This is a genomic window from Micromonospora sp. NPDC005171 (genome assembly GCF_040608575.1).
Classification (GTDB): domain Bacteria; phylum Actinomycetota; class Actinomycetes; order Mycobacteriales; family Micromonosporaceae; genus Micromonospora.
Window position 1 is genome coordinate 1 of record NZ_JBEXIM010000009.1, and the last position, 56,232, is coordinate 56,232.

Annotated in this window: 53 protein-coding genes and 4 pseudogenes (1 of these 57 only partly in view); 10 read left to right on the plus strand and 47 right to left on the minus strand. The window is 72.6% G+C overall.

Features of this window, described 5'->3' with window-relative positions; translation table 11 throughout:
- Window positions 1-147: 147 nt before the first annotated feature.
- The 4 genes and pseudogenes from ABZU74_RS14385 to ABZU74_RS14400 all read right to left on the minus strand — a co-directional run.
- Window positions 148-738, minus strand: a complete 591-nt coding sequence (locus ABZU74_RS14385; protein ID WP_355422942.1) for a Trp biosynthesis-associated membrane protein — start codon at window positions 736-738, stop codon at window positions 148-150.
- 175 nt (window positions 739-913) lie between these two features.
- On the minus strand, window positions 914-2,467 hold the full coding sequence (locus ABZU74_RS14390) for an anthranilate synthase component I (RefSeq protein WP_355422945.1): 1,554 nt from the start codon (window positions 2,465-2,467) through the stop codon (window positions 914-916).
- A gap of 55 nt (window positions 2,468-2,522) precedes the next feature.
- On the minus strand, window positions 2,523-2,954 hold the full coding sequence (hisI, locus tag ABZU74_RS14395; protein ID WP_355423344.1) for a phosphoribosyl-AMP cyclohydrolase: 432 nt from the start codon (window positions 2,952-2,954) through the stop codon (window positions 2,523-2,525).
- A gap of 282 nt (window positions 2,955-3,236) precedes the next feature.
- A pseudogene (locus ABZU74_RS14400) lies at window positions 3,237-3,923 on the minus strand (phosphoribosyl-AMP cyclohydrolase); the annotation flags it as partial.
- 194 nt (window positions 3,924-4,117) lie between these two features.
- On the opposite strand from ABZU74_RS14400, the gene ABZU74_RS14405 reads away from it, so the two are divergent.
- The 3 genes from ABZU74_RS14405 (at window position 4,118) to ABZU74_RS14415 (ending at window position 6,312) form a co-directional block, all read left to right on the plus strand.
- Window positions 4,118-4,873, plus strand: coding sequence for an ABC transporter ATP-binding protein (locus ABZU74_RS14405; RefSeq protein WP_355422948.1), 756 nt, complete (start codon window positions 4,118-4,120; stop codon window positions 4,871-4,873).
- Complete coding sequence (locus ABZU74_RS14410) at window positions 4,870-5,625, plus strand: ABC transporter permease (protein ID WP_355422951.1); 756 nt, start codon at window positions 4,870-4,872, stop codon at window positions 5,623-5,625. Before ABZU74_RS14405 ends, ABZU74_RS14410 begins: the two co-directional genes overlap by 4 nt.
- A gap of 90 nt (window positions 5,626-5,715) precedes the next feature.
- A complete protein-coding gene (locus tag ABZU74_RS14415; protein ID WP_355422954.1) occupies window positions 5,716-6,312 on the plus strand; it encodes a TetR family transcriptional regulator in 597 nt (198 codons plus the stop codon).
- Window positions 6,313-6,421: 109 nt separating this feature from the next.
- Here ABZU74_RS14415 and ABZU74_RS14420 read toward each other — a convergent pair whose 3' ends face one another.
- From ABZU74_RS14420 to ABZU74_RS14430, 3 genes are all read right to left on the minus strand, one after another.
- Window positions 6,422-7,171 (minus strand): DUF2470 domain-containing protein, encoded by a 750-nt coding sequence (locus ABZU74_RS14420; RefSeq protein ID WP_355422957.1) that lies wholly within the window; start codon window positions 7,169-7,171, stop codon window positions 6,422-6,424.
- 84 nt (window positions 7,172-7,255) lie between these two features.
- On the minus strand, window positions 7,256-9,046 hold the full coding sequence (locus ABZU74_RS14425; RefSeq protein WP_355422960.1) for an ABC transporter ATP-binding protein: 1,791 nt from the start codon (window positions 9,044-9,046) through the stop codon (window positions 7,256-7,258).
- 55 nt (window positions 9,047-9,101) lie between these two features.
- Entirely contained in the window at window positions 9,102-10,985 is a 1,884-nt protein-coding gene (locus ABZU74_RS14430) for an ABC transporter ATP-binding protein (protein WP_355422963.1), read from the minus strand.
- A 173-nt stretch (window positions 10,986-11,158) separates the two neighbouring features.
- Between ABZU74_RS14430 and ABZU74_RS14435 the strand changes: the two genes are divergently transcribed.
- The 3 genes from ABZU74_RS14435 (at window position 11,159) to ABZU74_RS14445 (ending at window position 14,827) form a co-directional block, all read left to right on the plus strand.
- Window positions 11,159-11,788, plus strand: coding sequence for a TIGR03085 family metal-binding protein (locus ABZU74_RS14435; protein ID WP_355422966.1), 630 nt, complete (start codon window positions 11,159-11,161; stop codon window positions 11,786-11,788).
- Between the two features lie 199 nt (window positions 11,789-11,987).
- Entirely contained in the window at window positions 11,988-12,863 is an 876-nt protein-coding gene (locus ABZU74_RS14440) for a terpene synthase (RefSeq protein ID WP_355422969.1), read from the plus strand.
- Window positions 12,864-13,000: 137 nt separating this feature from the next.
- Window positions 13,001-14,827 carry a long-chain fatty acid--CoA ligase gene (locus tag ABZU74_RS14445; RefSeq protein ID WP_355422971.1) on the plus strand — a complete coding sequence of 609 codons (1,827 nt, stop codon included), beginning with the start codon at window positions 13,001-13,003 and terminating at the stop codon, window positions 14,825-14,827.
- A gap of 45 nt (window positions 14,828-14,872) precedes the next feature.
- On the opposite strand, the gene ABZU74_RS14450 is transcribed toward ABZU74_RS14445, so the two are convergent.
- Both ABZU74_RS14450 and ABZU74_RS14455 read right to left on the minus strand, forming a co-directional pair.
- Window positions 14,873-16,177 carry a low temperature requirement protein A gene (locus ABZU74_RS14450; RefSeq protein WP_355422974.1) on the minus strand — a complete coding sequence of 435 codons (1,305 nt, stop codon included), beginning with the start codon at window positions 16,175-16,177 and terminating at the stop codon, window positions 14,873-14,875.
- Between the two features lie 157 nt (window positions 16,178-16,334).
- Entirely contained in the window at window positions 16,335-17,789 is a 1,455-nt protein-coding gene (locus ABZU74_RS14455) for a PLP-dependent aminotransferase family protein (protein WP_355422977.1), read from the minus strand.
- Window positions 17,790-17,848: 59 nt separating this feature from the next.
- On the opposite strand from ABZU74_RS14455, the gene ABZU74_RS14460 reads away from it, so the two are divergent.
- Together ABZU74_RS14460 and ABZU74_RS14465 are read left to right on the plus strand one after the other, a co-directional pair.
- The gene (locus tag ABZU74_RS14460) at window positions 17,849-18,520 is read left to right on the plus strand and encodes a hypothetical protein (protein WP_355422980.1); all 672 of its coding nucleotides are present in this window, start codon (window positions 17,849-17,851) and stop codon (window positions 18,518-18,520) included.
- A 101-nt stretch (window positions 18,521-18,621) separates the two neighbouring features.
- On the plus strand, window positions 18,622-19,083 hold the full coding sequence (locus ABZU74_RS14465) for a hypothetical protein (protein ID WP_355422983.1): 462 nt from the start codon (window positions 18,622-18,624) through the stop codon (window positions 19,081-19,083).
- Between the two features lie 5 nt (window positions 19,084-19,088).
- Here the strand turns inward: ABZU74_RS14465 and hisF are convergent, their stop codons facing one another.
- From hisF to hisD, 12 genes are all read right to left on the minus strand, one after another.
- Window positions 19,089-19,856 carry an imidazole glycerol phosphate synthase subunit HisF gene (gene hisF / locus ABZU74_RS14470; protein ID WP_355422986.1) on the minus strand — a complete coding sequence of 256 codons (768 nt, stop codon included), beginning with the start codon at window positions 19,854-19,856 and terminating at the stop codon, window positions 19,089-19,091.
- Window positions 19,857-19,929: 73 nt separating this feature from the next.
- Window positions 19,930-20,925 (minus strand): NADP-dependent oxidoreductase, encoded by a 996-nt coding sequence (locus ABZU74_RS14475; RefSeq protein WP_355422989.1) that lies wholly within the window; start codon window positions 20,923-20,925, stop codon window positions 19,930-19,932.
- 46 nt (window positions 20,926-20,971) lie between these two features.
- A complete protein-coding gene (locus ABZU74_RS14480) occupies window positions 20,972-21,403 on the minus strand; it encodes an organic hydroperoxide resistance protein (protein ID WP_355422992.1) in 432 nt (143 codons plus the stop codon).
- Between the two features lie 5 nt (window positions 21,404-21,408).
- On the minus strand, window positions 21,409-21,855 hold the full coding sequence (locus ABZU74_RS14485) for a MarR family transcriptional regulator (protein WP_355422995.1): 447 nt from the start codon (window positions 21,853-21,855) through the stop codon (window positions 21,409-21,411).
- 79 nt (window positions 21,856-21,934) lie between these two features.
- Window positions 21,935-22,324 (minus strand): RidA family protein, encoded by a 390-nt coding sequence (locus tag ABZU74_RS14490; protein ID WP_355422998.1) that lies wholly within the window; start codon window positions 22,322-22,324, stop codon window positions 21,935-21,937.
- Window positions 22,321-23,046, minus strand: a complete 726-nt coding sequence (gene priA / locus ABZU74_RS14495; protein ID WP_355423001.1) for a bifunctional 1-(5-phosphoribosyl)-5-((5-phosphoribosylamino)methylideneamino)imidazole-4-carboxamide isomerase/phosphoribosylanthranilate isomerase PriA — start codon at window positions 23,044-23,046, stop codon at window positions 22,321-22,323. Before priA ends, ABZU74_RS14490 begins: the two co-directional genes overlap by 4 nt.
- 14 nt (window positions 23,047-23,060) lie before the next feature.
- Window positions 23,061-23,384 carry a hypothetical protein gene (locus tag ABZU74_RS14500; RefSeq protein ID WP_355423004.1) on the minus strand — a complete coding sequence of 108 codons (324 nt, stop codon included), beginning with the start codon at window positions 23,382-23,384 and terminating at the stop codon, window positions 23,061-23,063.
- A gap of 36 nt (window positions 23,385-23,420) precedes the next feature.
- Entirely contained in the window at window positions 23,421-24,053 is a 633-nt protein-coding gene (hisH, locus tag ABZU74_RS14505) for an imidazole glycerol phosphate synthase subunit HisH (RefSeq protein WP_355423007.1), read from the minus strand.
- A 13-nt stretch (window positions 24,054-24,066) separates the two neighbouring features.
- Window positions 24,067-24,237, minus strand: coding sequence for a hypothetical protein (locus ABZU74_RS14510; protein ID WP_355423010.1), 171 nt, complete (start codon window positions 24,235-24,237; stop codon window positions 24,067-24,069).
- A gap of 58 nt (window positions 24,238-24,295) precedes the next feature.
- Window positions 24,296-24,907, minus strand: a complete 612-nt coding sequence (gene hisB, locus ABZU74_RS14515) for an imidazoleglycerol-phosphate dehydratase HisB (RefSeq protein ID WP_355423013.1) — start codon at window positions 24,905-24,907, stop codon at window positions 24,296-24,298.
- On the minus strand, window positions 24,904-25,977 hold the full coding sequence (locus tag ABZU74_RS14520) for a histidinol-phosphate transaminase (protein WP_355423016.1): 1,074 nt from the start codon (window positions 25,975-25,977) through the stop codon (window positions 24,904-24,906). Before ABZU74_RS14520 ends, hisB begins: the two co-directional genes overlap by 4 nt.
- Window positions 25,974-27,296: a histidinol dehydrogenase gene (gene hisD / locus ABZU74_RS14525; RefSeq protein ID WP_355423019.1), complete on the minus strand. Its 1,323-nt coding sequence runs from the start codon at window positions 27,294-27,296 to the stop codon at window positions 25,974-25,976. Before hisD ends, ABZU74_RS14520 begins: the two co-directional genes overlap by 4 nt.
- Before the next feature lie 106 nt (window positions 27,297-27,402).
- Between hisD and ABZU74_RS14530 the strand changes: the two genes are divergently transcribed.
- Entirely contained in the window at window positions 27,403-28,107 is a 705-nt protein-coding gene (locus ABZU74_RS14530; RefSeq protein ID WP_355423022.1) for an LON peptidase substrate-binding domain-containing protein, read from the plus strand.
- On the opposite strand, the gene ABZU74_RS14535 is transcribed toward ABZU74_RS14530, so the two are convergent.
- From ABZU74_RS14535 to mraZ, 26 genes and pseudogenes are all read right to left on the minus strand, one after another.
- Entirely contained in the window at window positions 28,022-28,882 is an 861-nt protein-coding gene (locus tag ABZU74_RS14535; RefSeq protein ID WP_355423025.1) for a DUF2567 domain-containing protein, read from the minus strand. The two genes, ABZU74_RS14530 and ABZU74_RS14535, sit on opposite strands and share 86 nt — an antisense overlap.
- A 56-nt stretch (window positions 28,883-28,938) precedes the next feature.
- Window positions 28,939-30,612, minus strand: coding sequence for an ATPase (locus ABZU74_RS14540; RefSeq protein WP_355423028.1), 1,674 nt, complete (start codon window positions 30,610-30,612; stop codon window positions 28,939-28,941).
- 74 nt (window positions 30,613-30,686) lie between these two features.
- Window positions 30,687-31,721, minus strand: a complete 1,035-nt coding sequence (locus ABZU74_RS14545; RefSeq protein ID WP_355423031.1) for a hypothetical protein — start codon at window positions 31,719-31,721, stop codon at window positions 30,687-30,689.
- A 42-nt stretch (window positions 31,722-31,763) separates the two neighbouring features.
- Complete coding sequence (locus tag ABZU74_RS14550; RefSeq protein WP_091407730.1) at window positions 31,764-32,708, minus strand: RluA family pseudouridine synthase; 945 nt, start codon at window positions 32,706-32,708, stop codon at window positions 31,764-31,766.
- Window positions 32,705-33,319, minus strand: a complete 615-nt coding sequence (gene lspA, locus ABZU74_RS14555; protein WP_355423034.1) for a signal peptidase II — start codon at window positions 33,317-33,319, stop codon at window positions 32,705-32,707. The genes ABZU74_RS14550 and lspA overlap by 4 nt, the downstream gene beginning before the upstream one ends.
- Before the next feature lie 64 nt (window positions 33,320-33,383).
- Window positions 33,384-33,803, minus strand: coding sequence for a TraR/DksA C4-type zinc finger protein (locus tag ABZU74_RS14560; RefSeq protein WP_091407724.1), 420 nt, complete (start codon window positions 33,801-33,803; stop codon window positions 33,384-33,386).
- 226 nt (window positions 33,804-34,029) lie between these two features.
- Complete coding sequence (locus ABZU74_RS14565) at window positions 34,030-35,529, minus strand: potassium/proton antiporter (protein ID WP_355423038.1); 1,500 nt, start codon at window positions 35,527-35,529, stop codon at window positions 34,030-34,032.
- 22 nt (window positions 35,530-35,551) lie between these two features.
- Window positions 35,552-35,857: a DUF167 domain-containing protein gene (locus tag ABZU74_RS14570; RefSeq protein ID WP_112582742.1), complete on the minus strand. Its 306-nt coding sequence runs from the start codon at window positions 35,855-35,857 to the stop codon at window positions 35,552-35,554.
- A 10-nt stretch (window positions 35,858-35,867) separates the two neighbouring features.
- Window positions 35,868-36,101: pseudogene (locus tag ABZU74_RS14575) on the minus strand (hypothetical protein); the annotation flags it as partial.
- Between the two features lie 120 nt (window positions 36,102-36,221).
- A pseudogene (locus ABZU74_RS14580) lies at window positions 36,222-36,647 on the minus strand (hypothetical protein); the annotation flags it as partial.
- A gap of 82 nt (window positions 36,648-36,729) precedes the next feature.
- The gene (locus tag ABZU74_RS14585) at window positions 36,730-37,539 is read right to left on the minus strand and encodes a DivIVA domain-containing protein (RefSeq protein ID WP_036411965.1); all 810 of its coding nucleotides are present in this window, start codon (window positions 37,537-37,539) and stop codon (window positions 36,730-36,732) included.
- 44 nt (window positions 37,540-37,583) lie between these two features.
- Window positions 37,584-37,889 carry a YggT family protein gene (locus ABZU74_RS14590; RefSeq protein WP_030334503.1) on the minus strand — a complete coding sequence of 102 codons (306 nt, stop codon included), beginning with the start codon at window positions 37,887-37,889 and terminating at the stop codon, window positions 37,584-37,586.
- Window positions 37,890-37,919: 30 nt separating this feature from the next.
- Window positions 37,920-38,612 (minus strand): cell division protein SepF, encoded by a 693-nt coding sequence (gene sepF / locus ABZU74_RS14595; RefSeq protein ID WP_355423041.1) that lies wholly within the window; start codon window positions 38,610-38,612, stop codon window positions 37,920-37,922.
- A gap of 191 nt (window positions 38,613-38,803) precedes the next feature.
- The gene (locus ABZU74_RS14600; RefSeq protein WP_355423044.1) at window positions 38,804-39,547 is read right to left on the minus strand and encodes a YggS family pyridoxal phosphate-dependent enzyme; all 744 of its coding nucleotides are present in this window, start codon (window positions 39,545-39,547) and stop codon (window positions 38,804-38,806) included.
- Window positions 39,548-39,556: 9 nt separating this feature from the next.
- On the minus strand, window positions 39,557-40,672 hold the full coding sequence (gene ftsZ / locus ABZU74_RS14605; RefSeq protein WP_110564078.1) for a cell division protein FtsZ: 1,116 nt from the start codon (window positions 40,670-40,672) through the stop codon (window positions 39,557-39,559).
- 245 nt (window positions 40,673-40,917) lie between these two features.
- Window positions 40,918-41,736: an FtsQ-type POTRA domain-containing protein gene (locus ABZU74_RS14610; RefSeq protein ID WP_355423047.1), complete on the minus strand. Its 819-nt coding sequence runs from the start codon at window positions 41,734-41,736 to the stop codon at window positions 40,918-40,920.
- Window positions 41,733-43,298 (minus strand): UDP-N-acetylmuramate--L-alanine ligase, encoded by a 1,566-nt coding sequence (murC, locus tag ABZU74_RS14615; protein ID WP_355423050.1) that lies wholly within the window; start codon window positions 43,296-43,298, stop codon window positions 41,733-41,735. The genes ABZU74_RS14610 and murC overlap by 4 nt, the downstream gene beginning before the upstream one ends.
- Window positions 43,295-44,401: an undecaprenyldiphospho-muramoylpentapeptide beta-N-acetylglucosaminyltransferase gene (gene murG / locus ABZU74_RS14620; protein WP_196918907.1), complete on the minus strand. Its 1,107-nt coding sequence runs from the start codon at window positions 44,399-44,401 to the stop codon at window positions 43,295-43,297. Before murG ends, murC begins: the two co-directional genes overlap by 4 nt.
- Window positions 44,401-45,840, minus strand: coding sequence for a putative peptidoglycan glycosyltransferase FtsW (locus tag ABZU74_RS14625; RefSeq protein WP_355423347.1), 1,440 nt, complete (start codon window positions 45,838-45,840; stop codon window positions 44,401-44,403). Before ABZU74_RS14625 ends, murG begins: the two co-directional genes overlap by 1 nt.
- A gap of 232 nt (window positions 45,841-46,072) precedes the next feature.
- Window positions 46,073-47,197, minus strand: coding sequence for a phospho-N-acetylmuramoyl-pentapeptide-transferase (mraY, locus tag ABZU74_RS14630; protein WP_279518178.1), 1,125 nt, complete (start codon window positions 47,195-47,197; stop codon window positions 46,073-46,075).
- Complete coding sequence (gene murF, locus ABZU74_RS14635; RefSeq protein WP_355423055.1) at window positions 47,194-48,591, minus strand: UDP-N-acetylmuramoyl-tripeptide--D-alanyl-D-alanine ligase; 1,398 nt, start codon at window positions 48,589-48,591, stop codon at window positions 47,194-47,196. The genes mraY and murF overlap by 4 nt, the downstream gene beginning before the upstream one ends.
- On the minus strand, window positions 48,588-50,150 hold the full coding sequence (locus ABZU74_RS14640; RefSeq protein WP_355423058.1) for a UDP-N-acetylmuramoyl-L-alanyl-D-glutamate--2,6-diaminopimelate ligase: 1,563 nt from the start codon (window positions 50,148-50,150) through the stop codon (window positions 48,588-48,590). Before ABZU74_RS14640 ends, murF begins: the two co-directional genes overlap by 4 nt.
- Window positions 50,151-50,202: 52 nt before the next feature.
- Window positions 50,203-52,407, minus strand: a complete 2,205-nt coding sequence (locus ABZU74_RS14645) for a penicillin-binding protein 2 (RefSeq protein ID WP_355423061.1) — start codon at window positions 52,405-52,407, stop codon at window positions 50,203-50,205.
- Between the two features lie 3 nt (window positions 52,408-52,410).
- A complete protein-coding gene (locus ABZU74_RS14650) occupies window positions 52,411-53,016 on the minus strand; it encodes a hypothetical protein (protein WP_355423064.1) in 606 nt (201 codons plus the stop codon).
- Window positions 53,017-53,079: 63 nt separating this feature from the next.
- Window positions 53,080-54,129, minus strand: a pseudogene (gene rsmH / locus ABZU74_RS14655) (16S rRNA (cytosine(1402)-N(4))-methyltransferase RsmH); the annotation flags it as partial.
- Window positions 54,130-54,323: 194 nt separating this feature from the next.
- Entirely contained in the window at window positions 54,324-54,755 is a 432-nt protein-coding gene (gene mraZ, locus ABZU74_RS14660) for a division/cell wall cluster transcriptional repressor MraZ (RefSeq protein ID WP_030488958.1), read from the minus strand.
- Window positions 54,756-55,110: 355 nt separating this feature from the next.
- Here mraZ and ABZU74_RS14665 point away from each other — a divergent pair, with 355 nt between their 5' ends.
- Window positions 55,111-56,232: the 5' portion of a MurT ligase domain-containing protein gene (locus tag ABZU74_RS14665; RefSeq protein ID WP_355423350.1), read on the plus strand. It continues 126 nt past the right edge of the window; the window shows 1,122 of its 1,248 coding nt (coding positions 1-1,122); its start codon is at window positions 55,111-55,113; the stop codon falls past the right edge of the window.

Genomic DNA, 56,232 nt, shown 5'->3' on the forward strand with positions numbered 1-56,232 from the left:
CAGGCGGCCGTCGCGTCAGGCGGCCGTCGCGTCAGGCGGCCGTCGCGTCAGGCGGCCGTCGCGTCAGGCGGCCGTCGCGTCAGGCGGCCGTCGCGTCAGGCGGCCGTCGCGGCTACAGCCGCCACAGCCGCCACCGCGGCCACCGCGTCAGTCGGCCGTGGGATCCTCGCCCCGGTCCAGCGCGTCCCACGCCTCGGTGGTCCGCCGCCCCGCCAGCGGCGTCGGCGGCCCACCCGGGTCGCTCTGCGCCGACGCGGCTCCTGGAGCGGTCCGTGCCGGACGTTCGTACCGCGCGCCCATCGCCGGCCAGGCACCGCCACGCAACGCCGTCCACCAGCCGCCCACGGCGGCCAGCAGGCCGCCGAGCAGGCAGAGCGCCGGCCACTGCCGGCTCACCGCGCCGCCCACGTCGGCTACCAGCCCATACCCGCCGCCGGCCGCCACGGCCAGACCGAGCACGCCGAGCAGCACGCCGAGCACCCGCCGCAGACGGCCCCGGGTGGCCAGCACCGCGCCACCCCCGGCCAAGGTCACCAGGGCCAACGCCGGCAGCCAGGGCAGCAGGCTCGCACCGCTGCGGGTGTCGCGCACCGGCGGCAACGGCGCCGGACGTACCGTCAGCTCGACCGACCAACTGCGCGTCGCGGCCCACAACGCCAGGCCCGCGCCGGCCAGGCAGAGCAGCACGGCGTACGTCAACGCGCGCCGGCCCACGACGGACCGCTCCCCGCCGCTCACGAGTTCATCCCTTCGTTCGCGACTGCGGGGCTCCGCTGCGCTGCACTCCTCGCGCTCACCAACCCGGCCCTTCGTTCGCGAACTGCGGGGCTCCGCTGCGCTGCACTCCTCGCGCTCACCGACCCGGCCCTTCGTTCGCGAACTGCGGGGCTCCGCTGCGCTGCACTCCTCGCGCTCACCGAGCCGGCCGGAGGGTTTCGGCGGCCGCGATCGCGGCCAGCACCGCCGCGGCCTTGTTCCGCGTCTCCTGGTCCTCGGCGGCCGGGTCCGAGTCGGCGACCACCCCCGCCCCGGCCTGCACGTAGGCGCGGCCGTCCCGGATGAGCGCGGTCCGGATGGCGATCGCCATGTCCAGGTCGCCGCCGAAGCCGAAGTAGCCGACGGTGCCGCCGTAGAGGCCACGACGGACCGGCTCCAACTCCTCGATGATCTCCATGGCGCGCACCTTGGGCGCCCCGGAGAGCGTGCCGGCCGGGAAGGTCGCAGCCAACGCGTCGAACGCGCTCTGGTCGTCACGCAGCGTGCCGGTGACGGTGGAGACGATGTGCATGACGTGGCTGTACCGCTCGATGGTGGCGAACTCGGGCACCTCCACACTGCCGGGCTGACAGACCCGACCCAGGTCGTTGCGGCCGAGGTCGACAAGCATCACGTGCTCGGCCCGTTCCTTCGGGTCGGCGAGCAGCTCGGCGGCGAGCGCGGCGTCGGCGGCGGGGGTGCCGCCCCGCGGCCGGGTACCGGCGATCGGGTGCAGCAAGGCCCGGCGCCGCCCGTCAGCGGACCCGGTGACCTTCAGGTGCGCCTCCGGGGAGGAACCGACGATGTCGAACCCGTCGAAGCGCAGCAGGTACATGTACGGGCTGGGGTTGCTGGTGCGCAGCACCCGGTAGACGTCCAGCGGGTCGGCGTGGGTGGTCCGCTCGAAACGCTGGGACAACACGATCTGGAAGCATTCACCGGCCCGGATCGCCTCCTTGGCAGCCTCCACCGCCTTCGGGTAGCCGCCGTCGGGCGTACGGCAGAGCACCTCCCCGGCCGGCGGACGCTCGACGGTGGAGATCATCGGCGGGATGGGCCGGGACAGCGCCGTGGTCATCGCGTCCAACCGGCCCACCGCGTGGTGGTAGGCGGCGGCGACCTGCGGGGCGCGGTCCGGGGCGTCGAATGGCGGCAGCACCGCGTTGGCGACCAGGATCGCCGAGCCGTCGTAGTGGTCCAGCACCACCAGGTCGGTGGCGAGCATCATGCCCAGCTCCGGGACGCCCAGATCGTCCTCGGTCAGCTCGGGCAACCGCTCGAAACGCCGGATCAGGTCGTAGCCGAGGTAGCCAACCATGCCCCCGGTCAGCGGCGGAAGACCGTCGGACGGGTCCCCGACCGGGCCGGCCAGCGCCGCCACCGTCTCCCGCAGCATCCGCACCGGGTCACCCTCGGTGCTCAGCCCGGCCGGCGGCTGACCGAGCCAGGTCGCCACGCCGTCGCGTTCGATCAGGGTGGCGCTGCTGCGTACGCCGATGAACGAGTAGCGCGACCAGGCCATGCCGGCCGAGCCGACGCCCTGCTCGGCGGACTCCAACAGGAACGTGCCCGGCCCACCGGCCAGCTTCCGGTAGACGCCGACGGGGGTCTCCGCGTCGGCCAGCAGCCGCCGGGTGACCGGCACCACCCGCCACTCGGCGGCCAGCTCGGTGAAGGTGCCCAGGTCGGGGCTGAGCGTGCCGTCGGTCATCAGCCGACCCGCCTTTCGGTAGCGACTGCCGGGCTTCGCCGCGCACTCCTCGCGCTCACGGCGCCTCCGTCCCGGTGACGGGAAGCTCGGTGAAGAAGCAGGTCCGGTGGCCGGTGTGGCAGGCCGCGCCGACCTGGTCCACGCTCACCAGCAGGGCGTCCCCGTCGCAGTCCAGGGCGACCGACCGCACGTACTGGTGGTGCCCCGAGGTGGCGCCCTTGACCCAGTATTCGCGTCGGCTGCGCGACCAGTAGGTGGCCCGGCCGGTGGTGAGGGTGCGGTGCAACGCCTCGTCGTCCATCCAGGCGACCATCAGCACCTCACCGGAGTCGTGTGCGCGCACCACGGCGGCGACCAGACCGTCGGCGGTGCGGCGCAGCTGGGCCGCGATGGCCGGGTCGAGCCGGGACGGGCGCGTCGGCGCGGGCGCGGCCAGCTCGTTCGGATCGCTGGGGACGCCGATCACCGGCGGGTCAGGTACGGGCACAGTCACCAATTCTCCCGCACGCGGCGCGGGCACCGCCGACCGCTCCCGGCAGGGCTGCGGCGGAGGCCCCGGGAGCCGGGGCGGCGCCGAGGGCCGGGGCTGCTGCGACGAAGGCCGGGGCTGCGACGAGAGCCAGGGCTGCGACGAGGGCCGAGGTTGCGGCGGGGGGCCGGCCGGCCGGGCCAGCTGGGCGACGTAGCGGTCCAGCCGGCCATCGACCAGGGCGGCGGCAAGGTCCGCGCCGGCCGTGTCGGCGATCTCCTCGGCGTACGGCCGGATCAACGGCAGGGTGCCGGCGACCAGCCGTACGGCGGCGGCCCAGAGCTGCCCGGTGGCGCCCGGACGCAGGCCGAGGCAGAGCAGCATGTCCGTCCGGTAGCCGGGTGGGGACACCGGCAGGTCCAGGGCCGCCGCGAAGGCCGCCCGGCGGGAGTGGACCCGCACGGACGGGTTGGCCGGGCGCAGCACCGAGGGGCAGAGCCGCGCCAGGTCGGCGACGGCGAGCCGGACCCCGAGGCGGTCGCTGGCGGCGCGGGCGGCGGCGGCCTTACCCAGCGTGGCGATCAGCTCTTCCAAGCGGGGTGGCTCGGCGGGCTGACAGAGCACCGGCAGGTCGATCCGGGGCCGCCAGTGCGGGTCGGCCCAGAGCAGCCGCGCCGGCGCGGTCACCGGCAGCCCGAACGCCCAGTCGGCTGGTTCGCCGAGGCGGTGCACCCAGGACCGGACGTCGCGGGCGGCCACCGAGACGTGCGTGACCTGGCCTGCGGACTCGGCCAGGTAGGCCCGGCGGGCCGCGTACGGGGCGCCACCCACCAACACGTCGAGGTCGACGTCGCTGTGCGCGGTGGCGGCGCGGCGGGCGTGGCTGCCGCGCAACAGGATGCCGACGACCGGCCGCTCGGCGGCCTGCCGCAACCGCGCGGCCCAATCCTCGAAAAAACCGCTATCCGGTAACGGAGCGTGACCCACCGCGCCATCGTGCCGCAGGTCCGATCAGCGCGCAATGCCCGTTGGCGGACTTCGTGTCCGGTCCGGAGCCTACTGCCCGTTCTCGCGCTCCGCGCAACGGTCGACAGTCGGACACCGGTGCGGGCATTGCGCGTCACCCAATATTTCATCTAGCGTTGAGTTCAACAGGTGATGAGTTTCCGTGGAGGTGCGTGATGGACGATGCGATAGCCGTCCAAGACCTGGTCGTCGACAGGGGTGGGCGGCGGGTTCTGGACGGCATCAGCTGCCGGGTCCCGCGCGGCGCGGTCACCGGGCTGCTCGGCCCCAGCGGCAGCGGCAAGACCACGTTCATGCGCGCGGTGGTCGGGGTGCAGCTGGTCAGTGGCGGGACGGTCACCGTGCTCGGCCAACCGGCCGGCACCCCGGCGCTGCGGCACCGGGTGGGCTACCTGACCCAGGCGCCGAGCGTCTACGCCGACCTGACCGTCCGAGAGAACGCCCGCTACTTCGCGGCCCTGTACGGGCGGGGGCGCGCCGAGGCCGACCGGGCGATCAGCGATGTCGGGCTGGCAGAGGCCGCCGGTCAGCTGGTCGGCACCCTCTCCGGCGGTCAACGCAGCCGAGCCTCGCTGGCGTGTGCCCTGGTCGGGGAGCCGGAGCTGGTCATCCTCGACGAGCCGACCGTCGGTCAGGACCCGGTGCTGCGGGCCGACCTGTGGGCCCGGTTCCATTCGATGGCCGCCGCCGGCACCACCCTGCTGGTCTCCAGCCACGTGATGGACGAGGCGGCGCGCTGCGACCAACTGCTGCTGATCCGCCAGGGGCGGTTGATCGCCGACGACAGCCCGGCCGCGATCCGCGCCGCCGCCGGGGTGGACGACCTCGACGAGGCGTTCCTGCGGCTCATCCGGGCCGGCGAGGCCGCCTCCACCAGCACCGACGCGACAGCCGCACGGGAGACAGCATGAACCCGCGAATTCTCGCCGCCACCACCGGCCGCATCCTGCGTCAGCTCCGGCACGACCGGCGGACCATCGCGCTGCTCGTGGTGGTGCCGACCGTCCTGCTCACCCTGGTCTATTTCATGTACGCCGACCAGCCGACCCCGCCCGGCCAACCGACGACCTTCGACCGGGTCGCGCTGGTGATGCTCGGCATCTTCCCCTTTGTGATCATGTTTCTGGTGACCAGCATCGCCATGCTGCGGGAACGCACCTCGGGCACGCTGGAACGACTGCTCACCACTCCGCTGGGCAAGCTCGATCTGCTCTTCGGGTACGGCATCGCGTTCGGGCTGGCCGCCGCCGTGCAGGCCGCAGTGGCCGCCGCCGTGGCGTACTGGATCTTCGATCTGGAAACCGCCGGCAGCATCGGGCTGGTGCTCGGGATCGCCGTGCTCGACGCCGTGCTCGGCGTCGCCCTCGGGCTGCTGTGCAGTGCCTTCGCGCGCACCGAGTTCCAGGCAGTACAGTTCCTGCCAGTCGTGGTGATCCCCCAACTGCTGCTCTGCGGGCTGTTCGTGGCCCGCGACCAGATGGCCGGCTGGCTCCAGGCGCTCAGTGACGCCTTTCCCCTGTCGTACGCCATCGAGGCGTTGCAGGAGGTCGGCGCCCACGCCGAACCGACCGGCCGGATGTGGCGGGACGTCGCTGTGGTGTTCGGCGCGGTGGTGCTGGCGCTGGTGCTCGCGGCGGCCACCCTGCGCCGACGCAGCGGCTGACCGCCCGGGCCGGGGGCGGCGGCCAGCGCGGCAGCCGACCCCGGTGCGGGCCGGTCCGCGACGGGCCAGGCGGACGAACGAAGGGCGGCGATGACGCGGCGAACCGGCCGGCGACCCGGCAACCCGGGCACCCGGGAGGCGATTCTCGACGCGGCGCGGACGGCGTTCGCCGAACGTGGCTTCGACGCAGCGTCGATCCGGGCCATCGCCGGCACGGCACAGGTCGACCCGGCGCTTGTGCACCACTACTTCGGCAGCAAGGACCAGCTCTTCCTGGCCGCTATGAACTTTCCGGTCGACCCTGGTCAGCTGGTGCCGAGGGTGCTCGCCGGTGACCGGGACGGCGCCGGTGAGCGGATGGTGCGCATCTTCCTCGGCATTTGGGACTCCCCGACCGGCAGCGCCGCGCAGGCACTGCTGCGCTCCGCGGTGAGCAACGAGTGGACAGCTCGACTGCTGCGTGAGTTCGTCACCACCCAGGTGCTGCGCCGGGTGCTGGAAAACCTCGACGTCGATCCAGCCGAGCTGCCGCTGCGCGGCTCCCTGGTGGCCACCCAGATGATCGGCCTGGCCATGATGCGGCACGTGGTGCGCCTTGAGCCGGTCGCCTCGGCGGACCCGGAAACCCTGGTAGCCGCTATCGGCCCCACAATCCAGCGTTACCTAACCGGCCCACTCCCCACCTGACCCAGAGTCACCCGTCCCACCCCCCTCCCGCGATCTTGCACTTACCGCACCGACATGAGGGACACATCCCCGCATGTCGACAACCGCAGCTGCAGGATCGGCGCGGGGCTCAGCGGGGTGGGTGGGCTTCGGCGGTGGGGCGTAGCGGTGGCAGCAGCCGGGGCAGCTCGGCCGGGTCCGTCAGGGGGCCCGGGAAGGCCAGCCGGACCCGGCGCCGGGCACCAGGTTGGCCGAGGGCCACCACCAGCCCGTAGCGGTCGATGCGCACCACCCGGGGCGGCCCGTCCGGGGCCAGCTCGGTCAACCCGAGCTGCCGGCGCAGGTACTCGGTCACCTCGACGCCGTGGCACTCGGCGAGGTCGGCGAGCAGGCGGGCCTCGACCGGGTGTACCGGGTCCGGCTCGGCCTCGGCGTACTCCACCGGGTCGATCCGGTGCACGACGCCGGCCCGCTCCCAGCGGACCTCGACCACCTCGAAGCGGAACAGCCGGAACCGGGTGCCCAGGTCGAGCAGGTCGCCGGTCGGCTCCACCGCGGCGAAGTCGACAGCGCCCTGGCGGGCCTCGTCGCCGCGCAGCTCGGCCGCCCAGCCGGACACCCAGGCGCGACCCAGGCCGGGCGCGCCGGCGGCGGGCGGCAGGTCGAGGACGTCGAGGACCACCGCGACGTCGCTGCCCCCGGCGGCCGGTTGCAGGGCGGCGGCCAGGTGGCTGGCCACCGGCACCAGCAGCAGCACCCGCCCGTCCGAGTCGGTGACGTGCCGGGCGTGGTGCGGGCCCGGCCGGTGGGCCAGGTGCACGAGGCCGGGCAGGCGGCCGGCGACGAGGGTACGGACGATCTCGGCGGAGTTGGGCCGCATGGGCGCGACCTCCTTCAGAGGTTAGGCTTACCTAACCCGGAGCCTAGAGCACCCACCCGTCGGCGTCCACCACACCGCCGCACCTCACCGGGTCTGCTCCAACCAGGAGGCGTAGAGCAGGCCGTACACCGAGTCGGCGTCGCTGACCAGCTCGTCGTGCGGGCCGCGCTGCACCACCCGACCCCGATCCACCACGATCACCTCGTCGGCGGCCTGCGCCGTGGAGAGCCGATGCGCGATCGCGAGGGTGGTCCGGCCCCGGGTCACCGCGTCCAGTGTGCGTTGCAACCGCACCTCCGTCGCCGGGTCCACCGCGCTGGTCGCCTCGTCGAGCACCAGCAGGTCCGGATCGGCCACGTACGCGCGGGCCAACGCGACGAGCTGACGCTCCCCGACGCTGAGCGCCTCGCCACGCTCCCCGACCGGGGTGTCCAGGCCCGCCGGCAAACCCTCCAGCCAGTCCGACAGGCCCAGCTCGGTGAAGGCGGTGCTCAGCTGCTCGTCGGTCAGCTCCGGCCGGGCGAACCGGACGTTGTCCCCCACCGTGGCGTCGAAGAGGAACCCGTCCTGCGGCACCATCACCACGCGGGAGCGCAGCGAGCCGAACCGGACGTCCGTCAGCGGCACCCCGGACAACAGCACAGCACCCTCCGACGGGTCCATCAGCCGGGTCAGCAACTTGGCGAAGGTGGTCTTGCCGCTACCGGTCTCACCGACCACCGCCACCCGGCTCTTCGCCGGAATCTCCAGGTCGATGTCGTGCAGCACCGGAGGGCCCCCCGGATAGGCGAACCGCACCCCGGCGAACCGGATGTCCAGCGGCCCACCCGGCAGTTCCCGCCCCTGCTCCCCCGGGTCGGCCACGTCCGGGGCGACGTCCAGCACATCGAGCACCCGACGCCAGCCCGCGATCGCGTTCTGCGCCTCATTGAGCACCTCGGTGGCGATCTGCACCGGCTGGATGAAGAGCGTCACCAGGAACAGGAACGCGGTCAGCTGGCCGATCGACAGCGTGCCGTCCACCCCCAACAGCACCCCGAGCACCACCACGCCGGCCAGCGCCAAACCCGCCGCCAACTCCCCGACCGAGCTGCCCACGATGCTGATCCGGATCGCCCGCTGCTGCGCCAGCCGCTGCTTGTCGATCGCCTCGTCCAGCCGCCGCTCGGTGCGCCCGGCGATGCCGTACGCCCGGATCACCGGCGCGCCCACCACGCTCTCACCGATCGCGCCGAGCAGCGTCCCGGTGCGTTGGCGCACCGTCGCGTACGCGCTGCCGAGGCGGCGTTGCAACTGCCGGATGACGAACACCGCCGGCAGGAACGCGGCCAACACCACAATGGTCAACTGCCAGGAGTACGCCAGCATGACGGCGGTGGTGACCACCAGCTGACCGAGGTTGACCAGCAGGATCACCCCGCCCCACTGGAGGAACTGGGTGATCTGGTCGACGTCGCTGGTCACCCGCGACACCAGCGAACCCCGCCGCTCCGACTGCTGGTGCAACATCGACAGATCGTGCACGTGTCGGAACGCCCGGGTCCGGACGTTGGCCAGCGCCGTCTCGCTGACAGTGAACAGCCGGCGCATCATCAGGTAGCCGCAGATCGTGGTGACCGTCAGGATCGCCGCGGTGATCGCCACCACCGACCAGACCACGTTCAGATTCAAACCGCCGACGAGGCCCCGGTCGATGCCCTGCTGCACCGCAACAGGCACGGCGACCCGACCGACCATGTAGACCAACGCCAGGGCCAACGTGCCGGCCAGACCGATCCGTAGCTCCGGCGAGAGCGCCAGGCCCCGACGCAGGGTCTGCCAGGTCGTCTCCTCCCGGGCCTCCTGCGTGTCACTCGTCTCCGTGGTCGCGCTCACCGGGCACGCCTTTCGTTCGCGACTGCGGGGCTCCGCTCCGCTGCACTCCTCGCGCTCACCGGTCCACCTCGATTTCCAGGCCCGACGGCAGCGGTGCCACGTCGTCGCCGTACGAACTTTCCTGCGCGCGCTCGACCTCCGCCTGCTCGTAGGCGGTGACCAGGTCGACATAACCGGGCACGGTGGCCAACAACTCGCTGTGGGTGCCCCGGGCGATCACCCGGCCCTGCTCCACGTAGATGACCTCGTCGGCGAGCGCGATGGTGGCCCGGCGGTACGCCACCACCAGGATCGACGCGGCCGGAACCCCCGCCGCCGCGGTCGACGACCGCAGCCCCGCCAGAATGGCCGCCTCCACTCGAGGATCCACCGCGCTTGTCGCGTCGTCGAGCACCAGCAGACGCGGTCGACCGGCCAGCGCGCGGGCCAGGGTGAGCCGCTGGCGCTGACCGCCGGAGAGCGAGGTGCCCCGCTCGCCGACCATGGTGTCCAGACCATCGGGAAGCGCGGCGACGAAACCGTCCGCCTCGGCCAGCCGCAGCGCCGCCCAGACCACCTCGTCGTCGACACCCGGCCGGTCGAGGGCGATGTTGGCGCGGACCGTGTCGTCGAAGATGAAGGGCACCTGGGCGACCAGGGCCACCGTGCCGGCCAGCGACTCGGAGGTCAGCTCGCGCACGTCCACGCCGTCCAGGCACACGGTGCCGGAGTCCGGGTCGACGAGGCGCACCGCCAGCGACGCGATGGTGGACTTGCCGGCGCCGGTGGGCCCCACCAGGGCCACCGTCCGACCGGACGGCACCGTGAAGCCGACCTCGCCGAGGACCTGCGCGCCGGGCGGGTGGGCTTCGGCCGGCGGGTAGGAGTAGTGCACGTCGTTGAAGGTGAGGGTGGCCGGGCCGGCGCCGGTCCGATCGAGCACCCGCTGCCCGTACGGCATCTCGCCCGTGGCGTCGAGCACCCGCCGCACCCGGTCCCAGCCGGCGACGCTGCGCGGCAGCTCGGCCAGCACCCAACCGATGGCCCGCACCGGAAAGGCCAGCACTGTGAAGAGGAAGGCCACGCTGACCAGCTCGGTCACACTGATCGCGCCCTGACGCAACCGGAACGCCCCGACCACCAGCACGGCGAGGGTGCCGAGGCTGGGCAGCGTCTCCAGCAGCGGGTCGAAGATGCCGCGCAGCCGGCCGACCGCGATCAGCGAGTCGCGCAACTCACCGGCGCGGCCCGCGAACCGGGCGGTCTCCTGGGCCTCGCGGCCCATCGTCTTGACCACCAGGGCGCCGTCGAAGCTCTCGTGGGCGATCCCGCTGACCTCGGCGCGCAGGCGTTGCGCCCGGGCCTGCCGGGGGGCCATCCGGCGGGAGTAGACGACGTTGAGCGCGAACAGCGCGGGGAAGACCGCGAGGCCGACCAGGGCGAGCGCCCAGTCGGTGGCGAAGAGCGACACGATCGCGCCGACCAGCATCACCAATGTGCCGACGGCGAACGGCAGTGGCGCGATCGGGTACCAGGCCGCCTCCACGTCGGAGTTGGCGTTGGACAGCAGGGTGCCGGTGGAGTTGCGGTGGTGCCAGGACAGCGGCAGCTCCAGGTACCGACGGGTGACCCTGCGGCGGTAGGAGGCCTGGAGGCGGTACTGCATGTAACCGGCGCCGAGCCGGCGGCCGAAGATGCCCGCGACCCGCAGCACGCTGATCCCGAACAACGCGGTCGCGGCCAGCGCCAGGGTGCCGGCGCCCACCTCGCCGCGTTCGATGGCCGGAAGCGCCACCTCACCGATGACCGACCCGACGACCCGGGCGCTGACAATGATCATCCCGCCGAAGAGCACGCTGCCGACGACCGCCACCGAGAAGATCCGCGGCTGCTCACGGATCGCCTGTCGCAGAACCCCCAGCCCTCGACTGAGAACGTCCCGACTTGTCTTGCTCGCCACGCTCTCCCCCGCCGTAAGCCGTAATTATCTCCCTCATCCTTACCGGTAAGGGCCAGCACCGCCGACCCTGACCGGATATGTCGACCGTCACGTACCGGGCGGACGATGTGCCGCTGGCGCCGACCGGCGTCCGCTGGCGCGCGCCGGCGGGCCACCGGGCCTACGATCGGGCCATGCCGCGGTACGCCCGAGCCGAGCGCGAGGCGCTCGCCGATCTTCTGCTGGCCCTCGGGCCGGCCGCCCCGACGATCAACGAGGGCTGGGCGACCCGTGACCTCGCCGCGCATCTGGTGCTGCGGGAGCGCCGTCCGGACGCGGCGGGCGGGATCGTGCTGCCGCCACTGCGCGGCTACGCCGAGCGGGTCCGTCAGCGACTCGCCGCACGGCCCTACCCCGAACTGGTGGCGCAGGTGCGGCGACCGCCGCTGTGGAGCCCGGTCAGCAACCCGGTGACCGACGAGCTGGCCAACACGATGGAGTTCTTCATCCACCACGAGGACGTCCGGCGGGCCGGCTCGGGGTGGCAGCCGCGCGATCTGCCCGTCGGCCTGCAAAGCGCGCTCTGGAAACGGGCCGCCCCGATGGCCCGGCTGGCACTGCGCCGCTTTCCGGCGGCCCTCTACGTGCAGGCGCCCGGCCACGGTGAGGTTTCCGTCGGTCGCGGCGGTGAGCCGCTGCGCCTGGTCGGCGCCCCGGCCGAGCTGGTGCTGTTCTTCTCCGGCCGACAGCGGGTGGCCCGGGTCCAACTGAATGGTTCGGCGGAGGCGGCTCAGCGGCTGCGCGGCGCCAACCTAGGCATGTGACTGGTTGTACATAAACGGTCACTTAATGGTTGTGGAATTTCCCACACCCAGCGAAACACGCTGATGCCTCCTCCCGTACGCTTCACCGCGCCGCTCCGCGCCGGGCGGCACGAAGTGGGGGCGCACTGTGCGGGACTTCGCGATTTCGGCGCTGCGGGAACCCCCGTTCCCCACGGGGCGCCACGGAGCCACCGACCAGGTGGCGATTGAGAGCGTCGAGTGGGCGCGCGCGTTCGGGCTGGTCGATACCAGCCAGCGTGCGCACCGGCTGGAACGGGCCGACGCCGCCGGACTGGCCGGCCGCGCCTGCCCGGACGGCTCGGTGGAGGGGCTGCGGCTGCTCACCGACCTGATCAGCTGGCTCTTCGTGATGGACGACGCCTGCGACGAGGACGGCCTCGGCGCCGACCCGGTCCGGCTGGGCCCGGCGATCAGCACCCTGCTCGACGTGCTGGATCGTTGCGGTGACCCGGACGTCGCACCGCCCGCCGTCGGGCCACTGGGTGACGCGTTGCACGACCTCTGCCGCCGGACCCGACTGCACGATCACGCCGGACTGCTGCTGCGGTTCGTCAGCCAGATGCGGGAGTACCTGTTGGCGCTGCTCTGGGAGGCGGGCAACCGGGAACGTCGGCGCGTGCCGGAGGTGGCGGAGTACGTGCAACTGCGCCGGCACATCGGCGGCGTGCACCCCTGCCTCACCCTGACCGACCTGGCGTCGACGCGGCCCTCCGGGCCAGCCCAGCGCGCCGACCCCGGGCTGGTCGCCCTGGACCTGCTGGCGGTGGACCTGGTCTGCTGGTGCAACGACCTCTTCTCCTATGGCAAGGAGAGCCAGGCCGATCCGGACGCGCACAACCTGGTCGTGGTCCTCGCCCAGGACAGCAACGCGGACGAGGCGACCGCGCTCCGGAGTGCGGCGCACCGGTTCAACCAGGGGTTGGCGACGTACCTGGACGCGGAGGAGGCGCTCCGCGCCGCCGGCGACGACGCGATGCGCGACGCGTTGGCCGCTCGGCGCAACTGGGTCCGGGCCACCTACGACTGGTCAGTGGTGGCTGCCCGGTACGCCTGATCGACCGTACCGGTCGGTGGGATGGGACGGCCGGACGATCACCAGGGCTAGCCGATGCACGGCAACAGGCAATACTCTTCGGTAACCATCATGACGTGACGACCGTCACGCCACCACCCCCGAAGGCGGCTACAGCGATGGCTCTCGATGTACCGTACCGCTCCATCCCGGACATGTTCCTCAAGCGCGTGGCGGCCACCCCCGACCGGAACGCGTTCGCGTCCCCGAACTCTGACGACTCGGGGCCTGTGTGGCTGACCTGGTCGCAGGTCGGCCAGCGCGCCAAGGCGGTCGCCGCCGGCCTGCACGGCCTGGGTGTCGGCCAGGAGGACCCGGTCGCGATCCTCGCCAACACCCGGCTGGAGTGGGTGATCGCCGACCTCGGCATCATGTGCGCCGGCGGCGCGACCACCACCGTCTACCCGACCACCGAGCCGGCGGACGCGACGTACATCATCGCCGACTCCGGGTCGAAGGTGCTGTTCGCGGAGAACCCGGCCCAGGCGGCGAAGATCGCCGGGGCGACCCTGCCCGCGCTCACCCACGTGGTGCTCCTCGACGGCGCGGTCGACCCGACCGCCGCGGTCGCGCAGTTGACGCTCGCCGACCTGGAGGAGCGCGGCGCCCAGGCGCTGGCCGCCGAGCCGGAGCTGATCGACATGCTGGTGGCCGGCATCGGCCCGGACCACCTGGCCACTTTGATCTACACCTCCGGCACCACCGGCCAACCCAAGGGCGTCGAGCTGCTGCACGGCGGCTGGTGCTGGGAGGCCGTGGCGCAGGCGGAGGTCGGGCTGCTGCGCGACGACGACCTGCAGTACCTGTGGCTGCCGCTGGCCCACTCGTTCGGCAAGACCCTGCTCTGCGGCGCCATCCACGTCGGCCTGCCCACCTACGTGGACGGGCGGGTGGACAAGCTGGTCGACCTTCTCTCGGTCATCCGTCCGACGCTGATGTGCGGCGCCCCCCGCGTGTTCGAGAAGGTCTACAACAAGGCCGTGACCACCGCGCAGGGCGCCGGCGGCGCGAAGGCGAAGATCTTCGGCTGGGCCGTCGGCGTCGGCAAGGAGAAGATCACCCTGGAGCAGGCCGGCAAGCCGGTGCCGGCCGGGCTGAAGCTGCGCTACGGGCTGGCCGAGAAGCTGGTGTTCAGCAAGCTGCAGGCCCGCCTGGGCGGCCGGATGCGGGTGCTGGTGTCCGGCGCGGCGCCGCTCAGCCCGGAGATCGCCACCTTCTTCGCCGCCGCGAACCTGCCGATCTCCGAGGGCTACGGCCTGACCGAGACCAGCGCCGGCAACTTCGTCAACCCCCCGGCCGGGCTGCGGATCGGCACCGTCGGCCGGGCGATGGGCGACCTGGAGTGCAAGATCGACACCGACGGGGAGATCCTAGTGCGGGGTCGGCCGGTGATGCGCGGCTACCACAACCTGCCGGAGGAGACCGCCGCCTCGTTCACCGAGGACGGCTTCTTCCGTACCGGTGACATCGGCACCCTCGACGAGCAGGGCTACCTGCGCATTACCGACCGCAAGAAGGACCTGGTCAAGACCTCGGGCGGCAAGTACATCGCGCCGTCGCACATCGAGGGCATGTTCAAGGCCATCTGCCCGTACACCTCGCAGGCGGTCGTCGTCGGCCAGGCCCGCAACTTCTGCACGATGCTCGTCACCCTGGACCCGGACGCGATCCGGGGCTGGGTCGCCGGCGGCCCCCTCGAAGGGCGCAGCTACACCGAGATCGTTGCGTCGGCTGAGGCCCAGACGATGGTCGAGGAGTACGTCGCCCAGCTCAACGCCAAGCTCAACCGCTGGGAGACGATCAAGAAGGTGGCCATCCTGCCGCGCGACCTGACGATCGAGGACGGCGAGATCACCCCGTCGTTGAAGATCAAGCGGCGTGGTGTGGAGAGCAACTTCGCCGCCGAGATCGACAAGATGTACGCCGGCACCCTCGCCGAGCTCTGAGCCGACCGAGGGTCCCGTGCCGGCGAAGGAGTCGGCACGGGGCCCTCACAGGTGGTGACCCCGCCACCTCGTCTGGTCCTCCTCCACGGCGAGCTGCTCCGCCAGCGCCACCTCCCGGACCCCGCGCCGGCGCTGGGCGTCGACGATCGTCTGCGCCCCCACCGCCAGCCAGGTGGCCACGGCCAGCATGGTCAGCGCGGACAGCTCGGGCAGCGAACCGGCCACCGGCACCAGCACGAGCAGCAGCAGGATCCCGCCGATCGTGGGCCAGCGGGGGGCGGCGAGCATTTTCCGGCCGAGCACGATGAGCGCGAGCAGATAGAGCGCCACCCCCCCGTAGAGCGCCAGCAGGTCGAAGCCCGGCAGCGGAACCCCCCAGCTCGGCGTGCTGATGTCGGCTTCCTCGTGGATCAGCCCCTTGAGTCCGAGCGCGAACAGGATGACGCCGGCGATGACCGGCAGGTGCAGGTAGGTGTAGGCGTCGCGGGCCAGGGCGGCGCGAGCGGCGGGGTCGCGGGTCCGGTGCAGGGTCTGCTCCATGCCGAGCGCCAGGGTGTCGAAGTACGCCCACCACAGCGCCGCGGCCACCGCGACACCGAGCACTGCGGCGACGAGCGCCGGCCAGGTCAGCGGCAGAGCCGCGCTGCCACCGGGAGCGAGCCCGAGCGCGATGATGGCCTCGCCGAGGGCGATCAGGACGATCTGGCCGTGCCGCTCCGCCCAGTGCCCGGCGGAGAGCACCGTCCACCCTGTGCCGGGCAGCCTGAGCCCGGCCCCGTACTCCACGGCCAGGGCCGCGAGCCAGAGCACCAACCGGGCAACCCCCTCGGCGCTCCCGTCGAAGAGTCGCTGCGGCAGCAGGGCGGCGACGATGATGAGCGACGCGGCCAGCAGCGGCGGCAGGGCGAACAGTCGCCAGCGTCGGCGCACGTCCCGGTTCCGGCGACCGGCCCAGATGAAGATCGACGTCTCGCTGATCCGGACCAGGAAGTAGCCGGCCGCGAAGACCACCGGGCCGGGCAGGCCGCCGGGGCGGTCGACGAACGCCTTCGGCAGGCTCAGCGCCAGCACGAAGGCGGCAGCCATGGTGGCGAAGCCGACCAGCGGGACGATGCCCTGGTCGGTACGGACCAGGTTGCCCAGCACGGCGAACCCCGTCCAGCACCACCAGAGCAGCGCCAGCACCACAAGGCACCGGATCAGCCCGGCAACGGTCGGATTGCCGGCGGTGACGGTGGTGACGTTCAGAAAGGCGAAGACGAAGATCAGGTCGTAGAAGAGTTCGAGGCGGGTCGCCCGGGAGCCCGGCGCGCTCCGCTGGACCCCCCGCACCCCCGCCCCCTCGACCACCAGCAGATTGTGGCAGTCACGACCGGATGAAAGGCGCATTGCCGGCAGACCGGTGGAGGCGGCGATGCCCGCTCACCCTCTCTCCGACGGTCCGCGACGACCGCGGACCGGTGCGGGGTAACCCGGCCGGAGGTCGGCGGTCACAACCGGCGGCGGCTCAGGCGATGACGGCCGGCTCCCGCCACCGCTGCCGGCCGGCCCGGTCCAGGTCATAACGGATCGCCGCGATCCGCCCGACGGCCTCCACGAGGTCCGCCGCGGGCAGGGTGAACGGCAGCCGCAGGAAGCGCTCCAGGGTGCCGTCCAGGCCGAACCGGGGGCCGGGGGCCAGCCGTACGCCGACCTCCTCCGCGGCCCGGGCCAGCGCGCTCGAGACCGGGCCGTCCAACTCGGCCCAGAGCGTCACGCCACCGCGTGGCACGGTGACCCGCCACTCCGGCAGTTGGTGCGCCAGCGCGCCGAGCAGAGCGTCCCGCTGGACGGCCAACTGGACGCGACGGTCGGCGACGATGGCCTCGGCGTCGGCGAGCAGGTGCACCGCGACCAGTTGGTCCAGCACCGGGCTGGCCATGTCGACCCCGACCCGCACGGCGGCCAGTCGCTGCACCTGCGGGGCGGACGCGCGCACCCAGCCGATCCGCAGGCCACCCCAGTACGGCTTGCTCATCCCCCCGATGCTGATCACCCGGCTGTGCCGGTCGTAGGTGGCGACCGGGGGTGGTGGCTCGGTGCCGTCCATCGACAGGTCCACGAACGACTCGTCGATGATCAGATCGGTGCCGACCGCGTGCGCGGCAGCCACCACGCGCTCGCGTAGTGCGGCGGGCATCAGGTGCCCCGTCGGGTTCTGGAACTCCGGAATCAGGTAGGCCAGCCTGGGCCGGGTCTGCCGGAGACTGCCCAGCAACAGGTCGGGCTCCCAGCCGGCGTCGGCGGCCAGACCGTGGGTGGTGATCCGGGCCCGCCGGCCGGCCAGCGCGGCGAGGGCGTTGGGATAGGTCGGGGACTCGACAAGCACGGTGCCGCCCGGGGCCAGGGCGAGCCGCAGCACCAGATCCAGTGCGTGCTGGGTGCCGCTGGTGACCATGATCTGGTCGGCGGAGGTGGGCAGACCCCGGGCGGCGTACGCCTCGGCCACCGCCTCGCGCAGCTCGATGATGCCGGTCGGGTGGTAACCGGCCCCGCTCAGGTAGCGGGGCAGGTCCTCGGTGGCGGCGCGGGCGGCCGACAGCAGTTGCGGCGGGGCGGCCAGCGCCGCGACGCCGAGGTCGAGCATCTCCCGGTCGTCCAGCGGGGTCCACAGGCCGGTGCTGGCCACCCGGTGGTTGCCGGGCAGCATCGTCCAGCTGCCGGCGCCCCGACGGCTGGCCAGGTGCCCGGTCTCGCGCAGCTGCCGGTAGGCGGCGGTGACAGTGGTCCGGCTGATCCGCAGCGCCTCGGCCAGCTCCCGTTCCGCCGGCAGGCGGACGCCCAGCGGCAGCCGGCCGTCGGCGAGCAGCCCGCGCACCGAGCCGGCCAGGGCGGCGTAGTCGGGGCTGCGGCGCCGACCCGGCAGGGCGTGCCACTGCCCGAGCAGACGGGCCAATTGGACACCGCGCACCTGCCCGGTCATAGCCACTCCTCGAATATTGGCTTCTTCCTCGACGAGGATTGGCACCTAGGGTGGCATGCATGGCACTGCTTGGCAATCTGCGGCACCGGCCGGTTCGACGGTTGGTCCAGCTCTATCTCGGGCTCGCGCTCTACGGCGTGAGCATGGCCCTGATGATCCGCTCCCACCTGGGCCTCGACCCGTGGGACGTGTTCCATCAGGGGCTCTCCCGGCTGACCGGGCTCTCCTTCGGCACTGTCACCATCGTCGTCGGCGCGCTGGTCCTGCTGCTGTGGATCCCCCTGCGGCAGCGGCCCGGCCTCGGCACGGTCAGCAACGTCGTGGTGATCGGCCTGGTCGTGGACGCCACGCTGGCCCTGCTGCCCGCGGGTGGCCCGCTCAGCGTCCGGATCGCGATGCTGATCACCGGGATCGTCGCCAACGGCGCCGCCACCGCTCTCTACCTCGGCGCCCGGTTGGGGCCCGGACCCCGTGACGGTCTGATGACCGGGTACGTGGCCCGCCGGCCCGGCCGGTCGATCCGGCTGGTGCGCACCGTCATCGAGGTCACCGTGCTGGCGCTGGGCTGGCTGCTCGGCGGCACGGTCGGCTTGGGAACCGTCGCGTACGCGCTGGCCATCGGTCCGTTGGCCCAGTTCTTCATCCCGCTGTTCGCCGTGCCGGAGGGCACCGCACCCGACAGCGCCACGCCGCCGCCGGGTAACCCCGCGCCGGCCACCCCGGCCGGCTGAAACCTCACCGACCGTTCGCGAACCGGTACGTGGCGGTGGTGCCGCGCACCGGTTGGCGGGTGGGTGTTCCCTTCCGCGACGCGCGCCGTCATCATCTCTGCATGGGGGAGAACGGTTGGCGCTGGAACGACGCCTGGATCTTCGTGTCGCTCGTCATCGCGAGTGGGGCCGGACGGCACCGTCGGTCGGCGACAAGCCGGCGGCCGGAGGGTGTCCGCCTGACCGACGTGCTCTCCACCGCCGACCACCTCAACCACGCGATCCCGCAGCGACACGAGGTGGAGGCCGCGGTCCGGCGGTTGGTCGGCGCCGGGCTGGTCAGCGTCGCCGACGGCTGGTTCCGGATCACCGCCGAGGGTGAGCAACTGTGGCGTACCCGCCCGCGCGCGGGCGTGGCGACCATGGTGGACACCGTGCAGGGAGTGTTGACCCGCCGGCACGCGCCCGGCAGCGCCGACTGGATCCTGGACGAGGCCGACCACGCGGCTGCCGTCCAGGAGTACGCGGTCCGTTCGATCCCCAGCCCGCGTCGGTCACCGGAGGGCCACTCCGGCGAGCGCTGAGCGGCTCAGCGCACGGGGTGGCCGCCGAGGCGCAGCGCGTCCTTGACCTCGGCGACGGTCAGCTCGCCGAAGTGGAAGACGCTGGCGGCGAGCACCGCGTCCGCGCCGGCGCCGATCGCGGGCGGAAAGTGGGCCACCTCGCCGGCGCCCCCACTGGCCACCACCGGCACGTCCACCACCGCCCGCACCGCGGCGATCAACTCCAGGTCGAAGCCGGCCTTGGTGCCGTCGGCGTCCATGGAGTTGAGCAGGATCTCCCCCGCGCCCAACTCGGCGCCCCGGTGTGCCCACCACACGGCGTCGATGCCGGTGCCGCGTCGACCCCCGTGCGTGGTGACCTCGAAGCCACTGGGTGTGCCGCCGTCCGGCGACCGACGCACGTCGAGGGAGAGCACGAGCACCTGCCGGCCGAACCGGTCGGCGATCTCGGCGATCAGCTCCGGACGGGCGATGGCGGCGGTGTTCACGCCGACCTTGTCCGCCCCGGCGCGCAGCAGCGTGTCCACGTCGGCGACCTGCCGGACCCCGCCGCCGACGGTCAGCGGGATGAACACCGACTCGGCGGTGCGGCGCACCACGTCGAGCATGGTGCCCCGGTCACTGGAGGACGCCGTGACGTCGAGGAAGGTCAGCTCGTCCGCGCCGGCCCGGTCGTACGCGGCGGCCAACTCCACCGGGTCGCCGGCGTCACGAAGGTCGAGGAAGTTGACCCCCTTGACCACCCGCCCGGCGTCCACGTCCAGACAGGGGATCACCCGTACCGCCACCGTCATGCCGCGAGCCTATCCTCCGCCTGCGGCACGGCGGTCGACCCGATCGGGTCGACCGCCGTGAACGAGGTCTGGGTCACACCTTGACGAGCATCTTGCCGAGGTTGTCGCCGCGTAGCAGGCCGATGAACGCGTCCGGGGCGTTCTCGATGCCGTCCACGATCGTCTCGTCGTAGGACAGCGTGCCGTCGCGCAGCCAGCCCGCGACGTCGCGGACGAACGCCGCGCGCACGTCGTTGTGGTCGTTGACCAGGAAGCCGCGCAGGGTGAGCCGTTTGCCGATGACCAGCGCCAGGTTGCGCGGCGCGGCCGACGGTTCGGTGGAGTTGTACTGCGAGATCATGCCGCAGATCGCGGCCCGGCCGTGAAGGTTCATGGCCGAGATGGCCGCTTCCAGGTGGTCGCCGCCGACGTTGTCGAAGTAGACGTCGACACCGTCCGGGGCGGCCGCCCGCAGCGACTCGCGGACCCCGTCGTGGTAGTCGAAGGCGGCGTCGAAGCCCAGCGCCCGCAGCCGTTCGACCTTGGCCGGGGAACCGGCGCTGCCGACCACCCGGCCGGCGCCCTTGAGCTTGGCGATCTGGCCGACCAGGCTGCCGACCGCGCCGGCCGCGGCGGAGACGAAGACCGTCTCGCCGGGCTTCATCGCAGCGACCTCCAGCAGCCCGGCGTACGCGGTCAGCCCGGTCATGCCGAGCACGCTCAGGTATGCGCTGACCGGGGCGATGCTCGGGTCGACCGGCCGGGCGGCGGTGGCGTCGAGCAGCGCGTACTCGCGCCAGCCCAGCCCGTGCAGGACGGTGGTCCCGACTGCGATGTCCGCCGCCTCGCTGGCCACCACCTCGCCGATCGCGGCACCGTCGAGCGGCGCGTCGAGCGCGAACGGCGCGACGTACGACTTGACGTCGTTCATCCGTCCCCGCATGTACGGGTCGACGGACATGTACTGGTTGCGGACCACGATCTGGCCCGGTCCGGGCGTCGGAGCCTCGGTCTCGACGAGCCTGAAGGTGTCTTCGGTGGGCCAGCCCTGGGGGCGGCTGGCCAGGTGGATCTCGCGGTTGCTGGTCACGGGGTGGTCGTCCTCTCGTCCGCGAATGGGGGCCTGTGCCGCGAGGTCACGCGGCCAGGGTCTCGCGGACGGTCAGCGTGACGTCGATGTTGCCGCGGGTCGCGTTCGAGTACGGGCAGACCTGGTGGGCCTGCTCGACCACCTGCTCGGCGACCTCGCGGGGCGCGGCGGGCAGGTCGACGACGAGCTGCACGGTGAGCCCGAAACCGCCGCTGCCGTTGGGGCCGATGCCCACCTCGGCCGCGACGACGGAGTCGCTCACGTCGGCCTTGGCCCGGCGGCCCACCAGCCGCAGCGCGCTGTGGAAGCAGGCCGCGTAGCCGGCGGCGAAGAGCTGCTCGGGGTTGGCCGCACCACCGGCACCGCCCATCTCCTTCGGCACGGCCAGGTCGAGCGCGACGGTGCCGTCGGAGGTCTCGACGTGGCCGTCCCGGCCGTCGCCGCTGGCGGTCGCGGACGCGGTGTAGAGAACCTGCATGAGAGTCACTGCTCCTTCTGTCGGTGGATGGTCTCGGTGACCCGGGTGAGGGTGTCGCGCAGCGCGACCAGCTCGCCGAAGCCCAGGCCGGTGGCCTGCGCGACCCGCAGCGGAACGTCGCCGAGTCGCTCGCGTAGCGCCCGGCCCTGCTCGGTGAGGCCCACCTCGACCCGCCGCTCGTCGCGGGCCGAGCGTCGGCGCACCACCAGGCCGGCCCCCTCCAGCCGTTTGAGCAGCGGGGAGAGCGTGCCGGAGTCCAGCCGCAGCTCGGCGCCCAACTCGGACACCGTGGGGGCGTCGTCGGGTCGCTCCCAGAGCACCAGCAGCACCAGGTACTGCGGGTAGGTCAACCCGACCTCGTCGAGGATCGGTCGGTAGACGTCGGTGAGGGCGCGCGACGCGGCGTAGAGCGCGAAGCACACCTGCCGGCGCAGCACCAGGTCATCGATCACCGTTGAACCGTAGCCCACAATTAGGTTGTGCACAACTTAACGGGCCGCACTGCGACCAGCAGGCCGCCGGGCGGGTACCTCAGCGATCGCCGAGGTACGCCTCCAACTCCACCTCCACCAGGTGCTCCGGATTTAACAGACCGGCCACCACCACAAGGGTCGCCGCCGGCCGGACCGCACCGAACACCGCGTTGTGCGCCCGGCCCACCTCGTCGGCGTGCAACCGGTCCGTCACGTACATCCTGGTCCGGACCACGTCACCCGGCTCCGCACCCACCTCGGCGAGCGCGGCCAACCCGATCCGCAGCGCCTGCGCGGTCTGCGCGGCCGCGTCACCGACGTGCACCACCCGGCCGTCCACAGTCGCCGTGCACCCGGCCGTCCAGGCCCACTCACCGGCCCGGACCACCCGGGAGTACCCGTAGCGCTGCTCCCACGGGCCACCCGACCCCAGCCGGGTCGTCGTCACGCCTCGGCCAGCGTCCGCAGCGCCTCGGCCACAGTGAAGGCACCCGCGTAGAGCGCCTTGCCGGCGATCACGCCCTCCACCCCGGCCGACTCCAGGGTCGCCAAGGCCCGCAGGTCATCCAGTGTGGACACCCCACCCGAAGCGATCACCGGGCGGTCGGTACGGGCACACACCTCGCGCAGCAGATCCAGGTTCGGCCCGCGCATCGTGCCGTCCTTGGTGATGTCGGTGACCACGTACCGGCTCGCGCCCGCCTTGTCCAGCCGCTCCAGCACCTCGTACAGGTCACCACCGTCGCGGGTCCAACCCCGCGCCGACAGGGTGTGACCCCGCACGTCCAACCCGATGGCCACCCGGTCGCCGTACTCCGCGACCACCCGGTCACACCAGACCGGGTCCTCCAGGGCGGCGGTCCCGATGTTCACCCGGGCCGCCCCGGTGCCCAGCGCCGCGCGCAGCGACTCGTCGTCACGAACGCCGCCGGACAACTCCACCTTCACGTCCAACTGCCGCACCACCTCCGCCAGCAGGTGCGCGTTGGTGCCCCGACCGAACGCCGCGTCCAGGTCGACCAGGTGGATCCACTCCGCGCCGTCCTGCTGCCAGGCCAGCGCCGCGTCCAACGGGTCGCCGTAGATGCTCTCGCTTCCGACGGCGCCCTGCACGAGCCGGACGGCCCGGCCGTCAGCGACATCCACGGCGGGTAACAGGGTGAGGCTCAAGGTCTTCTCCTCGATCAGGTACGACGGTCCAGGGCGATCACGACGATCGCCGGCAGTACGAGCAGCAAGAGCACGATCAGCGCGATACGCAACGCCAGGTTGTCGACGAACGTCCAGATCAGGATCAACGCCGCGCCGGTGAGCAGCACGATCGCGGCCCGCTCACCCCGGGTGTGCCGAGCCAGTCGCCCGGAACGACCCCGCCGCAGCCGCGGCGTCAACCCGCGGACCACAGCGCGACGGCGCTGCCGGCGAGCGACCTGGCGCTGCCGGACCGCCCGCTCGCGGGCCTGCTCCGCCTCCCGCTCCGCCCGCCGGCGGGCGCGCTCCCGGCTCACCGCGACGCCCGCCGGCCGGGCACCGCGCGACGACGCTCAGTCACCGCTGGGCAACGTGGCGAGCCAGTTGCGCAGCAGCGCGGCACCGGTGTCGGCAGACTTCTCCGGATGGAACTGGGCCGCCGACAACGAGCCACGCTCCACCGCCGCGACGAAATCCGTGTCGTGGTGGGCGGTGGTCACCGTGGCACCGGCAGCGGCCAGCGCCGCCGGGTCGCCCATCGCGTACGAGTGGACGAAGTAGAACCGGCTCTGCTCGGACAGCCCGGCGAACAGCACCGACTCCCGAGGTGCCCGGACCGTGTTCCAGCCCATGTGCGGCAACCGGGTGGCGGCCAACCGGGTCACCCCGCCGGGCAGCAACCCCAGCCCCTTGGTCACCACGCCGTGCTCGTCGCCGTGCTCGAAGAGCACCTGCATGCCGACACAGATGCCGAGCACCGGCCGACCAGCGGCCACCCGCTCGGCGATCACCGGGCCGGCGCCCAGCGCCTCGATGCCCGCCATGCACGCCGCGTACGCGCCCACACCCGGCACCACCAGACCATCGGCGGCAGCCGCCGCGGCCAGGTCGTCGGTCACCCGGACGTCCGCTCCGGCGGCGGCCAGCGCCCGCTCCGCCGAACGCAGGTTGCCCGAGCCGTAGTCGAGCACCACCACGTCACTCATGTCGTCACCCCGATCACCCGTTCTCCGGCAGCAGCCGCAGCACCCCGGCGACCGTGGCGAGCACCGCGAGCGCCGCGGTGATCAGCACGGCGCCCTTCGGCGCGCCCTGCCGGTGGAGCGACCAGGTGCCACCCACCAGCACCCCGGCCAGAATCAACAGCAACGTCGGCAACGCGCCACCCATCAGACCGGCCTTCCATTCGCGACTGCGGGGCTCCGCTGCGCTGCACTCCTCGCGCTCATCAGAGCGCGCCCTTCGTGCTCGGGATCGCCCCGGCGGAACGCGGATCGATCGAGGTGGCCTCGCGCAACGCGCGGGAAACCGCCTTGAACTGCGCCTCCACCACGTGGTGCGCGTCCGGGTGACCACCCGGCCGGGCCGCCCGCAGCACGTCGACGTGCAGGGTGACCCGGGCCGCCTGACCGAAGGACTCCCAGATGTGCCGGGTCATGCTGGTCGCGTACACCGGCCCGATGTAGGGGGCGAGCACCGGCTCGTCGTGCACCACGTACGGCCGACCGGAGAGGTCCACCGCGGCCCGGACCAGCACCTCGTCCATCGGCACGGTCGCCGAGCCGTACCGCCGGATGCCTGCCTTGTCGCCCAGCGCCTCATCGAACGCCGCGCCCAGGGCGAGTGCGGTGTCCTCGATCGTGTGGTGCGCGTCGATCTCCAGGTCACCCACGGTGCGCACGGTCAGGTCGAAGCCACCGTGCCGGGCGATCTGGTGCAGCATGTGGTCGTAGAAGCCGACGCCGGTGCTGATCTCGGCGGCGCCGGTGCCGTCGAGATCGATCTCGACGAGGACCTTGGTCTCCTTGGTGATCCGCTCCACCCGGGCGGTCCGACTCATCGCGAAGTCTCCATTGCAGAAAGGAAGGCGTCGGTCTCGGCGGCGGTGCCGGCGGTCACCCGCAGCCAGCCGGGCAGGCCGACGTCACGGACCAGCACCCCCTGCGCCAGCAGGGCGTTCCAGACGACTGTCTGGTCGCCGCCCACCTCGAAGAGCACGAAGTTGGCGTCGCTGTCGGCGACCCGCAACCCCCGCTCGCGCAGCGTCGCCACGATCCGGTCCCGCTGCGCCATGATCGCGCTCACCGTACCGAGAAGGGCATCGCGGTGGGCCACCGCCGCGCGTGCCGCGGCCTGGGTGAGCGCGGAGAGATGGTACGGCAAACGGACGAGCTGCACCGCCCGCACCACCGCCGGGTCGGCGGCCAGGTAACCCAGCCGGCCGCCGGCGAAGCCGAACGCCTTGCTCATCGTCCGGGTGACCACCAGCCGCGGGTGGCCGGGCAGCACCGCCAGCGCGCTGATCGTCCCGGGTCGGGCGAACTCGGCGTACGCCTCGTCGGCGACCACCATCCCGGGGGCGACGTCGAGCACCGCGGCGATCACCGCCGGATCCAGTGCCGTGCCGGTGGGGTTGTTCGGCGAGCAGAGGAAGACCACATCCGGCTGGTGCTCGCGGACCTGGGCGACCGCCTCCTCGGCGGTCAGCCCGAAGTCGACGCCGCGCGCGGCGGGCACCCACCGGGTGCTGGTGCCGAGAGCCAGCAGCGGGTGCATCGAGTACGCCGGAACGAAGCCGAGCGCGGTGCGCCCCGGCCCGCCGAACGCCTGGAGCAGTTGCTGCTGGATCTCGTTGGAGCCGTTGGCCGCCCACACCTGGTCGACGGTGAGCCCGTGCCCGAGATATTCGGCCAGGTCGGCGCGGAGCGCCACCGCGTCCCGGTCCGGGTAGCGGTTCAGCTCGCGCAGCTCGGCCGCGAGCGCCTTGCCGATCGCCTCGACCACCGGCTCCGGCACCGGGTGGGAGTTCTCGTTGGTGTTGAGCCGCACCGGCACGTCCAGTTGCGGCGCCCCGTACGGCGACAGCCCGCGCAGGTCGGCCCGGATCGGCAGCTCGTCCAGGCTGGTCACGCCGACCCTCCCGGGAAACGGGCCTGGACCGCCTGGCCGTGCGCGGGCAGGTCCTCCACGTTGGCCAGGGTGACCACGTGGGGGGCCACGTCGCGCAGCGCCGCCTCGGTGTACTCGATGAGGTGCACACCGCGCAGGAAGGACTGCACGGACAGGCCGGAGGAGTGCCGGGAACAGCCGCCGGTGGGCAGCACGTGGTTGGACCCGGCGCAGTAGTCGCCGAGCGACACCGGCGACCAGGCACCCACGAAGATCGCCCCGGCGTTGCGGACCCGCAGCGCCCACTCCCGGGCGTCGACAGTCTGGATCTCCAGGTGCTCGGCCGCGTACGCGTCGACCACCCGCAGCCCCGCCTCGAGGTCGTCGACCAGGACCACACCGCTCTGCTCACCGGTCAGCGCCGTGGTGACCCGCTCGGCGTGCTTGGTCGCCGGCACCTGCCGGGCCAACTCCACCTCGACCGCCTCGACCAACGCCACCGACGGGGTGACCAGCACGCTCGCGGCGAGCGGGTCGTGCTCGGCCTGACTGATCAGGTCGGCGGCCACGTGCGCCGGGTCGGCCGTGTCGTCGGCCAGGATGGCGATCTCGGTCGGCCCTGCCTCGGCGTCGATGCCGACCACGCCGCGCAGCAGCCGCTTCGCGGCGGTCACCCAGATGTTGCCGGGGCCGGTGATCAGGTCGACCGGGTCGCACCGCAGCTCACCCGCCGGGTCCACCGCGGCGCCGTACGCCAGCATCGCCACCGCCTGGGCCCCGCCCACTGCGTACACCTCGTCGACGCCGAGCAGCGCGCACGCGGCGAGCACCCGAGGGTCGGGCAGGCCGCCGTTGTCCTTTTGCGGCGGGCTGACCACCACCAGTGAGCGCACCCCGGCCGCCTGGGCCGGCACCACGTTCATCACCACGGTCGACGGATACATCGCCAGGCCACCGGGCACGTAGAGACCCACCCGGTCGACCGGCAGCCACCGCTCGGTGACCGTGCCGCCGGGCACCACCTGGGTGGTGTGGTCGGTGCGCCGCTGGTCGGCGTGCACCCGACGGGCCCGGGCGATGGACTCCAGCAGCGCGGCACGCACCGCCGGGTCGAGCACCCCCTCCGCCTCGGTGATCGCCTCGACCGGCACCCTCAGCACCTCTGGGGAAATGCCGTCGAACCGTTCGCTGGCCTCCCGGATGGCCGGGTACCCATGCTCACGGACCGCCTCCACCAGGGGCCGGATGCGCTCGACGGCGACGGACACGTCGAGCTGGGCACGGGGCAGCAGGCGGCGCGGGTCACCGAGACCGTCGCGCAGGTCGATCCGATTCAGCACCCTTGCGAGTCTAGGCGGCCGACCCGACGTCCACCCGAGCCGCCCGTCCGCCGGGACGGTGAGCCGGGCCACGCCCCCGGGGGCGAGATTGGTTAGGCTCGACCATGTGACCGCACGGCTGCCGGTGTTTCCGCTCGCAACGGTGCTCTTTCCCGGGTTGGTGCTGCCGCTGCACATCTTCGAGGAGCGCTACCGGGCGCTGGTCCGGCACCTGGTCGGCCTGCCCGAGGGCGCCCCGCGTGAGTTCGGCGTGGTGGCCATCCAGGCCGGTTGGGAGGTCGCGCCCGCCGGCCCCGGCGCGCGGGCGACGCCGAGCGTCGGCGAGGTGACGCTGCACGAGGTGGGCTGCACCGCCGAGCTGCGCCAGGTGACCGAGCTGGCCGATGGCGGTTTCGACATCGTCACTGTCGGTCGCCGTCGGTTCCGGATCGCCGAGGTCGACGACAGCGCCGAGCCCTACCTGACCGCCGACGTCGAGTGGCTGCCCGACCCGGGCGGCCCGGACGAGGTGGCCGATCTGCTGGCCGCCCGGGTGATCGCGGTGTTCCGGCAGTACCTCGGCCTGATCCGCTCCGACCCGGAGGAGATCTCCGAGCAGCTGCCGGAGGACCCGACGGTGCTCTCGCACCTGGTGGCGGCGACCGCGGCGCTCACCGTCGATGACCGGCAGCGGCTGCTGGCCATCGACGACACCGCCTCCCGGCTCCGCGCCGAGCTGCGTTTGCTCAACCGCGAGGCGGCTCTGCTGCGTCAGGTGCGGGCGGTTCCGGTGCCGCTGGCGGAACTGGCGTCCCCGCCGACACCCAACTGAACTCCCCCGGCTCGGGCTCCGGGCGTAGCCCCGGCCACCGCGACCAGCCGGCCAGCAGGGTGTACATGACCGCAGCCCCGAACGCCGGCAGCAGCAGGTTGCCGTGCGGCACCGGCAGCACGCCGAGCAGCCAGTCCACCCCACCGGCGCGCAGGTCGGCGGGTTTACTGAAGGCCTGCCCGGCCGGGGCGGTGGCCAGCAACCGGTCGAAGGTGGCAAGGCCGATCCGCCGTCCCACCTGCCAGGCCACCGGCGCGGCGACGAGCGTGCCGAGCACCGCGGCGAGCAGCCCGACCGGGCCGCGCCGCCGACGCAGCACGAACCACAGGGCGAGCGCCACGATCAGCCCGAAGGCCAGCCCGAGCAGGCTGAACCAGCCGTCGGCGGCGATCGGCTGCTCCGGTTGCGGCTCGGCGTAGATCGCCCCCTCGGCGGTCTTGAGCACCGGAGTGTCCGGCGCGAGCGCGGCCCAGAGCAACCCGAGCGGGACACCCAGCGCGGCCAGCGCGAGCACGGCGCCCAGCACCGTCGCCACGGCACGCAGCGGACGACGCGGCTCGTCGAACCGCAGCTCCAGCGAGCTCTGGTACGCCGCCGAGGCCGGCGCAGCGCCCGGGTCGAACCCGCCCGGTGGCGGCCCGGTCGGCGCGACGGTGGCCGGCGGTGTGCCGGCGGACGGCTCGACCGCCGACGGCGTCGGACCGGACGTTCGGGGTGGCGCGGTGCGGTCGGGCTCGTCGGCGGGCCGCTCAGGGTCGGGGTTGTCCGGGCTCACCCGATGATCCTCTCAGGCCCGGTGCGGGGCCGGGGCTCCGGTGGCGGCAGACCAGCTCACCGGGCGAACGGCTCCACCATCATCGCCGCGGCCCGCAGCCACGCCTGCCGGGTCTCCGGCTGGAGCTGGTGGTACTCGATCGACGACCCGGTCTCCAGAGCCGGGTCGTACGGCACGACGGCCACCCCGCGGGTACGGGTGGCGAAGTGCCGCTCCAGGTCGTCCTGCAGGGTCGAGCGACCCGGGGTCGGGCAGGAGATGAGGGTGATCGCGTTGTCCGCCAACTCGCCCATGCCCTCCTCGTGCAGCAGGTCGAGCATCCAGTCCGCGCTGAACGCCGCGTCCTCCCGGGGCACTGTGGTCACCACCAGCTGGTCGGCTGCCTGCATCACCGTGCGCCAGTTGGGGCTCTCCACGTTGTTGCCGGTGTCCACGCAGACCACTTCGTGGGTGCGCCGCAGCAGCTCCAGCACCCGCCGGACGGTGAACTGGTCGAGTCGCTGGGCGAAGCGCGGGCTCTCCTCGCCGGCCAGCACGTCGTACGAGCCGTCGGAGGCGTGCCGCAGGTAGTCGTCCAGCCGATCCAGCAGGGTCGCACCCTCCAGGATCTCGATCTGGGCCAGGTCGCTGATCAGGTGCCGGATCGTCCGGGCGTGCCGGGCGCTGCCGGCGCGTAGGCCGAGGGTGCCGCGCAGCTCGTTGTCGTCCCAGGCCAGCACGCCCTTGCCACGCACGCTGCCGACGGTCGCCGCGGCGAGCACTGTGGCGGTCGTCTTGTGCACCCCGCCCTTGGGGTTGGCGAAGGCGAACACCCGGGGTGTGCCCAGGTCCCGCTGGAGCACCCCGTTGGCGCGCTCCTGCTCCTGGTCCACGGCCGGTGGCCGCCACTCGATCCGCGCCGGATAGGCACGCTCGGCGATCGCCGAGCCGACCGCCGGGGCGGGTGGCGGCGGGACGGGCGGGGCGACCGGCGGGGGCGGCGGCGCGGCGATGGGCGGCGGGGCGATCGGCGGGGGCGGCGGCGCGGCGGCCGGATAGCCGGTCTCCGGCTGGTAACCGGTTTCCAGCAGCGCGTACCGCGACTCCACCGGCGGGTCGCCCGGCCGGTAGCCGTTGTCCAGCAACGCGTAGCGCGACGGGACCGGGTCGGGGCCGCGCGCCGGCGGCTCGGGCTCGGCCCGGTACGTCGGCTCGGCCCGGTAGCCCGGCGTGGCGCGGTAGTCCGGCTCAGCGCGGTAGCCCGGGTCGGTCCGGTAGCCGGGCTCAGCGCGGTAGTCCGGCTGTTCGGTCCGGTACGCCGGCTCCGCGCGATAGTCCGGCTCGGCCCGATAACCCGGCTCGGCCCGGTACGCCGGCTCGGCGCGATAGTCCGGTTCGGCGCGATAGTCGGGCTCCGCCCGGTAGGCGGGCTCGGCTCGGTAGGCAGGGTCGGCCCGGTAGGCAGGGTCGACCCGGTAGGTCGCCTCGGCCCGGTAACCAGGCTCCGCGCCGTACGACAGGTCGGCGGGATGCCCGATCGCGGATGCCCGCCCGGCGTAGCCGTTGGGGGCCGCACGCCGTGGCAGCGGGTCCGGCGGTGGCTCCTCGCCGTGCCGCTCCGACTCGGTCTGCTCCGCGCCGCGACCGCCCAGTCGGGCACGGTCCAACAACGCGCGCCACCGCGGCGCTGGTTCGGCCGGCCGGCCCCAGCCGGTCTCACTGCCCTCCACGGCCCGCCCTCCCAGCGCCATCGATCTCTGTCTGACAGGCTACGAACCCAACCCTATTCGGACCACACCTCAGAGCGCACACCAGCCGGGGCAGATCACGACGACGACGGCGACGGCGACTGTTCGGCGACGGCGGCGTCCGGCGAGGTGGCGACGCTCGGCGGTGCCGACTCGACGGCCTCCGACTTCGACGGTTCGGGTGACGGGATCATCACGACCGGTGCGGGTTCCGACGATTCGCCCACCGGGGCCGAGGGCGCCGGTGCGCTGACCGCCGGCGCTGGCCGCTCGGTCTGGGTCGGCGCGGGGCTCGGCCCGGTGTCGGCCGGCGGGCGCACCACGTCGTGCTGCTCGGGCAGGGGCGGCGTGAAGACGGTGCGGTCCAGCCGGTACACCTCGGGGGCGGGGTCGACCGCCCGCACGTCCGGCCGGGCCGCGACGCCGAGCAGCGCCACCGGCGTCGCGCGAACCACCGCCGCGTACACGCAGGCGCAGCCGGTGCGGTACGCGGCGGCCTCGGCGGCGGCCACCTCGGCGCCGCTGGCGTACTGCTCCCGCAGCTCCCGCTCGCCCAGCCCGTCGCCGTCGACGGCGGCAGCCCTGGCCCGGTAGTCGGCGGCCTCGGACTCCTTGCGGGCCGCCACCTGCTGCATGCCGGCGACCACGTCGTCGGGCACCCGCAGCGCGGGGATCTTGACGATCTCGGTCTGCCGGCCGGGCAGCGGAACCCGCCCGAAGACGGTCGAGACCCCGACGTCGCCGAGCACCGTCGCCAACCGCCGCGGTGGCAGGTACGCGTCGAGCGTGACCAGCGCGTACGTCCCGCCCTCGGCGGCCGCCGCGGCGGACCCGGGCAACGCGGCCAGGTCGGCCGCGGCCGAACGCAGGTAGCCGGGGACGGAGTCGCCGTCGGCAACGCCGACCCGGGTCACCTCGCCGACCGTCCGGTCGCCGACCGGAGTGTCGTCGACGGCCCAGACGGCGGTGCCCAGCACGGCCGCCGCCGAGAGCACGGCGGCCCAACTGAGCACGCCGGACCGCGCCGACCGGTCGCCCAGCCGGGCCACGGCCCGGGTCAGCGGCGGCAGCAGCCGCTGGTCCAGCTGCCGCAGCAGGTTGCCGGTGCGCACGGGCGGGATCCCCTCTGTGGAACGGTGTCGGACGGTCGCCGCTCAGTCACGCAGGATCTGGAGCGCACGGTCCAGGTCGTCAGGGTAGTCGCTGACGAACCGGACCTCGTCCCCCGTTCGGGGGTGCAAAAAGCTCAGTTCGCGGGCGTGCAGCCACTGTCGGGCCAGGCCGAGACGGGCCGAGAGGGTTGGATCGGCGCCGTAGGTGAGGTCACCCACGCAGGGGTGCCGCAGGGTGGAGAAGTGCACCCGGATCTGGTGGGTCCGGCCGGTCTCCAGCCGAACGTCGACAAGACTCGCCGCCGGGAACGCCTCCAGGGTGTCGTAGTGGGTGATGCTCGGCTTGCCGCCGGAGACCACCGCCCACCGGTAGTCGTGAGTGGGGTGCCTGTCGATCGGCGCGTCGACGGTGCCCCGCAGCGGGTCCAGGTGACCCTGCACCACCGCGTGGTAGCCCTTGTCGACCTCGCGGTACTTGAAGGCCCGCTTCAACGCCGTGTACGCCTGCTCGCTCTTGGCCACCACCATGATCCCGGTGGTGCCCACGTCGAGCCGGTGCACCACGCCTTGGCGCTCGGCGGCGCCGCTGGTGGAGATTCGGTGCCCGATCGCGGCGAGCGCGCCGATCACCGTCGGCCCGGTCCACCCGGGGCTGGGGTGCGCGGCAACCCCAACCGGCTTGTCGACAACGACGATGTCGTCGTCGGCGTAGACCACCCGCAGGCCGGGCACCGCCTGCGGCACCACGGTCGGCGGTGCGACCGGGGCGGGCAGCGTGACGTCCAGCCAGGAGCCGGCCTTGACCTTGTGCGAGTTGGGCCGGGCGGAGCCGTCGACAAGCGCGTCTCCGGCGTCGACCAGAGCCGCGGCGGCGGTGCGGGAGAGCCCGAACAGGCGGGACACGGCCTGGTCCAGGCGCATGCCGTCGAGGCCGTCCGGAACGGGAAGGGAACGGTGGTCGCCGCCAGCGGCGAACGCGGAGGTCATGCCCGCTCCCTCTGCTCGGCGCCCGGTGTGGCGTCAGTGGTGGCCAGGTCGCCGTCGCGGCCCGCCCGCCGGCCGTCACGCTGGCGGCCGGTCAACTCCAACAGGACGGCCAGCAGCACGCCGCAGACCAACGAACTGTCGGCCAGATTGAACACCGGCCAGACCTGACCGTACGGGTCGAAGAGGCTGATCATGTCGACCACGTGCCCGTGGAAGGGGGACGGCGCCCGGAAGATCCGGTCGACGAGGTTGCCCAACGCGCCACCGAGCACCAGGCCGAGGGAGATCGCCCAGGGCAGCGAGCGCAGCCGCAGTGCCATCCAGACGATCCAGCCGACCACTCCGATGGTGATCAGCGGGAAGACCCAGGTGTGGTCCGCGCCGATGCTCCAGGCCGCGCCGCTGTTGCGGGTCAGGCTCAGGTAGACGAACCCGCCGAGCAGCCGGACCGGCTCCCGATCGGTCAGCGCGGCGAGCGCGAGGTGCTTGGTGACCAGGTCGGCCAGCAGGGCCACCAGGGCGACTCCGGCGAGAATCGCGACGGCCCGGGGCCGGCGGGTGCCGCCGCCCGGGTCGGTGCGGCCGGGTTCGGCGGACGGTACTGCGGTCATGCGCTCCCCATCGACAGTCTTGGCGGTGATCACTCACCGTCTCATCGCCGCCGGGGAACGGACCTCAGCGCCGCTCCTCCAGCTGCTTGCACGTCACACACAGGGTGGCTGACGGGAAGGCGGCGAGGCGCTCGACCGGGATCGGGTTGCCGCACCGCTCGCACCAGCCGTAACCACCCTCGTCGAGGCGCTCCAGAGCGCGCTCCACCTGCGTGATCCGTTCCAGAATGCTGTTGGCGAGAGAGATCTCCTGCTCCCGCTCGAGCGTCTTGGTGCCCGTGTCGGCCTGGTCGTCCCCGGCCGAGTCGGTCAGCCGATCGCGCTGCAGCTCGGTGATCTCACTCAGCGTCTGATCGTACTCGGCGCGAAGCTCGTCCCGCCGCGCCGCCAGCGCCGCCCGGATCTTCTCGGTCTCGGCGGTGCTGCGGGTGGCCTTGGCCACCGGCTTACGCCCGGCGGTCCTGGTGTCGGATGGCTTCGCCATGGGTCGCTCCCTCGGCCGGGGAACCGCGCGGTCCGCGGCGCCTGGGTCAGGGGGCGCCGACCAGGGCGTCCCCTATGTACGAAAAGGGGCGCGCAGCGACGATGGCCGCGCACTCCGGAGGTTGGCAAGAATACGGAACGTACAGGCGTCCGACAACGTGCCGCACCGTCGCACCGTCTAACAGCCCCTAGCCCTGCCTAACTGGGGCAAAGGGAACGCTAGCAGATCAATCGACCACCTCATCCCCGTACTCACCAAACCATCGGGCCAGACGACCCCTCCGACTGACCGCCCGCAACCGCCGTTCCGCAGCGTCCCGCACCCCGGCGGTCGCCACGATCAGCAAACTGTCGCCGGTCTTCAACCGGGTGTCAGGTGCGGGCACGAAGCCCACGCCGTCGCGCAGCACCAGGGTCACCGACGCGCCCAGCGGAAGGCGCAGCTCGTCGACGTGCACGCCGGCCAGTCGCGAGCCGGGCGGCACCTCCACCTGGAGCAGGTCCGCCCGCATCCGCTCCAGCGGAGCGGTCTCCACGTGGATCTCGGCGGCCTCGGCCGGCGCGGTCACCCGCAACCGGCGGGCGAAAGGTCCCAGCGTCCCGGTCTGCACCAGCGTGAAGATCACCACCAGCACGAAGACCACGTCGAAGAGCCGCTCCGCGCCGGGCACCCGCTCGGAGAGCGGAATGGTGGCCAGCACGATCGGCACCGCCCCGCGCAGCCCGGCCCAGGACAGGAACGCCTGTTCTCGAAGGCCGACGCGGAACGGCAACGCCGAGACGGCCACCGACAGCGGCCGGGCCAGCAGCACCAGCGCCAGCCCGGCGACCACCGCGGGCAGCACCGCCGTGTCCAGCCGGCCCGGCGAGGCCAGCAACCCGAGCAGCACGAACAACCCGATCTGGGCCAGCCAGGCCAGCCCGTCCGCGAAACCGAGAATCGCCTGCCGGTGCGACAGGCGGGCATTGCCCAGCAACACCCCGGCCACGTAGACGGCAAGGAAGCCCGAGGCGTGCAGAACCGCCCCCGCGGCGTACGCCAGCACGGTGATGCCCACCGCGGCGATCGGGTAGAGCCCGGCCGAGGGCAGCGCTGCCCGGCGCAACGCCCAGGTGCCGGCGACGCCCGCGGCCACCCCCACCGCCGCGCCGGCGCCCAGCTCGTAGCAGACCAACGCGACCTCGTACCACCACGGGTGCGAGAAGCCCTGGTGGGACAGCAACACCACCAGCAGCACCACGGGGGCGTCGTTCATCCCCGACTCGGCCTCGAGGGTCGCCACCAGTCGGGGCGGCAACCGCAGCCGGCGCAGGGTGGCGAAGACGGCCGCCGCGTCGGTGGACGAGAGCACCGCGCCGTAGAGCAGCGCCAACCGCCAGTCCAGGCCCAGCAGCAGGTGCACGGCGACGCCCACCACCACGATGCTGACGATCACGCCGACCGTGGAGAGCGCGGAGGCCAGCCCGAGCACCGGACGCAGCGTGGTCCACCGGGCGGTCAGGCCGCCCTCGGCGATGATCACGATCAGCGCGCAGAAGCCGAGGGTCCGGGTCAGCTCGACGTCGTCGAACCGGATGCCCAGCCCGCCCTCGCCGATCGCCACGCCCAACGCCAGGTAGACCAGGAGGCTGGGCACGCCGAGCCGGGTGGAGAGTCGCACCGCGCCGACCGCGACCAGCAGCACGGCCGCACCGAGCAGCAGCGCGATATCCAACCCGGGCGTCACGGCTGCCTTGCCTGGGCTGTCCTCACTCGGCGGATCCGTCGCGCAGGCGGCGCAGCACCTCGGGCAACTCCGGGCCGGGCCGGTCGACGAGGAAGAGCTTGTCCCGGCTGGCCGCGCCGGCGCGCAGCGACACGGCGGCCGGCCGGACGCCCAACGCGCCGGCCAACGCCCGGCGGGCCGCCTCGGTGGCTCGACCGTCGACGGCCGGGTCGTGGACCGCGATCACGAGGGCGGGCCCGTGCGGGCCGTCGAAGCGACCACCCACCCGGTCCCGGGAGGCGCCCGGCTTCACCCGTACCGCCACGGTGAGCGTGTCCTGCGCGGGCACCGGCACCGCTTCAGATCGGCTGGGCGTCGGCGAGGAGAGCGGTCGCCGGCGCGCAGTGCGCGCACGAGGTGAAGCCGAGTTCCACGGCCTCGGCGACCGGCAACGTCTCGGACTGCCAGCCATCCAGGTGGGGGCAGCCGTCGAGGTGGTAACGGGGGCGGCCGTCGACGACCTCGACGGCGTCGAGCAGTCGTGCCACCCGGGCCGCCTCGGCGGCCGTGATCTGCTGTGCGGCTGGCTCGTCGACCGCCGCGACAGCGGGGTCGAACACGTCGTCGGTCGACGCCGCGATCGGCGACGCCGAGCTGACCGGCCGGGCAGGCGAGGGCTCGTCGTCCGCCGCGGTCACGAACGGGGCAGCCTCGTCGACGCGCGAGTCGAACGGCGCCGCGTCATCGACGCGTGGCGGGTCGAGCGGCGACGCCTCATCGATCGGCGACACATGGTCGACCGGCGACGCGGGTGGTTGCCGCCACCCGGCGCCGCCGGTACCAAACGTCGTGGGCACGTGCTGGGCCGGCACCTCCGGCTCGACCAGCGGCGGCCCGTACGCGACACCCGGTGTGGCCTGGCTGGCCGTGCGGGGTGCGTCGGGGTGTCGCCGGTCGGTCCGGCCGGGATCCGCCATGGCGCGGTTGGCGGCTGCCTGGCGGGCGCCCACCACCAACGCCACGGCAGCCAGCAGGCTGGCCGCGATGGAGATGACCAACAGGAAGCTGGAGCCACCGGCCAGGCCGAGCACCAGTAGCACCACCGCGACGAGGATGAGCAGAAGACTTGCGACTATCACGGCTCACCCCCGCCGCGTCGAACCGTCCAGGCCGGGCCGGCGACCGTCACCATCTCTGCGGACAGCGATCGCCGGCCGGTGCTCAGCGTCCGGCTTCGAGGGCGCCGGAGCGCCCGCCGCCGCCGTACGAACCAGCGAGACCTGCTGCGGCCAGCCCGTTGCCGCCAGCGACCCGGCCGGCTTCGGAGCGGGTCATCTCGGCCTCGAGGCCCTGGCCACGACCGTCGAGGTCACGCAGCTGGCTCTCCAGGTAGGCCTTGAGCCGGGTACGGTACTCGCGCTCGAACTGCTTGAGCTCCTCGATGTGCTTCTGCAGCGCCGTGCGCTTGGCGTCCAGGCCGCCCATGGCCTCCTGGTGCCGCTGGCGGGCGTCCCGCTCAAGGGCGTCAGCCTTCGCGCGCGCCTCCCGGGTCACCTCCTCGGCCTTGCTGCGAGCCTCGGAGAGCAGCTGGTCCGCCTCGCGGCGAGCGTCGGACACGTGGTCGTCGGCGGTGCGCTGGGCCATCATCAGCACGCGCAGGGCCTGCTGCTCACCGTCGCCGGTGACGCCGCCGGCCGGGCCGCCGGTCGCGCGGACCTGCTCCAGCTCGGCCTGCATCGCGCGGGCGGCCTGCTCGGCCGCCGACTTGTCGCGCTGCACCCGGTCCAGTTGGGCCTTGACGTCGTTGAGCTCCGCCGCCAGTCGGGCGTCGCCGCCGGGGCCGGCGGGGGCACCGCCACGGCCGCCGCGCTCCACCTGGGCGCGCAGCTCGTTGTTCTCCTCGATGAGACGGGCGAGCTCGCGCTCGACCTCATCAAGGAAGGCGTCGACCTCCTCCTCGTCATACCCCCGCTTGCCGATCGGCGGCTTTTTGAAGGCGACGTTGTGGACGTCGGCCGGGGTCAGCGGCATCGAAACTCCTCGGGTCAGTTGCGGCCGCGAAAGCGCGTCGGTCATCAGGCAGATGCCCTGATCGACGGCCCTAACACGAACTCCATCAGCACGAACAGGATAACCAGGAGCACAAGGGAGGCCAGGTCGATGCTCACGGTACCAATTCGCAGCGGAGGGATCACACGCCTCAACGCGTTGAGAGGGGGATCAGTGACGCTCCACACGGATTCCAATCCTGCCGATGCTCCACGCCCCGGTTGCCAGCGACGGCCGTACTGCAGGACGGCGCTCAACACGAACCGGGACAGAAGAAGGAGCAGGAAGACATAAAGGATCAGGTACAGCACTTGCAGTAAGATCGACAACACGGTCAGCGACGTCCCTCGGGTCGGGCGGGATCAACTCAGACTGAAAAAGCCGCCCTCAGCGATCTTGGCTTTGTCCTCAGCGGTGACCTGGACATTTGCCGGTGAGAGCAGGAACACCCGATTGGTCACGCGCTCGATCGTACCGCGCAGGCCGAACGCCAGCCCGGCGGCGAAGTCCACCAGACGGCGGGCATCGGCCTCATCCATCTCGGTGAGATTGATGATCACCGGAACCCCGTCGCGGAAGTGCTCGCCGATGGTGCGCGCCTCGCGGTAGGTGGTGGGGTGCAGCGTGGTGATCTGGTAACGCTGCTCCTCCTCGGGCAGGGCCCGCTCGCGCGACGTGACCTGCGGCGCGAGGGCCAGGTTGTCCCGAGTGTGGTAGGTCAGCGCACCGGAGGTCTCGCCCGCCGACGACCGGGTGATCGACCGGACGCTGGACCGCTCGATCCGCTCCGGCCGCTCACCGTCACCGCGCTCGGACTCACTCAACCGCCCGCTCGGGCGCTCGGAGAGCCGACCCCGCCCGGTGTCGCGCGACCGGGGAGCCGGCGGCTCCTCGGTGTCGTCCTCGTCGTCGTCGGCGAACTCCTCGGCGTACCGGCTCTGCCGGTAACGCGAGTCGCGGTAGCCACCCTTGTCGTAGCCACCGTCGTCGTAGGCCCGCTCGTCGTCTTCTTCGACCAGACCGAGCCAGACCCCCGCCTTGCGCAGTGCACCCATCCCGCGCCCTTCCGTCCGCCGTGCGGCACGCGCCCCCGTGCCATGTCGCCCGTCGCGAGTGGACAACCATGCCCATCGGACCGGAACGGCAATCCCCCGGTGCGCGATTCGCGTCGCGCGCCACGACCCCCGACTAGGAGACGCCCGCTCCTGAAACAACACTGATGTAATTTGCTTGTCTCGCGGTCAGGCTACCGCAGCGTGGGACGCATTCCGAGCAACGCGCTACCGACGCGGACATGTGTCGCGCCGTAACGGATCGCGATTTCGAAATCTCCGCTCATACCGGCGGACAACGCGGTGGCTCCCGGATGGACAGCCCGAAACGCGTCGGTCACCTCCGCGAGCCGGGCGAACGCCCGCTCCGGCTCCCACCCCAGCGGAGCGACAGCCATGAGACCGACCAGACGCAGCCCTGGCGCGTCGGCCACCGCCTCGGCCACCGGCTCCAATCCGGAGCCCGGATCCGCCGAGTCGGGCAGGGCTCCGCCCCGGGCCGCGTCGCCGTCGATGCTCACCTGGATCAGTGCGTCGAGCGGCGTCTGCCGGTCGGCGGTCGCGGTGGCCAACGCCCGGGCCAGCCGGACACTGTCGACGGAATGCACCACGTCGGCGTAGCGGACCACCGAGCGGGCCTTGTTGCGCTGCAACTGCCCGATGAAGTGCCACCGGGGACGCGCCCCGGCGGCAGCCACCTCGGCGGCCTTGCCGGCTGCCTCCTGGTCGCGGTTCTCCCCCATGTCGGTCACCCCGAGCCCGGCCAACGCCACCACGTCGCTGGCCGGGTAGGTCTTCGTCACCGCGATCATCGTGACCTCGGCGCGGTCCCGGCCCGCCCGCGCGCAGGCGTCATCGACCCGGGACCGCACCTGTGCCAGACCGGCCGCGAGTTCGGCGTGCCGATCCGGTCCCACAGTGGCTGAGCTGTGGTTCATCGGCGGTGCTCAGGACCCGTTCTTGAGAAAGTCGGGAACGTCCACGTCGTCGAAGAGCACGCGGCGCGGCGACTGGGCCGGAGCCGGGTTGGTGGCCGGGGCCGGCACCGGAGTGCTCTGCGGTGCCGGCTGGTTGGTGTTGGTCTTGCGGGTCGGCTCGGCCGCCTTGTACGCGGGCGTGCCGCCGTCGAAGCCCGCGGCGATGACCGTCACCCGCACCTCGTCACCGAGCGCGTCGTCGATGACCGCGCCAAAGATGATGTTGGCGTCCGGGTGGGCCGCGTCGGTGACCAGCTGGGCGGCGTCGTTGATCTCGAACAGGCCCAGGTCGGAGCCACCGGCGATGGACAGCAGCACGCCCCGCGCGCCGTCCATGCTCTGCTCCAGCAGCGGGCTGGAGATGGCTGCCTCGGCCGCCTCGACCGCGCGGTTCTCGCCGCGGGCGCTGCCGATGCCCATCAACGCGCTGCCGGCGCCGCTCATCACGCTCTTGACGTCGGCGAAGTCCAGGTTGATCAGACCCGGCGTGGTGATCAGGTCGGTGATGCCCTGCACACCCGAGAGCAGCACCTGGTCAGCCGTGCGGAACGCGTCCATCATGCTGATGTTGCGGTCACCCAGGGCCAGCAGCCGGTCATTCGGGATGACGATGAGCGTGTCGCACTGGTTACGGAGTTCGTCTATGCCCGTCTCGGCCTGCACCTGGCGGCGCTTGCCCTCGAAGGAGAACGGCCGGGTCACCACGCCGATGGTCAGCGCGCCGAGCTTGCGGGCGATGTTGGCCACCACGGGCGCGCCGCCGGTGCCGGTGCCGCCGCCCTCACCGCAGGTCACGAAGACCATGTCGGCGCCCTTGAGCACCTCCTCGATCTCGTCGCGGTGGTCCTCGGCGGCGTTCTTCCCGACGTCTGGGTTGGCCCCGGCCCCCAGGCCGCGGGTCAGCTCCCGGCCGACGTCGAGCTTGACGTCGGCGTCGCTCATCAGCAGCGCCTGCGCATCGGTGTTGATCGCGATGAACTCGACGCCCTTGAGCCCAACCTCGATCATCCGGTTGACGGCGTTGACGCCGCCACCCCCGATGCCGACGACCTTGATGACCGCCAGATAGTTGTGCGGAGGTGTCATCTCCGGTCCTTTCCTTCGAGATTGGCTTCGGCCGACCGGGTACGGCGTGGCCAGACCAGCGGCCGACGACAGCTGTCACCAGCGAGGATCAGGGGTAAACCCTAACCCTCTACTAGAGGCTTACAGTTATGTCAACCACTGAAGCTCTTCGAGGCAACGTAAGCGCCACCAAGCGATGAGCCAAGGACCCGGGCGGCGTGTCGCCGGGCGGAGCGCCACGGGTCACCTCCCCGCACGCTCACCGGTCAACGGAAGGTCACCACATCCGGCGCGCTCACGTCGATCCGGTCGGTGTCCTGGTCGAGCAGCGCGGTGGCCACCCGGGCCTTGTCCGTGCCCCGGGTCGCGTCGCCCCAGACCACCGTCCGGTCCCCCCGCAACCGCAGGCTGATCCGGGCCAGCCCCTCCACGTTCACGTCCACCAACTCCGCGCGCAACTGCGGCGTCAACGCGACGAGCACCTCCAGCGCGGCCCGGGTGCCCGGGTCGTCGGCGGCCGGCCGGGCCACCGTCACCTGCGGCAGGTCGGCGGGGCGTCGCTCCACGGTCCGGAACGCCACCCCGCTCCGGTCGACCAGGGCGAACGCCTCACCCTGGGGCACCACCGCCACCGCGGTCCGCTCGGTCACCCGCACCACCAGCGCGCCGGGCCAGTCCCGGGAGACAGTGGCCCGCTCCACCGCCGGCAGCGCGCCGACCCGACGGGCGGCGGCAGCCAGGTCCACCCGGGCCAGCGGCACCCCGTCCGGCACCCCGACCGCGTCGTGCACCTGCACCGGAGTGACCAGGTCGGCACCCTCCACGCGTACCTCCCGCACGCCGAACAGCCCGGTGCCGAGCACCGTCCAGGCGACCATGCCGGCCAGGGCCAGCACCCCGGCGGCCACCGCCCACGGCAACGCCGCCCGCATCCGACGCTGCCGGGCACGGGCCATGAACCGGCGGGTCGAGGGCGGTACCGCGTCGCGACCCGCCCGGACCAGCTGCCACCGCCGGGCCGGACCCCGACGCGGGGCACCGCCGTCGGCCGCGCTGGTCCGCCCTCGGGCCGGGCCGGGACTCATCCGGCCGTGGGCGCCGAGCCGCCAGGCACGGCGGTGCCACCGAGAGCCGCGCCGTCGCCGCCGGACGTGGCCCCACCCGGCACCGGGTCACCGATCGCCGGCGCGGTGGCCACCGGGTCGACGGCCGCGGTCGGCGCCGAGCCGTCCGTACGCTCACCCAGGGCGGCCAGCAGCTCGTCACCCATCAGCGAGATCGGCGGGGCGCCCATGGTGACCACCACGTCCCCCGAGCGCGCGCGACGGGCCACCTCGACCGGGGCCTGCTCCCACGACTCCACGAAGACCTTGCGGTCGGCGGGCAGATCCACCGCCGCGATCAGCGCCGCCGAGCCCTCCCCGGGCTGACGCAACTCACCCGGCCCGAAGACCTCCAACAGCACCACCTCGTCGGCGATGGCCAGCGACTCGGCGATCTCCGCCTGGTTGTCCCGGGTGCGGTACAGCCGGTACGGCTGAAAGACGACGATCAGCCGACCGTCCCCGGCGACCTCCCGAAGCGTCTGCATCGCCAACCTCATCGAGGTCGGATGGTAGGCGTACTCGTCGTAGACCAGCACGCCGTCCGCGACACCCTTGCGCTCGAAGCGCCGTCGCACCCCGGGGAAGACCGCCAGCGCGGCCTCCGCCGCCTCCAGCGGCAGTTCCAGCAGGTACGCGGCCAGCACCGCGGCGGCACTGTTCAGCCCCATGTGCCGTCCCGGCACCGGCAGCCGGAACTCGCCCAGCGACCGGCCGTCGATCGCGGCCAGGTAGCGCACCCCGCGTGCGGAGGAGACCATGTCGGTCAACCGCAGGTCGGCGTCGGCCGCCTCGCCGTAGGTGAAGACCCGCCGCCCCTCGGACCGCAGGCTCTCGGCCAGCCGCTGACCACCCGGGTCGTCGGCGCAGGTGATGATGAACCCGTCCGGGTCGGTGAGGCGGGCGAACTCCACGAACGCCGCCTCCAGCGTCGCGTAGTCGCCGTAGGTGTTCAGGTGGTCCGCCTCGACGTTGGTGATGATCGAGACGTACGGGCGGTAGATGAGGAACGAACGGTCGCTCTCGTCCGCCTCGACCACGAAGTGCTCGCCGGTGCCGTGGTGGGCGCCCGAGCCGACCTCGGAGATCTCTCCACCGATCACGAAGGACGGGTCCACACCGGCCTGCTGGAGCACCATCGTCACCATCGAGGTGGTGGTGGTCTTGCCGTGCGTGCCGGCGACGGCCACCGCTCGACGGCCGGTCATCGCCGCGGCGAGCGCCTCCGAGCGGTGCAGGACGCGCAGGCCGCGCCGACGCGCCTCGACCAGCTCCAGGTGGTCCTGGGGAATGGCCGACGAGTAGACGACGGTGTCCACGCCGTCGAGGTTGGTCACCTCGTGGCTGAGGTGGATGGTGCCGCCGAGCGCCCGCAGGCCCGCCAGCGAAGGCCACTCCCGCAGGTCGCTGCCGGAGACGCGGATGCCGCGGGTGAGCAGCAGCCGGGCCACGCCGAGCATGCCCACCCCGCCCACGCCGATCAGGTGGACGGCGCCCAGGTCCTCGGCGGTGACCGTGCCGGCCGGGGTGAACTGCGCGGTCATCGGGCCACCGCCGCCAGCACGAAGGAACGCAGCGCCTCGTCGCCGTCGCGCCGACCGTACGAAGCGGCGGCGGCTCCCATCGTGTACAGCCGCTGCGGGTCGCGGATGAGCGGGATGACGGTGCGCTCCAGCCAGTCCGGGGTGAGCTCCGCGTCGTCGACCAGCAGCCCGCCGCCGGCCTCCACCACGGGCAGCGCGTTGCGCCGCTGCTCCTGGTTGCTGTGCGGGTACGGCACGTAGATCGTGGGCAGCCCGATCGCGGCCACCTCGGCGACTGTCATCGCCCCGCCCCGGGCAAGCATCAGGTCGGCGGCGGCGTAGCCCAACTCCATCTCCGACAGGTACGGCAGCGTCACGTACGGCACCGGCAGGTCGGTGGGGATCGGCACCGGCTCGTTGCGGGCGCCCATCACGTGCAGCACCTGCACGCCGTTGCGGGCCAACTCCTTGGCCGCTCCGGAGACCGCCAGGTTGATCGAACGGGCGCCGGACGAGCCGCCGGACACGAAGAGCACCGGCAGGTCCGGGCGGAGCCCGAAATGGGCGCGGGCGGCGTTGCGCAGCGCGTACCGGTCCAGACCGGTGATGGCGCGGCGCAGCGGCACCCCGACCACTGTCGCGTCCCGCAGCGACTCGGCCTGGCTCGGCTGATTCGGGAAGCCGACGGCGACGTTCTTGGTGAACTTCATGCCCAGCCGGTTGGCCACGCCCGGTGGCACGTTCACCTCGTGGATCACCATGGGCAGCTCACGACGCCAGGCAGCCAGGTAGGCCGGCACCGCGACGTACCCGCCGAAGCCGACGACCACGTCGGCGCGCACCTCGTCGATCACCTTGCCCGCGGCGCGCGCCGCGGTCCACATCCGACCCGGGGTGCGGACCAGGTTCATGTTGACCGACCGGGGCAGCTGGTACGCCGGGATCTGTCGCAGGTCGTAGCCCTGCGGCGGGATCAGGTCGTTCTCCATCCCCCGGGGTGTGCCGAGGCAGGTGATCCGGACGCCCGGGTCGTGTCGGCGCAGGCAGTCGGCGAAGGCGAGCAGCGGGTAGACGTGCCCCCCGGTGCCACCTCCCGCGAGCACCACCGAACGCAGCGGACCCATCAGCGTCTCCTCTCGCTCGCCGTGCCCCCGCGGCTGCGGTCCTGTCGGACCCCGCGCGGCGCGGCCTGATCGTCATGGCGCCGCTCGCGGGACCGGGGCACGGACCCTCGGCCAGCGGGCGGCGTCGCCGGTCGGCGACGCCGGCCGGGAAGCGGCGGCAACGGGGCCCAGAGTAGTCGGACCCACCTGGCCGGCGGACGGGCATGCAGTGCTCTGGCCGCGTCGGGTTCGGCGCGGGCGAAGGAGGCCAGCATGCCGATGCCTGCCAACGTCACCACCAGCGCACTTCCGCCGTCGGAGATGAACGGCAGCGGCAGGCCGGTGATCGGCAGCAGCCCGACCACCCCACCGATGTTGATCACAGCCTGGCTGACCAGCCAGGTGGTCACGGCGGTGGCGGCGAGCCGACGGAACGGGTCGTCGACCCGCCGGGCGATCCGGAACCCGGTGTACGCGATGACCGCGAACAGGGTGAGCACCACGACGCACCCGATCACGCCCAACTCCTCGGCGATGATCGCGAAGATGAAGTCGTTGTGCGCCTCGGGCAGCCAGTCCCACTTCAGGCTGCCCTTGCCCAGCCCGACACCGAACCAGCCACCGTGCTCGATGGCCAGCCGCCCCTGGTAGAACTGGAGGCAGTCGTTGAGTTTGCAGGTCTCCGGGTCCGGTGGATTGAAGAACATGTCCAGCCGGGCGAGCCGGTAGTTGTCCTCGCCGCGCTCTCCGGAGCCGGCGCCCAGCGAGGCCACACCGACCAGCAGGCCGATCCCGATCAGACCGGCCGTGGCCAGGGCGCCGAAGACCCGCATCCGCACCCCGGCGGCCCAGAGCAGGCCGACCACCAGGGCCAGCAGACAGAGCATCGTGCCCGTGTCGTTGTAGCCGACCAGGACGAAGAGCAGGCCGACCACCGGGAAGAGCGGGGTGGCCAGCTCACGCCACCACCCCAGCGCGGCGCCCTTGCGGGCGACGAGGTGCGCACCCCAGAGCACCATCGCGAACTTGGCCAGCTCGGACGGTTGTAGCTGGATCCCGCCGATGAACAGCCAGTTCAGGCGGGCTTCGATCGGGCCGATCTGCCCTGAATCCTGGTTGGTCAGCCGTGCGTAGGCGACCAGCAGGTTGAGCACCACCAGCAGGGCGACCGAGGTGAACAGCAGCGGCCGGCCCAGCGACCGGTAGGTGCTGGCCGGCAGGCGCTGGCAGACCCAGAACGCGCCGATGCCGATCACCGCGAAGATGGCCTGCTTGGTCACCGAGGCCGAGGCGTTGCCGTCCTCGGCGTAGTCCTTCACGCTGGTCGCCGAGAAGACCATGGTCAGCCCGATCAGCAACAGCAGGCCGGCGCAGGACAGCAGCAGATAGTAGGAGGTCAGCGGCCGGTCCAGCAGGCCGCGCAGCGCGGCGAGCCCGCCGGCCGCGTCGATACCGCGCAGCGGCGCGGGAGCCGCCGGTTCCGCCGCACGCGCCGCCGCGCCCGGTTCCGGCCCCCGCGCGTCGTCGGTCGGTGCCACCGCCTCCGCGGTACGCCCCGCCGCGCCCGGCGACCGCCGCGCCCGCCCGCCTGCCCTGCCCTCAGTGCCGATGTCCTCCCCCACCCCGACATCATCACCGCTAAACACGCCCGACACCCCCAGAACGCCCCCTCGGGCGTGTCGGCCCCGCGGATCAGGTCATGTTGGCGAGGAACTCGCTGTAGAACAGGCCCAGGGCGATGGCCACGCCGATACCGGCGATGATCCAGAAGCGCACCACGATGTTGACCTCGCTCCAGCCGGCCAGCTCGAAGTGGTGCTGGAGCGGAGACATCCGGAACACCCGTTTACCAGTGGTCTTGAAGGAGATGATCTGGATCACCACGGACATCGTGATGATCACGAAGAGCCCGCCGATGATCGGCAGCAGCAGGATGGTGCGGGTGGACATCGCCATGCCGGCGATCAGACCGCCCAGCCCCAGCGCCCCGGTGTCGCCCATGAAGATCCGTGCCGGGGACGTGTTCCACCAGAGGAAGCCCACACAGGCCCCGGCCGCCGCCCCGGCTATCAGCGCGATCTCCAACGGGTCGCGGACCTCGTAGCAGTACGGCTGGGTGTAGCTCGGGTCGGCGCACCAGTGCCGGTACTGCCAGAACGCGATGAGCGCGTACGCGGCGAGCACCATCACCGACGCGCCGGTGGCCAGGCCGTCCAAGCCGTCGGTGAGGTTGACGCCGTTCGTCGCGGCCATCACCACGAAGATGAAGATGATCACCGCGCCGACCTTGCTGACCTCCAGGAAGTCGATGTCCCGGATGAAGCTCAGCGTGGTGCTGCCCACCGTCTCGGTGTTGGTCGCCAGGCCCGAACCGTTGGTCATCGTGCTCGGGAACCACAGCGCGATCACCCCGAAGACCGCACCGACCAGGATCTGCCCGAGCAACTTGCCGCGCTTGTTCAGCCCGGCGCTGTTGCGCTTGCGCACCTTGAGGAAGTCGTCGAGGAAACCCACAGCCCCGGAGAAGACCATCAGCCCCAGCAGCACCAGGGCGGTGATGGTCGGCTCCACCTGGGCGATCTGCTGGTCCGGCAGGGTGGTCAGGGCGAGGTGCCCGGCCACGTACGCGATCACCGTGGCCAGGATGAAGACCACGCCACCCATCGTGGGCGTGCCCTTCTTGCCCTGGTGCATGGCGGGGCCGTCGGACCGGATCGGCTGACCGGCCTTCAGCCGGGTGAACACCTTGATCGCGATCGGGGTGCAGAAGAGCGAGACGAGGAAGGCCACCCCGATGGCGACGATGACCGCCCTCATCGGGTCGACTCCCCACCGGCGTCGGCGCGCAGGGCGTCGGCCACCTCCCAGGTCCGGTACCGGGAGCCCTTGACCAGGACGACGTCGCCCGGTCGTAGCTCGCTCCGCAGCACCTCGACGGCCGCCGCCTGATCGGTGAGCAGCACCGACTCTCCTCCCCAGTTTGCTACCGCTGTCGCGCCTTCGTGGATCGGCGCGGCCGGCTCACCCACCACGAGCAGCCGGTCGACACCCAGCTCGGCCGCGAGTTGGCCGACCTCGGCGTGGCCGTCGTACTCGAACGGGCCCAGCTCGGCCATGTAACCAAGCACCGCGACGGTACGCCGCCCCTGGCCCATGCTCGCCAGCGCCCGTACCGCTACCGCCATCGAGGCCGGGTTGGCGTTGTACGAGTCGTCGATCACGGTCACCCCGTCGGGGCGGTCGAAGACGTCCATCCGTCGGGTCGAGACCAACCCCAGCTCGCCGAGGGCCGTGGCCAGCTCGGCCAGCGGCATGCCCAGCTCCCGGGCGACCGCCGCCGCCGCGAGCGTGTTCCAGACCTGGTGGCGGCCGGCCAGCCGGAGCCGCACCGGCGCGCGACCCTCCGGGGTGACCAGGGTGTACGACGGGTGCCCCCGCTCGTCCAGCGTGACGTCCTCGGCGCGCACGTCGGCGTCCGGCGCCTCGCCGTAGCGGACCACCCGGGCCCGCGTGCGGCTCGCCATCGCGTCCACCCGGGGGTCGTCGGCGTTCAGCACGGCCAGCCCGTCCGGCGGCAGCGCCTCGACCAGCTCACCCTTGGCCAGGGCGATGATGTCCTGCGAGCCGAACTCGCCGATGTGCGAGGTGCCGACGTTGAGCACCACGGAGATCCGGGGCGGCACCAGCTCGCACAGGTACCGCACGTGCCCGACCCCGCGCGCACCCTTCTCCATCACCAGGTAGCGGGTGTCCGGGTCAGCCTGCAGGGCAGTGTACGGGTGCCCCAACTCGTTGTTGAACGAGCCGGGGGGCGCCACAGTGGCCCCGAGTCGGGCGGTGAGCTGACCGATCAGGTCTTTCGTGGTGGTCTTGCCGGACGAGCCGGTCACGCCGATCACGGTCAGCCCGGGCAGCCGGTCCACAGCGGCGCGGGCCAGCCGGCCCATCGCGGTGAGGGCGTCGTCGACAAGCACCATCGGCACGCCGGGCACCTCCCGGCTGCCGAGCACCGCCACCGCGCCGGCCTGGATCGCCGTCGCCGCGTAGTCGTGCCCGTCGACCTTCTCCCCCGGGAAGGCCACGAAGAGCGAACCGGGACCCACCTTGCGCGAGTCGAACTCCACCGAACCGGTGACGGTGGCGGCCGGGTCGGCGGCCACCAGCCGGCCGTCGACCGCCGCGGCCACCTCGGCCAGGCTCAGCGTGATCACCGCTGGCCCGCCAGGTCCCCGAAGCGGGCCCGCAGCGCCTCGGCCAACTCGATGCTGTCGTCGAACGGAAGCACCTGGCCCGCCACCTCCTGGCCGCGCTCGTGTCCCTTGCCGAGCAGCGCGATCACGTCGCCCGGCTCGGCCAGCCGCACCGCCTCGTCGATCGCGGCGCGGCGGCCCGCCACCTCGACGATCCGAGCGGCCGTGCCGGCCCGGTACGCCCCGGCGAGCACCTCGGCGCGGATCTCCCCCGGGTCCTCCGTGCGCGGGTTGTCGTCGGTCACCAGCACCACGTCGGCTCCCTCCGCGGCGGCGGCGCCCATCACCGGCCGCTTGCCCCGATCCCGGTCCCCACCGGCGCCGATCACACAGATCAGTCGGCCGGCGCTCAACTCCCGCAGCGCGGCCAGCGCGGCCACGATCGCGTCCGACTTGTGCGCGTAGTCGACCACCCCGCGCACCGGCGCGGCCACGTCGACCAGCTCCAGCCGGCCCGGGACGCCACCGCAGGAGGCCACACCTGCCGCTGCGGTCACCGGGTCCACCCCGGCGCCGACCAGTGCGGCGATGGCCAGCAGCGCGTTGGCCACGTTGTGCCGGCCGGGCAGCGCGACGCCGGCGGACACTGCCACGCCGTTCGGGCCGTGCGCGGTGAACCGCTGGGCGTACCCCTCGCCGCTCACACCGTCGGCCCACCAGGTCGCGCCCTGGTCGCCGACCGCCGAGTAGGTGACAGTGGCCGGCTTGAGCAGCGGCTTCAACGCCGGGTCGTCGTGGTTGAGCACCTCGACCGCGCAGCGCCCGTCGAAGAGCTGGGCCTTCGCCGCGAAGTAGTCGTCGCTGTCGGCGTGGAAGTCCAGGTGGTCGGAGCCGAAGTTGGTGTAGCCCCCGACGGCGAACCGCACACCGCCCACCCGGCCCATGGCGAGTGCGTGGCTGGAGACCTCCATCACCACGGCGGTGACCCCACGCTCGCGGGCGGTGGCCAGCATGGCGTGCAGGTCGGTCGCCTCGGGGGTGGTGCGGACGCTGTCGATCACCAGGTCACCGAGCCGGGTCTCCACCGTGCCGACCAGGCCGGTGGTGTGCCCGGCGGCCCGCAGCCCCGACTCGATCAGGTACGCGGTGGACGTCTTGCCGGCGGTGCCGGTCACCCCGATCACTGTGAGCTCGGCGGTGGGATCGCCGTACACGGCCGAGGCCAGCTCGCCGAGCACGGCGCGCGGGTCGGGCACCACAAGGGCGGGCAGCCCGGTCGCCGCCGCCAGCTCCGCACCGGCCGGGTCGGTCAGCAGGGCCACCGCACCCGCCTCGGCGGCGCCGGCGGCGAACTCCGCGCCGTGCCGACGGGCACCGGGCAGCGCCGCGTAGAGGTCGCCGGGGCGAACCTCCTGGCTGGCGTGGGTGACCCCGGTGACGACCACCGTGTCGGCGTCCGCCGGAAGGTCGACGGCGAGCCGGACGGCGAGATCACCGAGCCGGACTCCGGTCACGGTACGTGGACGTGGATTGCCGGGCACGGCGTCAGACCCTACCCGGTCGTCCGGTTCCGGCCGCACAGCCGCCCCGGTGGTTCGTCGGCACTCACCGATGATGTCCCGCCATCGCTGCTCAGCGCGGATAGACCACGAACTTGGGCGCGGATCCCCCGGTGGACGGCGGCACCCGGTAGTGGCGCAGAGTGAACTGCATCATGTCCCGGAACGCCGGCGCGGCGATCGCCGCACCCCCACCGTTGGGCGCGTACGCGAAGACGGCGATCACGTATCGGGGGTTCTCGGCGGGGGCCATCCCGATGAACGAGGACACCTCACCGGGCTGCTTCTTGCCGTTCACCAGCCGCCACCCGGTGCCGGTCTTGCCGGCGACCCGGTAACCAGGGACCGCGGCGGCCAGACCGGTGGCGCGGTCGACGGTGGTGACCGCCTCCAGCATGGTGCGCAGCGCCGCCGCGTTCTGCGGGCTGAGCACCGACCGGGTCACCGGGGCCGGCGCGGGGGTGCGCTTGCCGTCCGGGCCGATCACCTCCTTGACCAGGTGCGGCTGCACGTACGTGCCGTTGTTGGCGATGGCGGCGTACGCGGCGGCCATCTGCAACGGGGTGGCGTCGACGCTGTGCCCGATCGGCACCGACCCGTACGACGACCCGCTCCACTCGTCGGCCGGCAGCAGTCGCCCGCTGGCCTCCCCGGGCATCCCCTCACCGGTGGGCTTGCCCAGCCCGAACCGCTTCTGGTAGTCGATCAGCCGGTCCCGGCCGAGCCGGTCGGCGATGGTGATGGTGCCGACGTTCGACGAGTAGGCGAGCATTCCCGGGATGCTCATCCGCTTGCCGTCGGCCGGATGCGTGTCGGAGAACCAGGTGTCTCCCATCTTGATGCTGTTGGCGATGGGCAGCGCAGTGTCCGGGGTGATCACCCCCTCCTGCAACGCCGCGCCGTAGGTGATCGCCTTGTGCACCGAGCCGGGGTCGACCACGAAGCTGGTCGCGGCGTCCTCCCGGGCGACCGGGTCGCTGGGCGTCGGCTTCGCCGCGTTGTAGGTGGGGTTGCTGGCCTGGGCCAGCACCGCGCCGGTGGGAATCTCGATGATCACCGCCGCGCCGGTGCCACCCGGCGCCTGGGCCATGCCCGCGCTGAGGATCTGCTGCGTCCGGAACTGCAGGTCGCCGTTGATGGTGAGGGCGAGTGAGCTGCCCGGCTTCGCGAGCGTGGTCCGGCTGTAGCCGCCGGGGATCGGCGCGGCGAGGTCACCGAGGCCGGCCTCGTAGACCCGCTTGCCGTCCTGACCGGCGAGCACGTCGTCGTAGCGGGCCTCCAGCCCTTCCAACCCGTTCATGTCCTGGCTGGTGAAGCCGATCAGGTTGGCCGCCAGGTCACCGCCGGGCACCTCACGGCGCTCGTCGCGGTGCACCCCGATGCCGGGTAGCTCCAGCGCCTGCACCCGCTTGGCGGTCGGAATCTCCACTCCCCGGGCCAGGTAGGCGAACGTGGAGTCGATGCCGTTCTCCAGCTTGCGCGGCTTCATCAACTCCATGAGCTTCGACACCGGGATGCCGAGCAGCGGGGAGAGCGCCTTCGCGGTGCCAGCCCGGTCCTTGACCTCGGTCGGGTCGGCGTACACGTACCGCGCCTCGACGCTGCGGGCCAGCGGCGCGCCCGTGCTGTCGTAGATCGCGCCGCGCGGCGCCGGCAGCTCGACCGTGCGGGTGCGGTCGGTGACGCCGCCCCCGGCGTACGCCGGCGCGTCGACCGCCTGGAGGAAGATCAGCCGGATCCCGATGACGGCGAACAGGGTCAGCGCGAGCACGGTGCCCAACCGCAGCCGCAGCCGTGAGTCGGCAAGCTTCGGCGGGCGCCGTGGCTTGCGGATCGGCCGCCGGGCCGGTCGGTCGGCGCGACGTGGCGCGCGGGGCGTGGTCCGGCGACGCGGCGGCGGCTCGTCCCCACCCGCGCCGCGGGGGGTACGCGGCGCGACGGTGCGCACCACCCCACCGCGTCCGGCGGCCGGAGCGTCGCGCCGGCCGGCCCGGGCGGCGGCCCGGCCGCCGTCGAGCACCTGCAAGGCCGGCCGGAACGGGTCACCGGAGCGGGTGCTGCGCGGGGTACGCCGCTGCTCGGCACCCTGGCCGCGCGCTGGCGTGGCGCGCTCCTCGCGGACCGTCCGACCCCTCGGGGTGTACGCCCGAGCGCCGGAGATGCCCCCGATGCCCGGCTCGCCGGTGCGTGGCTCGCCGTCACCGGACCTGGCGTCACGTGCAGAACCGCGCCGGGACCCCGTAGGGTCCCGGCGCGGCTCGTCCGACCTTGGTGGCACCGGTCAGCCTCCCGCACCCTGGCTGGTCACCGACGGCTGGCCGGTCGCCGGCTGCGGCACGCCGATGGTCTTGCCGTCCGGCAGCCGGATGTAGCCCGGCTCGCCCGCGTCCACCAGGCCCAGCCGCCGCGCCTCGGCGGTCAGGTTGCCCGGCGCCTTGAACTCGGCGATCTGCTTGTCCAGTTGCTGCTTCTCCAGGTCCAGTCGAGTCTGCTGCTGCTGCAACCGCTCGAGCCGGAACGCGTTCTCATTGATCTTGGTGTTGACCGCCAGGATGCCCAGCACCCCACCGACCACCAGCACCACGATCAGGGCCGCGAACGGCGCACGCGGCACCGAGATCGGCGGCGGCGGCGCCACCCGCAGCCGCGGCGGGCGGGCGGTGGTGGCACTGGCGGCCTTCTCGACCGGCCGCAGCGCGGCGGTGCCCTGGGTCGGGAACTCGCGCGCCCCCCGGGCGCGAGTCTCCCCCTGCCGGTTCACTCGATCGATGCGTGGCGTACCGTTTCCGAGGCGCGGAGCCCGCTCCGCCGCGGTCCGGCCCCCCGACCGCGGTGCGCGCTGCCCGCCGCCGGTGACGTCCCGGCGGTCGCGCTTGTCAATGCTCATGTCCCTCCCCCTCAACATCCGTCCCTCTAGCCGTCCTCGGTGCCCCTGACCCCCCACGGATCAGGCGGACCCAGTGCCCGGTTGGTGCATTCCCTTCACCCGTCGGCGAGACCGTTCGCGGTCGGTCCGCCCTTGCTCTGTCGCGTTCGGGTCGAGTCGCTCCGCGGCCCGCAGCCGCACCGAGGCGGCCCGCGGGTTCGCGGCGACCTCCGCCTCCCCGGGCAGTTCGGCGCCCCGGCTGAGCAGCCGGAACGTCGGACCGGACCCGGGAAGCTCGACCGGGAGGTCGATCGGGCCCTTACTGCGGACCCGATCCGTGAGGGCCGCCTTGGTGAGCCTGTCCTCCAGCGAGTGGTAGGACAGGACCACCATGCGACCGCCCACGGTCAGTGCGTCTAGCGCGGATGGCAACGCTGTCTCCAGCGCTGCCAGCTCTTTGTTTACCTCGATCCGCAAAGCCTGAAACGTTCTCTTTGCCGGGTGCCCACCCGTTCGTCGGGCTGGTGCCGGGATGGAGTCCCGAACCAGCTCCGCCAGAAGCGCGGACGAGGTGATCCGGGCCCGCTCCCGCTGCCGGATGATCGCCGAGGCGATCCGACCGGCGAACTTCTCCTCGCCGTAGACCCGCAGCACCCGGGCCAGGTCCGGATGCGCGTACGTGTTGACCACCTCTTCGGCGGTCACCCCCCGGGTCTGGTCCATCCGCATGTCCAGCGGAGCATCCTGGGCGTACGCGAACCCGCGGTCGGGTGCGTCCAACTGCAACGACGAGACACCCAGGTCGAACAGGATGCCGTCGATGGCCGGATAGCCCAGCCGGTCCAGCACGTCGGGCAACTCGTCGTAGACGGCGTGCTCCAGGTGCACCCGATCGGCGAACCGGGCCAGTCGGACCCGCGCGTGGGCGAGCGCCTCGGTGTCCCGGTCGAGCCCGATCAGGACCGTCTCCGGATGCGCCTCCAGCACCGCCTCCGCGTGCCCGGCCAGGCCGAGCGTCGCGTCGACGTGGACCGTCCGGCCGCCTCGACCCAGCGCGGGGGCCAGCAGCTCGAGACACCGCTCGAGCAGCACCGGCACGTGCGTGCCGCGCAACTCCCCCATGATGACCCCCACTGGTTGAAACGTCCGTTCTTCTCGTGCGCCTGTCGTCGGACGGCGCTGCCGTCGTACCGCCAGATCCCCATCCGCTCCCGCCTGACACCGGGCCGTCGCCCAATGACTGGATCGTGCGCCTGGCACCGGGGAAGTGATGCCAGGAACTCGAAAGCGGCTGGAGATCTCGCAGTACGTCGGGCGCCGTTACCGCCCTACAGACCGCCTGGCAGCACCCCCTCCTCGATGTCGGCGAAGTCGTCTTCGCTCTCGGCGAGGTAGGTCTCCCAGGCGACCTTGTCCCAGATCTCCACCCGCGTGCTCGCGCCGATGACCACCAACTCGCGGTCCAACGCGGCGTAGGCCCGCAGGTGGGCCGGAATGGTCACCCGACCCTGCTTGTCCGGAACCTCGTCGTGTGCGCTGGCAAAGAAGACCCGGCTGTAGGCCCGGGCCGCCTTGTGGGTCATCGGCTGTGCGCGCAACTGCTCCGCGATCCGCTGGAACTCAGGGGTCGGGAAGACGTAGAGGCAGCGCTCCTGCCCTTTGGTGACCACGACACCCCCCGCCAGCTCATCCCGGAACTTGGCCGGAAGGATCAACCGGCCCTTTTCGTCCAGGCGCGGAGTGTGGGTGCCGAGAAACATCGGCCCAACCCCCTCGCCCCTGAGCGGCGTTCGCGGCGCCGCTGACCCCCCGGGCCGGTGAGCCCTCCCGGCCTCACCATTGGTCCCCACTCTACTCCACTTCCCTCCACCCGCAACCAAATTCGCCCGCGTGGCGCGCCTGGCGCGGGGGCAAAACCGCACGTCACACGGGGTGGAGCGGAGTGGAGGGCACCGACCACCCCTCGGCGTGGTCCGCTTTCCGACATAGATCGACTCCGTCCGGGGGACGCCGACCCGGCCGCCCGCGCAACCACCACGGCCGAACGGTTCACCGTCGGCGGCGATCTGGTGGGGCCGGCGGTCCGGTAACCTCGCTCGCGTGACGGACGCGAAAATGCCCCTACGGGCCAAGGTGGCCAGCTCCGTGTCACGGACCGCCGCGGCGCTTTCCCGGGCGGCCGGCCGTGGCGACGGTTCGGTGATCGGCGGGTGGATCGGCCTGAAGATCGACCCGGACCTGCTGGCCCACCTGTCGGCCGGGCGCGCGATCGCGCTCGTCTCCGGCACCAACGGCAAGACCACCACGACCCGGTTGACCTCCGCAGCGGTCGGCGTGCTCGGCCGGGTCGCCACCAACTCGTTCGGCGCCAACATGCCCAGCGGGCACACCTCCGCGCTGGCCAAGGCCGGCAGCACCCCGTACGCAGTGCTGGAGGTCGACGAGCACTACCTGGCACAGGTGCTGGAGGCCACCGAGCCGCACGTGGTCGCGCTGCTGAACCTCTCCCGCGACCAGCTCGACCGCGCCAAGGAGGTCGCCATGATGGCGCAGCTCTGGCGCGCGGCGCTGGTCCGGCACACCGACGTCCGGGTGGTCGCCAACGCCGACGACCCGCTCGTGGTGTGGGCCGCCACCCCGCCGGGCGACCCCGCCCGGGGCATCAACCCGCCGCACGTGACGTGGTTCAGTGCCGGCCAGCGCTGGCACGACGACTCCTGGGTCTGCCCGGAGTGCGGCTCCACGATCCAGCGCTCCGGGGAGCAGTGGTGGTGCACCGGCTGCCCGCTGCGCCGACCGGAGCCGCACTGGGTCGTCGAGGACGAGGGCGTGCTCGACCCCACCGGCGCCTGGCACAAGGTCTCCCTCCAGCTGCCCGGCAAGGTCAACCTCGGCAACGCGGCGACCGCGCTGGCGGTGGCCGCCGAGTTCGGCGTCCGCCCGGTCGACGCGGTGTCCCGCCTCGGCATCGTCACCTCGGTGGCCGGCCGTTACGCGCAGGTCGACAAGGACGGGCGCAACATCCGGCTGCTGCTGGCCAAGAACCCGGCCAGTTGGCTGGAGGCGTTCGACATGGCCGACAACGCGCCGACCCTGCTCTCCATCAACGCGCGCGACCCCGACGGTCTGGACACCTCCTGGCTCTACGACGTCGACTTCGCCCCGCTCCGTGGCCGGCAGGTGCTGATCACCGGCGACCGGGCATACGACCTGGCGGTTCGGCTGGACGTCAACGAC

Bases quoted from the DNA above. Each gene is read 5' to 3' on its own strand.
- ABZU74_RS14390 (WP_355422945.1), bottom strand. From the start codon at position 2,467: ATGACCGACGGCACGCTCAGCCCCGACCTGGGCACCTTCACCGAGCTG.
- ABZU74_RS14405 (WP_355422948.1), top strand. From the start codon at position 4,118: ATGGACGATGCGATAGCCGTCCAAGACCTGGTCGTCGACAGGGGTGGG.
- ABZU74_RS14410 (WP_355422951.1), top strand. From the start codon at position 4,870: ATGAACCCGCGAATTCTCGCCGCCACCACCGGCCGCATCCTGCGTCAG.
- ABZU74_RS14415 (WP_355422954.1), top strand. From the start codon at position 5,716: ATGACGCGGCGAACCGGCCGGCGACCCGGCAACCCGGGCACCCGGGAG.
- ABZU74_RS14420 (WP_355422957.1), bottom strand. From the start codon at position 7,171: ATGCGGCCCAACTCCGCCGAGATCGTCCGTACCCTCGTCGCCGGCCGC.
- ABZU74_RS14435 (WP_355422966.1), top strand. From the start codon at position 11,159: ATGCCGCGGTACGCCCGAGCCGAGCGCGAGGCGCTCGCCGATCTTCTG.
- ABZU74_RS14445 (WP_355422971.1), top strand. From the start codon at position 13,001: ATGGCTCTCGATGTACCGTACCGCTCCATCCCGGACATGTTCCTCAAG.
- ABZU74_RS14455 (WP_355422977.1), bottom strand. From the start codon at position 17,789: ATGACCGGGCAGGTGCGCGGTGTCCAATTGGCCCGTCTGCTCGGGCAG.
- ABZU74_RS14460 (WP_355422980.1), top strand. From the start codon at position 17,849: ATGGCACTGCTTGGCAATCTGCGGCACCGGCCGGTTCGACGGTTGGTC.
- ABZU74_RS14465 (WP_355422983.1), top strand. From the start codon at position 18,622: ATGGGGGAGAACGGTTGGCGCTGGAACGACGCCTGGATCTTCGTGTCG.
- hisF (WP_355422986.1), bottom strand. From the start codon at position 19,856: ATGACGGTGGCGGTACGGGTGATCCCCTGTCTGGACGTGGACGCCGGG.
- ABZU74_RS14480 (WP_355422992.1), bottom strand. From the start codon at position 21,403: ATGCAGGTTCTCTACACCGCGTCCGCGACCGCCAGCGGCGACGGCCGG.
- hisH (WP_355423007.1), bottom strand. From the start codon at position 24,053: ATGAGTGACGTGGTGGTGCTCGACTACGGCTCGGGCAACCTGCGTTCG.
- ABZU74_RS14510 (WP_355423010.1), bottom strand. From the start codon at position 24,237: ATGGGTGGCGCGTTGCCGACGTTGCTGTTGATTCTGGCCGGGGTGCTG.
- hisB (WP_355423013.1), bottom strand. From the start codon at position 24,907: ATGAGTCGGACCGCCCGGGTGGAGCGGATCACCAAGGAGACCAAGGTC.
- ABZU74_RS14540 (WP_355423028.1), bottom strand. From the start codon at position 30,612: ATGGCGCTGGGAGGGCGGGCCGTGGAGGGCAGTGAGACCGGCTGGGGC.
- ABZU74_RS14550 (WP_091407730.1), bottom strand. From the start codon at position 32,708: ATGACCTCCGCGTTCGCCGCTGGCGGCGACCACCGTTCCCTTCCCGTT.
- lspA (WP_355423034.1), bottom strand. From the start codon at position 33,319: ATGACCGCAGTACCGTCCGCCGAACCCGGCCGCACCGACCCGGGCGGC.
- ABZU74_RS14560 (WP_091407724.1), bottom strand. From the start codon at position 33,803: ATGGCGAAGCCATCCGACACCAGGACCGCCGGGCGTAAGCCGGTGGCC.
- ABZU74_RS14585 (WP_036411965.1), bottom strand. From the start codon at position 37,539: ATGCCGCTGACCCCGGCCGACGTCCACAACGTCGCCTTCAAAAAGCCG.
- sepF (WP_355423041.1), bottom strand. From the start codon at position 38,612: ATGGGTGCACTGCGCAAGGCGGGGGTCTGGCTCGGTCTGGTCGAAGAA.
- ABZU74_RS14600 (WP_355423044.1), bottom strand. From the start codon at position 39,547: ATGAACCACAGCTCAGCCACTGTGGGACCGGATCGGCACGCCGAACTC.
- ftsZ (WP_110564078.1), bottom strand. From the start codon at position 40,672: ATGACACCTCCGCACAACTATCTGGCGGTCATCAAGGTCGTCGGCATC.
- ABZU74_RS14610 (WP_355423047.1), bottom strand. From the start codon at position 41,736: ATGAGTCCCGGCCCGGCCCGAGGGCGGACCAGCGCGGCCGACGGCGGT.
- murC (WP_355423050.1), bottom strand. From the start codon at position 43,298: ATGACCGCGCAGTTCACCCCGGCCGGCACGGTCACCGCCGAGGACCTG.
- murG (WP_196918907.1), bottom strand. From the start codon at position 44,401: ATGGGTCCGCTGCGTTCGGTGGTGCTCGCGGGAGGTGGCACCGGGGGG.
- mraY (WP_279518178.1), bottom strand. From the start codon at position 47,197: ATGAGGGCGGTCATCGTCGCCATCGGGGTGGCCTTCCTCGTCTCGCTC.
- ABZU74_RS14650 (WP_355423064.1), bottom strand. From the start codon at position 53,016: ATGAGCATTGACAAGCGCGACCGCCGGGACGTCACCGGCGGCGGGCAG.
- mraZ (WP_030488958.1), bottom strand. From the start codon at position 54,755: ATGTTTCTCGGCACCCACACTCCGCGCCTGGACGAAAAGGGCCGGTTG.